Source organism: Mycolicibacterium iranicum (assembly GCF_002101705.1).
In the GTDB taxonomy this organism is placed as follows: Bacteria; Actinomycetota; Actinomycetes; order Mycobacteriales; family Mycobacteriaceae; genus Mycobacterium; species Mycobacterium iranicum.
On sequence record NZ_LQPC01000020.1, the window covers coordinates 281459 to 339129 of the forward strand.

The 57671-nt window shown below is 64.9% G+C and carries 52 protein-coding genes, 3 tRNA genes and 1 pseudogene (2 of these 56 running past the window's edge); 36 read left to right on the forward strand and 20 right to left on the reverse strand.

Going from position 1 to position 57671, the window contains the following annotated elements; all coding sequences use genetic code 11:
• The 3 genes from AWC12_RS06440 to AWC12_RS06450 form a co-directional block, all read left to right on the forward strand.
• On the forward strand, window positions 1–991 hold the 3' portion of the coding sequence (locus AWC12_RS06440; protein ID WP_234813848.1) for a pyridoxal-dependent decarboxylase, exosortase A system-associated. Its footprint begins 236 nt before the window's first position; the window shows 991 of its 1227 coding nt (coding positions 237–1227); its start codon lies off the left edge, out of view; its stop codon occupies window positions 989–991.
• A gap of 29 nt (window positions 992–1020) precedes the next feature.
• Window positions 1021–1290, forward strand: coding sequence for an acyl carrier protein (locus AWC12_RS06445; protein ID WP_085173142.1), 270 nt, complete (start codon window positions 1021–1023; stop codon window positions 1288–1290).
• A gap of 142 nt (window positions 1291–1432) precedes the next feature.
• Window positions 1433–2062 carry a class I SAM-dependent methyltransferase gene (locus tag AWC12_RS06450; protein ID WP_085173039.1) on the forward strand — a complete coding sequence of 210 codons (630 nt, stop codon included), beginning with the start codon at window positions 1433–1435 and terminating at the stop codon, window positions 2060–2062.
• A 152-nt stretch (window positions 2063–2214) separates the two neighbouring features.
• Here the strand turns inward: AWC12_RS06450 and AWC12_RS06455 are convergent, their stop codons facing one another.
• On the reverse strand, window positions 2215–3147 hold the full coding sequence (locus tag AWC12_RS06455; protein ID WP_085173143.1) for a hypothetical protein: 933 nt from the start codon (window positions 3145–3147) through the stop codon (window positions 2215–2217).
• 371 nt (window positions 3148–3518) lie between these two features.
• On the opposite strand from AWC12_RS06455, the gene AWC12_RS06460 reads away from it, so the two are divergent.
• Window positions 3519–4091 (forward strand): hypothetical protein, encoded by a 573-nt coding sequence (locus AWC12_RS06460; RefSeq protein ID WP_133057312.1) that lies wholly within the window; start codon window positions 3519–3521, stop codon window positions 4089–4091.
• A gap of 53 nt (window positions 4092–4144) precedes the next feature.
• Here the strand turns inward: AWC12_RS06460 and AWC12_RS06465 are convergent, their stop codons facing one another.
• Window positions 4145–6622: a right-handed parallel beta-helix repeat-containing protein gene (locus AWC12_RS06465; RefSeq protein ID WP_085173043.1), complete on the reverse strand. Its 2478-nt coding sequence runs from the start codon at window positions 6620–6622 to the stop codon at window positions 4145–4147.
• Window positions 6623–7636: 1014 nt separating this feature from the next.
• On the opposite strand from AWC12_RS06465, the gene AWC12_RS06470 reads away from it, so the two are divergent.
• The 5 genes from AWC12_RS06470 (at window position 7637) to AWC12_RS06490 (ending at window position 11883) form a co-directional block, all read left to right on the forward strand.
• Window positions 7637–8791 (forward strand): glycosyltransferase family 4 protein, encoded by a 1155-nt coding sequence (locus AWC12_RS06470; RefSeq protein ID WP_234813859.1) that lies wholly within the window; start codon window positions 7637–7639, stop codon window positions 8789–8791.
• Window positions 8792–8888: 97 nt separating this feature from the next.
• On the forward strand, window positions 8889–9476 hold the full coding sequence (locus AWC12_RS06475) for a D-sedoheptulose 7-phosphate isomerase (protein ID WP_085173047.1): 588 nt from the start codon (window positions 8889–8891) through the stop codon (window positions 9474–9476).
• Between the two features lie 28 nt (window positions 9477–9504).
• Window positions 9505–10074, forward strand: coding sequence for a D-glycero-alpha-D-manno-heptose-1,7-bisphosphate 7-phosphatase (locus tag AWC12_RS06480; protein ID WP_085173057.1), 570 nt, complete (start codon window positions 9505–9507; stop codon window positions 10072–10074).
• Window positions 10075–10079: 5 nt separating this feature from the next.
• Window positions 10080–11141: a GHMP family kinase ATP-binding protein gene (locus AWC12_RS06485; RefSeq protein WP_085173058.1), complete on the forward strand. Its 1062-nt coding sequence runs from the start codon at window positions 10080–10082 to the stop codon at window positions 11139–11141.
• Between the two features lie 28 nt (window positions 11142–11169).
• The gene (locus AWC12_RS06490; protein WP_165762771.1) at window positions 11170–11883 is read left to right on the forward strand and encodes a sugar phosphate nucleotidyltransferase; all 714 of its coding nucleotides are present in this window, start codon (window positions 11170–11172) and stop codon (window positions 11881–11883) included.
• Between the two features lie 24 nt (window positions 11884–11907).
• On the opposite strand, the gene AWC12_RS06495 is transcribed toward AWC12_RS06490, so the two are convergent.
• Together AWC12_RS06495 and AWC12_RS06500 are read right to left on the reverse strand one after the other, a co-directional pair.
• Window positions 11908–13149, reverse strand: a complete 1242-nt coding sequence (locus tag AWC12_RS06495) for a lipase family protein (protein WP_165762772.1) — start codon at window positions 13147–13149, stop codon at window positions 11908–11910.
• A 246-nt stretch (window positions 13150–13395) separates the two neighbouring features.
• Window positions 13396–14109, reverse strand: a complete 714-nt coding sequence (locus tag AWC12_RS06500) for a class I SAM-dependent methyltransferase (protein WP_085173061.1) — start codon at window positions 14107–14109, stop codon at window positions 13396–13398.
• A 184-nt stretch (window positions 14110–14293) separates the two neighbouring features.
• On the opposite strand from AWC12_RS06500, the gene AWC12_RS06505 reads away from it, so the two are divergent.
• From AWC12_RS06505 to AWC12_RS06525, 5 genes are all read left to right on the forward strand, one after another.
• Window positions 14294–15025, forward strand: a complete 732-nt coding sequence (locus AWC12_RS06505; protein WP_085173062.1) for an aspartyl/asparaginyl beta-hydroxylase domain-containing protein — start codon at window positions 14294–14296, stop codon at window positions 15023–15025.
• A gap of 218 nt (window positions 15026–15243) precedes the next feature.
• Window positions 15244–16599: an ABC1 kinase family protein gene (locus AWC12_RS06510; protein ID WP_024444651.1), complete on the forward strand. Its 1356-nt coding sequence runs from the start codon at window positions 15244–15246 to the stop codon at window positions 16597–16599.
• The gene (locus tag AWC12_RS06515; protein WP_085173063.1) at window positions 16600–17502 is read left to right on the forward strand and encodes an alpha/beta fold hydrolase; all 903 of its coding nucleotides are present in this window, start codon (window positions 16600–16602) and stop codon (window positions 17500–17502) included. It abuts the gene before it with no gap.
• A gap of 106 nt (window positions 17503–17608) precedes the next feature.
• Complete coding sequence (locus tag AWC12_RS06520) at window positions 17609–18493, forward strand: cyclopropane mycolic acid synthase family methyltransferase (protein WP_085173145.1); 885 nt, start codon at window positions 17609–17611, stop codon at window positions 18491–18493.
• A 134-nt stretch (window positions 18494–18627) separates the two neighbouring features.
• Complete coding sequence (locus AWC12_RS06525) at window positions 18628–19524, forward strand: cyclopropane mycolic acid synthase family methyltransferase (RefSeq protein WP_024444648.1); 897 nt, start codon at window positions 18628–18630, stop codon at window positions 19522–19524.
• Between the two features lie 70 nt (window positions 19525–19594).
• On the opposite strand, the gene AWC12_RS06530 is transcribed toward AWC12_RS06525, so the two are convergent.
• Complete coding sequence (locus AWC12_RS06530; protein WP_085173064.1) at window positions 19595–21175, reverse strand: PE-PPE domain-containing protein; 1581 nt, start codon at window positions 21173–21175, stop codon at window positions 19595–19597.
• Window positions 21176–21416: 241 nt separating this feature from the next.
• On the opposite strand from AWC12_RS06530, the gene AWC12_RS06535 reads away from it, so the two are divergent.
• The gene (locus tag AWC12_RS06535; RefSeq protein WP_234813849.1) at window positions 21417–21779 is read left to right on the forward strand and encodes a hypothetical protein; all 363 of its coding nucleotides are present in this window, start codon (window positions 21417–21419) and stop codon (window positions 21777–21779) included.
• A 298-nt stretch (window positions 21780–22077) separates the two neighbouring features.
• On the opposite strand, the gene rplA is transcribed toward AWC12_RS06535, so the two are convergent.
• The 11 genes from rplA to AWC12_RS06590 all read right to left on the reverse strand — a co-directional run bounded on the left by rplA (window position 22078) and on the right by AWC12_RS06590 (window position 26907).
• On the reverse strand, window positions 22078–22794 hold the full coding sequence (rplA, locus tag AWC12_RS06540) for a 50S ribosomal protein L1 (protein WP_085173065.1): 717 nt from the start codon (window positions 22792–22794) through the stop codon (window positions 22078–22080).
• A gap of 95 nt (window positions 22795–22889) precedes the next feature.
• Window positions 22890–23318 (reverse strand): 50S ribosomal protein L11, encoded by a 429-nt coding sequence (rplK, locus tag AWC12_RS06545; protein WP_024444644.1) that lies wholly within the window; start codon window positions 23316–23318, stop codon window positions 22890–22892.
• 46 nt (window positions 23319–23364) lie between these two features.
• The gene (nusG, locus tag AWC12_RS06550; protein ID WP_110808573.1) at window positions 23365–24222 is read right to left on the reverse strand and encodes a transcription termination/antitermination protein NusG; all 858 of its coding nucleotides are present in this window, start codon (window positions 24220–24222) and stop codon (window positions 23365–23367) included.
• Between the two features lie 44 nt (window positions 24223–24266).
• Window positions 24267–24719, reverse strand: a complete 453-nt coding sequence (secE, locus tag AWC12_RS06555; protein WP_024444642.1) for a preprotein translocase subunit SecE — start codon at window positions 24717–24719, stop codon at window positions 24267–24269.
• A gap of 85 nt (window positions 24720–24804) precedes the next feature.
• Window positions 24805–24877, reverse strand: a tRNA-Trp gene (locus tag AWC12_RS06560).
• A gap of 125 nt (window positions 24878–25002) precedes the next feature.
• Complete coding sequence (hadC, locus tag AWC12_RS06565; protein WP_085173067.1) at window positions 25003–25548, reverse strand: (3R)-hydroxyacyl-ACP dehydratase subunit HadC; 546 nt, start codon at window positions 25546–25548, stop codon at window positions 25003–25005.
• 10 nt (window positions 25549–25558) lie between these two features.
• The gene (gene hadB / locus AWC12_RS06570; RefSeq protein ID WP_085173069.1) at window positions 25559–25987 is read right to left on the reverse strand and encodes a (3R)-hydroxyacyl-ACP dehydratase subunit HadB; all 429 of its coding nucleotides are present in this window, start codon (window positions 25985–25987) and stop codon (window positions 25559–25561) included.
• Complete coding sequence (gene hadA, locus AWC12_RS06575) at window positions 25974–26453, reverse strand: (3R)-hydroxyacyl-ACP dehydratase subunit HadA (protein WP_024444639.1); 480 nt, start codon at window positions 26451–26453, stop codon at window positions 25974–25976. The genes hadB and hadA overlap by 14 nt, the downstream gene beginning before the upstream one ends.
• Window positions 26454–26519: 66 nt before the next feature.
• Window positions 26520–26687, reverse strand: coding sequence for a 50S ribosomal protein L33 (gene rpmG / locus AWC12_RS06580; protein WP_003929651.1), 168 nt, complete (start codon window positions 26685–26687; stop codon window positions 26520–26522).
• Between the two features lie 41 nt (window positions 26688–26728).
• Window positions 26729–26802, reverse strand: a tRNA-Met gene (locus AWC12_RS06585).
• Window positions 26803–26834: 32 nt separating this feature from the next.
• Window positions 26835–26907: transfer RNA gene (locus AWC12_RS06590), tRNA-Thr, on the reverse strand.
• 111 nt (window positions 26908–27018) lie between these two features.
• Here AWC12_RS06590 and AWC12_RS06595 point away from each other — a divergent pair.
• Window positions 27019–27735 carry an MBL fold metallo-hydrolase gene (locus AWC12_RS06595; protein WP_024444638.1) on the forward strand — a complete coding sequence of 239 codons (717 nt, stop codon included), beginning with the start codon at window positions 27019–27021 and terminating at the stop codon, window positions 27733–27735.
• Window positions 27736–27862: 127 nt separating this feature from the next.
• The gene (locus AWC12_RS06600; RefSeq protein WP_085173071.1) at window positions 27863–28894 is read left to right on the forward strand and encodes a phospholipase effector Tle1 domain-containing protein; all 1032 of its coding nucleotides are present in this window, start codon (window positions 27863–27865) and stop codon (window positions 28892–28894) included.
• Here the strand turns inward: AWC12_RS06600 and AWC12_RS31850 are convergent.
• Window positions 28880–29014, reverse strand: a complete 135-nt coding sequence (locus tag AWC12_RS31850; RefSeq protein WP_268743618.1) for a hypothetical protein — start codon at window positions 29012–29014, stop codon at window positions 28880–28882. The two genes, AWC12_RS06600 and AWC12_RS31850, sit on opposite strands and share 15 nt — an antisense overlap.
• 150 nt (window positions 29015–29164) lie before the next feature.
• On the opposite strand from AWC12_RS31850, the gene AWC12_RS06605 reads away from it, so the two are divergent.
• The gene (locus tag AWC12_RS06605; RefSeq protein ID WP_024444973.1) at window positions 29165–29866 is read left to right on the forward strand and encodes a crotonase/enoyl-CoA hydratase family protein; all 702 of its coding nucleotides are present in this window, start codon (window positions 29165–29167) and stop codon (window positions 29864–29866) included.
• A gap of 102 nt (window positions 29867–29968) precedes the next feature.
• Window positions 29969–30961 carry a magnesium transporter CorA family protein gene (locus AWC12_RS06610; protein ID WP_085173073.1) on the forward strand — a complete coding sequence of 331 codons (993 nt, stop codon included), beginning with the start codon at window positions 29969–29971 and terminating at the stop codon, window positions 30959–30961.
• Here the strand turns inward: AWC12_RS06610 and AWC12_RS06615 are convergent.
• Window positions 30939–32042, reverse strand: coding sequence for an NAD(P)/FAD-dependent oxidoreductase (locus AWC12_RS06615; protein WP_085173075.1), 1104 nt, complete (start codon window positions 32040–32042; stop codon window positions 30939–30941). The two genes, AWC12_RS06610 and AWC12_RS06615, sit on opposite strands and share 23 nt — an antisense overlap.
• A 133-nt stretch (window positions 32043–32175) precedes the next feature.
• On the opposite strand from AWC12_RS06615, the gene AWC12_RS06620 reads away from it, so the two are divergent.
• The 8 genes from AWC12_RS06620 to AWC12_RS06655 all read left to right on the forward strand — a co-directional run bounded on the left by AWC12_RS06620 (window position 32176) and on the right by AWC12_RS06655 (window position 46177).
• On the forward strand, window positions 32176–32922 hold the full coding sequence (locus tag AWC12_RS06620; protein ID WP_165762773.1) for a DUF3060 domain-containing protein: 747 nt from the start codon (window positions 32176–32178) through the stop codon (window positions 32920–32922).
• A gap of 101 nt (window positions 32923–33023) precedes the next feature.
• The gene (gene recC / locus AWC12_RS06625) at window positions 33024–36311 is read left to right on the forward strand and encodes an exodeoxyribonuclease V subunit gamma (RefSeq protein WP_085173077.1); all 3288 of its coding nucleotides are present in this window, start codon (window positions 33024–33026) and stop codon (window positions 36309–36311) included.
• Window positions 36308–39628: an exodeoxyribonuclease V subunit beta gene (recB, locus tag AWC12_RS06630; protein ID WP_085173079.1), complete on the forward strand. Its 3321-nt coding sequence runs from the start codon at window positions 36308–36310 to the stop codon at window positions 39626–39628. Before recC ends, recB begins: the two co-directional genes overlap by 4 nt.
• A complete protein-coding gene (gene recD, locus AWC12_RS06635) occupies window positions 39625–41349 on the forward strand; it encodes an exodeoxyribonuclease V subunit alpha (protein ID WP_085173081.1) in 1725 nt (574 codons plus the stop codon). The genes recB and recD overlap by 4 nt, the downstream gene beginning before the upstream one ends.
• Window positions 41350–41521: 172 nt before the next feature.
• Window positions 41522–41806, forward strand: coding sequence for a hypothetical protein (locus tag AWC12_RS06640; protein ID WP_024444980.1), 285 nt, complete (start codon window positions 41522–41524; stop codon window positions 41804–41806).
• A gap of 150 nt (window positions 41807–41956) precedes the next feature.
• A complete protein-coding gene (locus AWC12_RS06645; protein WP_234813850.1) occupies window positions 41957–42265 on the forward strand; it encodes a hypothetical protein in 309 nt (102 codons plus the stop codon).
• Between the two features lie 135 nt (window positions 42266–42400).
• The gene (locus AWC12_RS06650) at window positions 42401–44779 is read left to right on the forward strand and encodes a lysylphosphatidylglycerol synthase transmembrane domain-containing protein (protein WP_024444982.1); all 2379 of its coding nucleotides are present in this window, start codon (window positions 42401–42403) and stop codon (window positions 44777–44779) included.
• Between the two features lie 222 nt (window positions 44780–45001).
• Window positions 45002–46177, forward strand: a complete 1176-nt coding sequence (locus tag AWC12_RS06655) for an LLM class flavin-dependent oxidoreductase (protein WP_085173148.1) — start codon at window positions 45002–45004, stop codon at window positions 46175–46177.
• Between the two features lie 5 nt (window positions 46178–46182).
• Here AWC12_RS06655 and AWC12_RS06660 read toward each other — a convergent pair whose 3' ends face one another.
• The gene (locus tag AWC12_RS06660; RefSeq protein ID WP_085173082.1) at window positions 46183–47409 is read right to left on the reverse strand and encodes a cytochrome P450; all 1227 of its coding nucleotides are present in this window, start codon (window positions 47407–47409) and stop codon (window positions 46183–46185) included.
• A 199-nt stretch (window positions 47410–47608) separates the two neighbouring features.
• Here AWC12_RS06660 and AWC12_RS06665 point away from each other — a divergent pair, with 199 nt between their 5' ends.
• The 7 genes and pseudogenes from AWC12_RS06665 to AWC12_RS06695 all read left to right on the forward strand — a co-directional run bounded on the left by AWC12_RS06665 (window position 47609) and on the right by AWC12_RS06695 (window position 56112).
• Window positions 47609–48799 (forward strand): MCE family protein, encoded by a 1191-nt coding sequence (locus tag AWC12_RS06665; protein ID WP_234813851.1) that lies wholly within the window; start codon window positions 47609–47611, stop codon window positions 48797–48799.
• Window positions 48796–49836 (forward strand): virulence factor Mce family protein, encoded by a 1041-nt coding sequence (locus tag AWC12_RS06670; RefSeq protein ID WP_085173083.1) that lies wholly within the window; start codon window positions 48796–48798, stop codon window positions 49834–49836. The genes AWC12_RS06665 and AWC12_RS06670 overlap by 4 nt, the downstream gene beginning before the upstream one ends.
• Window positions 49833–51272, forward strand: coding sequence for an MCE family protein (locus AWC12_RS06675; RefSeq protein ID WP_085173152.1), 1440 nt, complete (start codon window positions 49833–49835; stop codon window positions 51270–51272). Before AWC12_RS06670 ends, AWC12_RS06675 begins: the two co-directional genes overlap by 4 nt.
• 4 nt (window positions 51273–51276) lie before the next feature.
• On the forward strand, window positions 51277–52803 hold the full coding sequence (locus AWC12_RS06680) for an MCE family protein (protein WP_234813852.1): 1527 nt from the start codon (window positions 51277–51279) through the stop codon (window positions 52801–52803).
• Between the two features lie 11 nt (window positions 52804–52814).
• Window positions 52815–53922: pseudogene (locus tag AWC12_RS06685) on the forward strand (MCE family protein).
• Between the two features lie 2 nt (window positions 53923–53924).
• Window positions 53925–55472 (forward strand): MlaD family protein, encoded by a 1548-nt coding sequence (locus tag AWC12_RS06690; protein WP_085173085.1) that lies wholly within the window; start codon window positions 53925–53927, stop codon window positions 55470–55472.
• Between the two features lie 73 nt (window positions 55473–55545).
• A complete protein-coding gene (locus tag AWC12_RS06695) occupies window positions 55546–56112 on the forward strand; it encodes a TetR/AcrR family transcriptional regulator (protein WP_085173086.1) in 567 nt (188 codons plus the stop codon).
• A gap of 17 nt (window positions 56113–56129) precedes the next feature.
• On the opposite strand, the gene AWC12_RS06700 is transcribed toward AWC12_RS06695, so the two are convergent.
• A complete protein-coding gene (locus AWC12_RS06700) occupies window positions 56130–56351 on the reverse strand; it encodes a hypothetical protein (protein ID WP_024444991.1) in 222 nt (73 codons plus the stop codon).
• A 160-nt stretch (window positions 56352–56511) separates the two neighbouring features.
• Here AWC12_RS06700 and AWC12_RS06705 point away from each other — a divergent pair, with 160 nt between their 5' ends.
• Window positions 56512–57237, forward strand: coding sequence for a M15 family metallopeptidase (locus AWC12_RS06705; protein WP_110808574.1), 726 nt, complete (start codon window positions 56512–56514; stop codon window positions 57235–57237).
• A 102-nt stretch (window positions 57238–57339) separates the two neighbouring features.
• Window positions 57340–57671 carry the start of an MMPL family transporter gene (locus AWC12_RS06710; RefSeq protein WP_085173154.1) on the forward strand. Its footprint extends 1918 nt past the window's final position, so 332 of the gene's 2250 nt are visible here — the first part of the coding sequence; the start codon lies at window positions 57340–57342; the stop codon falls past the right edge of the window.

Consider the following 57671-nt stretch of genomic DNA (forward strand, 5'->3'; position numbering starts at 1 on the left):
ACTGGTCGATGCGATGGATGTTGCATCCACCCTGGAGATGCGTACCGCACTCGACACCCCGATGCCGCCGGACAACATCAGTTTCGCCGGGCCGGGAAAGACTGTGGCCGAAATCGAGCAGGCTGTCGCCGCGGGCGTGACCATCGAGATGGAATCTGCCACCGAGGCCCGGCGCGTGATTCAGGCTGGGAATGAACTTGGCATTCGTCCTCGGGCCGCGTTGCGCGTGAATCCCGACTTCCAGGTGAAGGGCTCGGGTATGCGGATGGGTGGCGGCCCACAGCAATTCGGGGTCGACGCCGAACTTGTGCCCGAGCTTCTTGCCGATCTGGCTGTCGCGGACCTGGATTTGGTGGGGTTCCACGTGTTCGCAGGATCACAGAATCTCAACGCCGAGATCCTCTGCGAGGCACAGCGAAAGACTGTCGAGCTCATCCTCGGCCTCGCCGAGAAGGCTCACGCACCCGTCCGCTACGTGAACCTCGGCGGCGGGTTCGGGATTCCCTACTTCGACAAGGACGGCCCCCTCGACCTGGCTGCAATTGGGGCCAACCTGTCCGATCTTGTGGACAACAGGATCGCGCCTCATCTCCCCGACGCCAAGGTCGTGATTGAACTCGGCCGCTATATCGTGGGGGAATGCGGTGTGTATGTAACCCAGGTGGTCGACCGCAAGGTTTCCCGCGGTCGCACCTATCTGGTAGTCGACGGCGGGATGCACCATCAGTTGGCGGCGTCGGGCAATTTCGGTCAAGTCATCCGGCGCAACTACCCCATCGCTGTCGGCAATCGCTTGTCCGAGCCGTCAAACTCGTCGGCCACTGTTGTCGGATGCCTGTGCACCCCGCTTGACCTGCTGGGTGACAACGTCAGTCTTCCGGACGCCCAGATCGGCGATCTCGTCGTGTTGTTTCAGGCCGGCGCTTATGGGCTGACTGCAAGCCCGACAGCCTTTTTGGGCCACCCCGCCCCTGTCGAAGTACTCGTCTAGCTACGTCGCGCATAAGGAGGATGTATTCGATGATGTTCAGTCAGGACACGCTCGACCGGGTGATCGTCGTGGTCGCGAAAACCCTTGGCATTCAAGACCGGGCGCACACGCTGGAGGCGACGACGGAGCTGTTCGGGAGCCTGCCCGAACTTGATTCCATGTCGGTCGTCGCCTTGTCGGTCAACCTCGAACGGGAATTTGACTTCGAGATCGACGACGAGGATTTCACGGGCGAGGTATTCGACTCCGTAGGCACGTTGGCCGCGTACGTTGAGCAGAACAAGCAAACTCAAGGATAGCTGGCATTAAGTTGACTAGTCGTCACAGCGAAACTCAGTTACGCAGCCTTGTTTCAGAAATCTTCGCGTCTGGAGAAGTGTTGTGCCCTTGTTGAATGTCAAAGCAAGGATCCGTCTTGCGCTACTGAGAATCGGCCGCCGCATGACGCCGGCACAGCTCGCGAATCTGAACGCCGCGCAAAGCTACCTTGAACTCGGCTACTGGCTGAAGCACGAAGCCGGTCAGACGCCCGAAGTTGTCGCCGATGACGAGGCGCTGTTCTCGGTTGCGCTCGCGAAAGTGGACGGCGCCAAACCCCTGTACTTGGAGTTTGGCGTGTTTGAGGGTAGGTCGATGCGGTGGTGGTCGCAGCACTTGCGCAATCCCGACGCCCGACTCGTCGGCTTCGACAGCTTCCAGGGCCTGCCTGACGATTGGCGGCCGGGGTTGCCCGCAGGCACGTTCGCCACCGCGGGTCCCCCCCTTATCGACGATGACCGCGTCTCGTTCCAGGTCGGCTGGTTCGATGACACCCTTCGCGACTTCGCGATCCCGGATCATGACCAACTCATCATCAATGTCGATGCGGACCTGTACTCCAGCGCCGTCACGGTGCTCACCTGGGCCGAAAAGCATCTACGCCCCGGCTCGCTCATCTATTTCGACGAGTTTCCTGACCGCGATCACGAGATGCGGGCATTGATGGAATTCCTCGACCGCGGGCAATTTGATCTCCGGCCGATAGCCATCGCCAACGGCGGCTTTCACTGGCTATTCGAGGTCGTGGCCTGACTCTGCAGAGCCAAAACGCTGACGAACGGCATTCCGGCAACCGGACACTTGCCGGCGTTTACAAGCAGGAAGTCGCTGCGCCGCAACGACTTCGTCCAGGCCAAAGGCATTGCGCGCACAACACCGACATACCTACGTCCCTTACACCGCTGCTAGCTCCCTCTGGCTTGCCGGGGGACGGGCACCGGGCTGTCGTAATCGTGGATGCGAGACTGTAATCCGAAACAGGTCAGTTCGCTGTAGAGATCGTCTATCTGCTCGGCTTCCAGGTCCTCGGAGCGGTACATTTTCGGCGGCCCGGCCATAAGCACCGATCTCGGCGGTCGATGCTTGACCGTCCTGAGCTCCGCGAGGGTCGCAGGCAGCCGGAACCGAAGAAGCAGGTACCGGTAAAAGTGCCGCGCACAATCGCGGTACATGTCGCGGTTGCCGACGTAGAGGACGGAAGCAAATGTCGGCCGACTCTGGATGCGGCCGTAGTCCTTTCGGAACATTACATAGCAGCTTCGATCGCCTTTGACGATGACAGCGTGGTGAACGGCCGCGGCAGCCTTGTGATCGAGGTAGATGGACCTGTCCCGCCCGCTGATCAACCGGCCGATTTCGGTCCCGGTGTCGATCACTTGCACTCCTTTCGACCGCAGTGGCCACGGAGTGTTCAGCGTCACCGCCCTCCTGGTGTCGAGCTCAGCGAAACCCAGGCGGCCGTTTAGGGCGACGATTTTGGGGTTTGGACTCAGGTCTGTGAAGGTGAACCCCTCCTGGCGAAGCAATGCTCGTAGTAGTCGCAATCCGATTGCTCTGTGGGGCTCCGCGACGCACCAGGTGCCGAGGTTGCAGAAGCGGTGCCGACGCCCGTCGATAATTCGCTCCGAGTACAAAGCCAGGTAAGCACCGACGACCTGTCCGCGGTAGCGCAACAGGTATCCGTGGTTGGGTTGAACAGGACTCCAAGACGGGGTCATCGCCAGAATCCAGTCGGCCACTGGAACTTTCGAACCCATCGTGGTGTGTAGGAACTGGGCCACCGGCGGTATATCGGCTTCGGTGATCGGCGCGATCTCGACGCGGCTGGCATCCGACACCTGGTAATGGTACTGCAGCACGCGCGACGTTCAGACGCTCACTGCGGCGGGTGATCACCGCGCGCCTCCGCCTGGATCGCAGCACCCACCAGCGCTTCAGACTGGTTACAAACCCGGTGAGGCGAAAGCGAGCCGTGCTAACGTCACGCGGAATCGACCATGCGGTGACGGGGACTTCGGAGGTAATCGGTCGTGCATTCAACGCGGAGCCAGGCACATTGGACGAACTCTGAACGACCATCACGCGTCGCTCACCTCACGGAAATCGGGCCCGCATGAGTCGCCTTCGGGAAGGCCTCGAACTGCTAGGTTCTGGCGCGGGGCGCCAATGGCTCTGGCGGACTGCTCGCAAGCGGTTCTGGTCGACCACGGTGTCGATCGGAATTCGTGACGACCTAAGCGTTCCTTTTAATGCGCCGCCAGCAAAAATTCCCCTAGTGGTGCGAAAACTGCAACCCGGCGACGACCTCTCACTGGTCGCCGACGAGCCTGGCCTGTCCGAAGAGGCGGCGCGGCATCGTGCCGACCAGCGTTGGTTACTGGAATCCGACCTGCCCGCTCCGTACGTCGCCGTCGATCCGGACGGCGCCGTTTGCTTCATCGCCTACTTGTTCACAGCCGAAGACAACCTCCGCATGCGGGCGCTGTGGGGACCTTTGGCTCCGCGGCTTGAGCCGGACGAAGCGCTGGTCGAAGGCATCTTTACGTCGGACCGGCACCGAGGGCTCGGGGTGTTCATGGACGCCGGCACCAAGATCCTCGACCAAGCCCGAGAACTGGGCATGCGGTACGCGCTCGGGTATGCCGGCGTAAAGAATCTCGGCACTTTCAAGGTGGCCGAAAGAGCTGGCTGGAAACGCCGCTACAAGCGAGAGGAACGCTGGCGTTTGGGTCGCCAGAGTGTTCGCTTCACGACCTTGACTGCCGACGAAGGCGCGACCTGACCCGGCGCTGAGTTGCCTGTCAGTTGGAGCGACGCTACGCCGGTCGCCGTCGCCTACGTCGAAGTGCGTACCTGACCGTTCTCGCTGCCGAGAAGGATGTCAATGGCGTTGCGCAGTAACGTATTGCCGGTGATCAGATATTGGGTCACGCCCGCGTTGGTCCAGATGCCGTAGTAGCGGTTGTCCCGGATGATGTTGTCTTCGACGAGCGCATTGACGACGTCGTTCAACAGGATCCCACTGCCATTGTTGTAGATGGAGTTTCGCCTGATGGTCAGGTTGTTGAGCGGCGCATGAACAGCTTGGATTCCGGCGTCCAGATTGTTGTACAGAACATTGTCTTCGATGATGGCGTAGTTGCTGTTGTTGGTGATCGCGATGCCACAGCTGCAGTTGTAGACCACATTGTGGTGGATCCAGTTGTTCGCGCCTGAGTTGTCGTGCATCTCGTCGGTACCGATCACGCCGCTGTACTCGCCGATTTCGATTCCGGCGCCGTTTGGGCTGACCGTGGTGCCGTTACGAACGCAGTCCGAGACCGTGTTGTAGCGGATCTCGTTGCTGTACTCATCCTCACCGTGCAAGTCGATGGCACCGGACACGGCTCCTGTGACCGTGTTGTGCTCCACCAGGTTGTGGTGCGCCTGCTGGATGAGGATGCCGTGACGGATCGTGGGTCCGACCGTGTTGTTCTTGATCCAGTTGTTGTAGGAGTTGTCGCCACTGATGAGCACCCCGTAACCGGAACCACCCCCGTCGAGAGCGGATGCGTTCTTGATCACGTTCCCGTCGACCAGAACGTTGTTGGCGTTCTCGAGTTGGATGCCGAACCGGCGATGCCGCTCGATGAAGAGGTCCTTTATCGCGATGCGAGAAACGGGACCGCCGGATTCAGATCCCACGGTGACACCGGCGTTGAAAACTTTCCCCGACGCCTGGGTGATGGTGAAGCTTGAGATGGTCAGGTTGTTGGTGCTGGGCGCAACGTAGATCACCGCGTAGGGGTTCGAGAACATGTACTCCATCGAGGAGAATGCGCTGGCCAACACAGTCCCCTGCTGCGACTGCCCAATGAGGGACACTCCAGCCTTGGCGACGATCGTCGATTTGATGTGATAGACGCCGTCCGGCATATACACGCTGTCGCCGGCTTGCGCGGCGTTGATCGCGCGCTGGATGGCGGCGGCGTCGTTGTCTCCGGCCATGTTCGACGTCGCACCGTAGTCGAGGATGTTGTGCGTTCGTCCCGTACTCTTGTCGGGCACCTTGAAGGGTTCGGACAGCCCGGAGTCGTATCCGTTGGGGTTTTCTGTGATTGGACCCGGCTCTGGGATGCCCTGGTCGGGCGAGCCTTGGCCGACGGCTTTCTTGATCGTCACCGTCACGACCTGAGAGATGGTGCCGCTAGGGGTCGCCTTACCCCCACCAAGTACTCGAAGCAGATTGTTCAGTAGACCGCTGAGCCCATGAGTGTGCGACGAAGCGTTGGTCTCACGCACGAGGACGGTGAACGTGTCCGTACCCCCGCTGGCTAGCAAAGCCGCCGTAGGTGTGTAGACATAGCTGCCGTCGGCGTGCACGACCACCTCGCCGCCTTTCGGCCGCTGGGAAAGCGTCACTTCCAGGGGATCGCCATCCGCGTCGGTGGCACCGACAGTTCCAGTCACGCTTCCGTTGGACGCCTGGCCGGAGCTCTGCACCGGGTTGGCGGTTGGAAGCTTGTTGAAGAACTGGCGCTGGAAGTTGAGAAGCATGGCTTGCAGCATGCTCCCGAAGGTCGTCGGTGCGGGCGCTGCCACCGCTGCGGTATGCGCGATTTGCTTGGCATCCGACGAAGTCTGGGCAGTCCGTTCGGCGCGCGAAGTGTCGACGCTAACCTTCGTGCTGGATGCGGACGGCGACGGCGAATCGATGGACACAATTGGGGCGGCTTCGGTCGTGGACGGATCGACTTCCGGCACCGATGTGATGGTGTCGTTGCCGCCCCCAATCTCGTCTCCTCGCTCTGCGCGATCTGAATCGGCCTTGCCGGGGCGCTCTTTTTCGAGGTCGGCCGCAGCCTCTTCGGTCCGCTCGCTCGCCAGCTCCTCGGCTTGTTCCGCCCTGTCCGAGATTTCCTCGGACAGTTCGCTTTCCGCCTCTGCTGTCTCGTCAGAGTCAGCTTCGTCTGAATCGCTCTTAGCACTCCCTGGACTATCGACGCCGTCTCCCGCGTCGGACGTCGAAGACTTCTTGTCCGGTTCAGCACCCAGCGACGCCTTCGTCGAGGTTGTCGACTTCGCCGAGGTGTCGCCGCTCGACGAGGAGCTGCTGGCGGAGCTGTCGGACCCGGCGCCGTCATCGGCATAGGCAACGCCCGCCCCTGTGCTCATCGCGGCGGCGATACCCACACCCACTGCACCCGCAGCAAGCCACGTGTAGGGCTCGATCCTGCGATGTTTCTTCCGGCCCGAATGCTGTTTTCGACTCTGCTTGCTCTCCGGCTGCGGCTCTTCCGGCGCAATTTCAGTAACCGCATGATCGAGATGCATGTGACTCCCCCGAGAGTGATGACTGTTTGGCCGAGTTCGCGGCTGACACGACAATGTTGAGACATCAAATCACGCCGTGTAGCAATTTCTGATTTTTGCCGTCATGCTGCTTTTACAGCAATGACAAATTGCTTTGCCATATATGACGTATGGAAAGTTACAATAATGCAATTCATGCGCGTTGCACTCACGCGGACGGTTGCAGCCGACAAGGTTAAATGACCTTGAACAGCTATTTCCAACGAGATGTATCTAATACCTTCGCAGATCTGCCACACCCGCGATCGCCCCGATGGTTAGCTCTTCAATTGTAGAGAAGAGTGTCCAACTTGCTGATCAGCAACTTTTTTTTATCCACTTGCAGAAACCGATTAGTTGCCAATAGCAAGTTCGATTACCATTTAGATCAATTAAATTCGCTAGAATCAATCTGCCAGGTCATAGGTGCGCCCTTTCGCTACGCATTGGACTACGCCAGCGAACTGCCAATCCCAGGGTTTCGCTCGACAAACCAGCCACACCCGACGTGTCGATCGCATTCGTGATGTCTCAAATCGCTTCACGGGCAGGCGTTTCCGTTGACCATAGTTGCCGTCGATCTGCAGCGACTTGGCCATTTCGCGACGAAAAGCTCACTTATAGCAAACAATATGGATTGCTGGCCGCTCTCCGCTGGGCCCGCGCCAATGGCCAAGGCCAATTTGCGGAAACTCCACAAGCAGGACCAATATCGGGTTTAGCGCGCGGTTCGGGCCTCCGGGCGCTACAGCTGAACAGCGGACACGAGACTTCACCGGCCCACGGTTGTCGGTTGCGGCTATTGATGCGTAGATTCTCTGTGTCGGCGACGGCCGGATGCAGAGCTGGCAACGCAGAGGGCACATCACTGAAGGAAGCAAGTACCAGCATGACCATGTCCGACAAGCCCAGCGCAGTCCTGGCCCCAAGGCCGAAGCCCCGGCGGGGAGACGCCCCAGCGTGATTCACAGGGACGCCCCAAGGTCAGACTCTGTGATGGTGGTCGGACCGGGTTCTCGATTCCTCTCGGGGATCGGCTATCACACTGCATCCATTGCAAATGCGTTCGCTCGAAGGGGCGATCCGGTCAGCGCCCTCTTGATCCGGGATCTCCTGCCTCGCCGGTTCTATCCAGGAAGGAACCGGGTCGGGACCCACGATCCCGGGGTGTTGCGGCTCCAGGCGGTGCCGACGCATGAGGGTCTGAACTGGTACTGGGGCAGGTCTCTTTTCCGAGCGTTGCGATTTCTTCGACAGCGGCGGCCCGAAGTGGTGTTGCTTCAGTGGTGGACAGCCGTGACCGCACACTCCTACGTCGTCCTGGCTCTGGGCGCACGGTTGGTCGGCGCCCGAGTGGTGATCGAGATGCACGAATCACATGACGTCGGCGAAGCCACTCTTCCTCTGATATCGCGATACGCCCGGCTGATGATGCGAATCCTTGCGCGCTCGATCAGCGGAGTCGTGGTGCACTCTGAGTCGGACATCGATGCCGTCTCACAACACTACCCAGCGCTCGCCCAGTTACCGTTCGCGGTCGTATTCCCGGGTCCGCTCGAGCATGCTGAACAAAGCGAGGGATCTACGGAGCGCCAGCAGCAACTAGAGACCGGGATGGTCCGGTTCCTGCTCTTTGGGGTGATACGGGCCTACAAGGGCATTGACGAACTGGCAAAGGCCTTTGCTCGCCTCGTGGAAGAGGGTGAACCTGTCCACCTCACGATCGCGGGAGAAGTCTGGGAGGACGCCGAGTTCGGGATGTCGACGATTCGCAGCACCGGTCCGCAGCACCACACCGTCATCCCCGGGTACATACCCGACGAACGTGTCAAGGACCTTTTCGATCAAGCTGATGTCATAGTCGCCCCGTATCGCCGTGCATCCGCCTCGGGGCCCGTAAATCTTGCAATGGAGGCAGGGCTTCCGTTGGTGACGACGCGGGTGCCAGCGCTTCAAGAGGCGTGTCGTGAGTATGAAGGCGTTTTCTTCGCCGACGTCGAGGACCCGACCGGTCTGCGGGAGGCGATGAGACTGTCTATGACGAAGGTCGGTTGCCGTTTCGCGAACCCCCACAGTTGGGATGCCAACGCGGATAGGTACGCCGAGTTCTTCGAGCTTGTCCTTGAACGGAGCCAGCGCAGTCCGGGGTGATCGGCGCCGAAAAGTTGGTGACCGAGGTCGCTCCCTAATACCCGGTCGCGTCGGTACTCTGCGGATGCCGGCGTCGCCCGGTCGGAGAAACGGAGGGATGGGTGTGAGGTCGGTCGAAGAAATCTTCTCGCAAACAATTGCGGTGAAAAATGCCGTACTCAAGAATCAGACGTTGCTCGAAACCGTCCGGGCAGTCGGAGATCGATTAATCGCCGGCTATCGGGACGGAGCTCGCGTTTTCATGTGCGGGAACGGAGGCAGCGCCGCCGACGCGCAACACTTCGCCGCAGAACTGACGGGACACTTCATCTTCGATCGACCCCCGCTGAGCGCCGAAGCGCTGCATGGGAACTCATCCCACCTCACGGCCGTGGCCAATGACTATGACTACGAGACCGTGTTCGCCCGCGCGCTGGAGGCGTCGGCGAAGCCTGGGGACACTCTGGTCGCGATAAGCACCTCGGGTAACTCCCCCAACGTCGTTCGCGCGGCGACGACTGCCAGGGACATAGGCGTCACGGTTGTGGCCATGACAGGCGAATCAGGCGGGCAGCTCGCGCAGTTCGCGGACTTTCTGATTAATGTTCCGTCCAATGACACGGGGCGTATCCAGGAGTCCCACATCGTATTCATCCACGCAATCTCAGAACATGTCGAGCACGCAATCTTCGCGCCACAACCCTGAGCCCGACAACAGTTTGGCGCTCCTCGCCATGATCGAAGCGCGCGCCGACGCCGAATGGTGCTTGTTCCTCGACCGGGATGGCGTCATCAACAGGCAAATCGTCGGCGATTATGTTCGTGGCTGGCACGACTTCGAGTGGCTACCGCATGCGCGTTCCGCGCTGCGGAGCCTCCGAGTGTGGGCGCCGCATCTGGTCGTCGTCACCAACCAGCAAGGCGTCGGCAAGGGCCTTATGCGATGCGAGGATGTCGCAGACATCCATCAACGAATGCGGACCGAACTCGCCGAACACAGCGTCGCGCTTGACGCCGTCGTATTTTGCCCACACCTCGAATCGTCGAACTGTGATTGCCGCAAGCCTCGACCTGGGATGGTGCTCAGTTGGCTGAGAGAGCATCCGTCAGTGGTCCCGTCGTTGAGCATCATGGCAGGTGACAGCCACACAGATATCGAGCTAGCCCACACCGTCGCCGCCGTTACCGGAAGCTGTGCAAGTATCCTCATCGGAGGGCGTGCAGACCAGGATGTGGCCGCCGACATGGCGTTCTCTTCTTTGTCGGACTTTGCAGACGCAGTTCAGCGCGTAAGGGGAGCGTGAATTAGATGACGGTGATTCGGGGGCGCGCACCGCTGCGACTGGGACTCGGTGGCGGCGGCACGGATGTCGACCCCTACTCGACCGAGTATGGCGGCCGGATCCTCAACGCCACTATCGACAGGTACGCATACGCGTTCGCCGAACTCGGGGATCCTGGCACGATTGCTTTTCGTTCCCCCGATCGTCAGCGGGACGGCATAGCCGGTATCGAAGATCCCGAGACACTGGAGGAAGACTTTCCGCTGCACGTCGCGGTTTACCAGCGCGTAGTGAACGAGTTCAACGGCGGCACTCCATTTCCGCTGCACCTCGCAACCCAGGTCGACGCCCCGCCCGGGTCGGGTCTCGGCTCGTCGTCCGCCCTGGTGGTGGCGATGCTGCTCACAACGTGCGAACTGATCGGGGTGACCCCGGGCCCCTACGAGCTGGCCCGACTGGCCTGGGAAATCGAGCGCGTCGACCTCGGGATGGCAGGCGGATGGCAGGACCACTATGCCGCAGCATTCGGCGGATTCAACTACATGGAATCCCGTCGCAAAGGCGAGATCGTGGTGAATCCGCTCCGGATCCGACGAGAAGTGATCGCCGAACTGGAGGCGTCTCTGCTGCTGTACTTTGGCGGGGTCTCGCGACTCTCCTCGGAAGTGATCGCCGAGCAACAACGCAACGTGGTCGAAGGTGACCAAGACGCGCTCGAAGCTACACACGCGATCAGGGCCGAAGCTTTGGAGATGAAGGATCTGCTCGTTGTCGGCGACATACCAGGTTTCGCGGATTCGTTGCATCGAGGCTGGGAGGCCAAGAAGCGGCTGGCTTCGCGGATCTCCAACCCGGCCATCGAGAGCGCCTACCGAGTGGCCCAGTCGCAAGGAATGATTGCCGGGAAGGTTTCGGGGGCCGGCGGCGGCGGTTTCCTCATGATGATCGTCGACCCTCGCCGTCGTATCGACGTCACCCGAAGCCTCGAGAGGGAGTGCGGCGGGTCGGTTGCTCCTTGCCTATTCACGAAGGCGGGTGCGGCCACCTGGCGGATCCCCGCTCGACAAACCGTCGTCCTGAGTTCGTGATCAAACATCCGCGGCACCGGGATCAATCGTGCAACTCGTAGTTCTCGCAGGTGGTTTCGGAACGCGATTGCGCGGTTCAATCCGCGAGGGGTTACCCAAGCCGATGGCCGAGATCGCCGGCAAGCCCTTCATCGTGCATCTCCTGGACCGCGCCATCGATCAGGGCGCTGACCGCATTCATCTCCTCGTCGGCTATGCGGCCCAGGTGATTATCGATTACTTGGGCGACAGCTATGGCGATGTGCCGGTGACATACAGCCGCGAGGATGAGCCGCTGGGCACGGGTGGGGCGTTAAAGGCAGCGCAGCAGTACCTCGCGGACACATTCATACTCGCCAACGGCGACACCTTTGCCGACGTGAGCTTCCGCGAACTGCTTGATCTTCTCGAGGTAGGGGTGTTGGCCCTGAGCCTCGCCCATATGAGTGATTCGTCCCGCTACGGGACCGTCGACGTCGCTGATGGAGTCGTGATCGGGTTCCGCGAAAAGCGCGACGGCGCAGCCGGACTGGTCAACGCTGGCGTTTACGCCTGTCGGAAAGAACTGCTGGACCTGTTTCCGGGCAAATCGTCGTTCTCGTTCGAAAGGGAGTTCCTCGAGCCCGAACTGTCCCGGATACAGCCGCAGTTTCTGCTGACCGCCTCCGAGATCATCGACATCGGCACGCCAGAATCGCTTGCGTTGGCCAACAACGTATTTGCGCGCAACAGCTCAACTTCCCACTTCGACCGCCGGACGTAGTAAGCACCGTTCGGCGACGGTCAATCAGCCGAGCGGTTCCTCCGTACAGTTCGATGGCGCTGGAAGACCGGAGAAGCGATCCTCGACCCAGCCGCTGATGTACGGACCGGCTTGCCAGAGCATGTCGATGTGATCCGCCCCCGGGATCTCGACTAGCTGAATGCGCCCTCCCATTGCGCAGCTCTGGGCCACCGCGACACGCACCTCGCGGGGAAAGACCAGAAGATCATCAAGTCCGATGACGACGAGCATGGGGCTTTGCAGCGGGCGCTGAGGCAATGCCACCTTGCGCATCGCATCGCGCAGATCATCGATGTCTTGCAGCGATTCGGGTTTCGTTTCCCGTGAGCCTCGCATACGGTCCGCAACCTCTGCCCACGGAACCGGCAGAATTGCTGGAACGGGAATATTCGGTTCGTTCGGCTCGCAGAAGCTGAGTCGCTCTCGATACGCCTCGGTCGAGCCGTGTAGGAACGAGTACTCGTCAAGATCGGGATTAAACCTGGCCAATCCCACGATGAAAGTGGGAAACAGGTTCCGCTGCGGCGCACTGAGCGAACCGGACCACACCTTGTCCGCAGTGTCCGTAACATTTGCCGCAGGCGCCAAAGCCACGCTACCCAACAGGTCGAGCCCGTCTCCGTAGAACGAGTTCAGCTCGTTGGCGGCCCACACCGCCTGACCACCCTGCGAATAGCCGACAGCCACCCATCGGGTGGAGACCGCGGGCGACAGATCGCGTAATGCTCGCACTGCATCAATGGTGTTGAAGGCCGCCGATCGCGGCTCGAGGTAGAGGTGAAATCCTGTCGGCCCGAGTCCTTCGTAGTCGGTGGCGGCGACTGCGTAGCCTGCGGCCAGCCAGGCCTCGATGATCGGCCCATATCCTTGAAGGTCTGGCTGCTGCGCCGGACCGCAGTTATGCCCGATCCCGGTGGTGCCGTGAGCGAGGGAGACGACAGGCCAGCCGCCCACCGGCGGCGTACCCTCCGGGACGGAGAAAAGTCCCGTCACCTCGCGGGCGCCGCCGTCCACTCCTGAAACCGAGGTGTAGGTGGCCTTCCAGGCTTGCCCAATAGCCGACTCGGGGCCGGCGCCGACTGGCTCGTACCGCTCCTCGGCGACCACGCGGCCACGTCTGTTCCAGACCTCGCCGGTCACCGCCGGCAGAGGTGCCACAATCGGGGCGGCCAACGGTGCCGGTGCTGCGCGGGGCTCATACAGTGACAGGGCCATCACCGGGATCAGCAGGAGTACCGCCAACACAAGTCGCCAAGCTGAACCCGCGAAATCCGCTAGGGCGGCACGAAATGGGGAAGTCTTGCTGTCCCGACGATGATGCATCACAATTCAATCCCTGCGCTGCACTTGCGGCGTAGGTTCCCTACGATCGCCCGTCCGCCTTCCTGTCGAGCTCAGCCGGGGCGGGCCGAGCGCGTGTGCGACGACAGCCTATCGAAGACGGCGACGACTACCGACGCGGCAGTGCTGTCGCTGCAGTATTGGTCGCGGTCACTCAGGACGGCGGAGAACGAACTGCCATGACCACGGCAGGTACCGCATCGGCGACTGCAAGAGCCGATAGATCCTCCGAACCTTGAGCGGAATCGCTTCGGGCGGGTAGTTGAAATTGCGAACCATCACAACATCGAAACCTGCACGTTCGGCTGCCGGCCGCAGGTGCTTCATAGTGACGCTGTAAAAATCGTGATCCCAGTCAACTGGCGCCAGCTTCCAGTAGCGACGCTGCCATTTTGGCGGCAACCAGCCCATGAAAGGAAGCCGACTGTGCGACTCGATGAAAAAGTAGGGGTTAGGGATCTGACCCACGACGACACCCCCTGGTCTGAGCACACGAAATATCTCGCGCAGGCTCGCTTCGCGGTCGTTCGGCGGGATGTGCTCGAATACGTTAGCGAACAGTGCGACGTCGAACCGCTGGTCAGGGAAGTCGAGGTTGTTGGCGAACGCAGGATAGAGGTGGGAGCCGGCGTCGGTCACGATTGGTTGCGGGAGGGTGGGGTCGATGCCGACCCAGGTAGACACCCTCGTCAGTTGACCCATCTGATCGGTCAAAGCGCCCCGTTGACAGCCAATTTCAATGCCGTCCGTCGCCTGGGGTGAGGCGTGCTCGTCGACAAGGTTCGCCAGCTGCCGGCTAAGAATCGCGTTGCGGGCCGCCCACTCGTCGTCGCTTTGCAACAGCTGCGAACCTAATCCGCTCATTGCAACCGCACCCTTCCTTTGCGTCGAACAACTGCCAAATGATACCCACCGACGCCCCCGCTCTCTCAGCGCGTCCAAAGTTTGCTGGTTATCACAGAAAGTTCAGCTGCCATTGTTTTCGGCAATGTCAAAAAACCCGGCGACTCCGGCTGTCACGACCGGTCCTAGGTGTTAATCTGCCGCCATGCGCCGGCCTTCGCTTCCTAGCTCATTTCACACCAAGGTTCACGAGACCTTCGACCGCCTCATCGAAAGAACTCCGACGGGACGCACCGAGTTCTTCGACCCGGAACAGTTCCCATGGATCGCCGACATCGAAGCTCGGGCCGACGAGATCAAGGCAGAGCTGGATGGACTTCTGACCCGTGTCGACGATCTGCCCAACTTCCAGGACATTCAAGAAGAACAGCAGCAGCTGACTCAGGATGACAACTGGAAGGTATTTCTCTTCCACGCCTACGGTGCACGCGCCGACGAGAACTGCCGGCGATGCCCCAAGACTGCCGAGATCGTCGAGTCCATTCCCGGAATGACCACCGCGATGTTCTCCGTATTGCGTGGCAGAAAGCACATACCCCCTCATACCGGTCCGTGGAAAGGCGTTCTGCGCTACCACCTCGCATTGCGCACTCCGACCGACGAGACTGCTGCCCGCATCCGTGTCGGCCACAGCATCAAGCACTGGACAGAGGGTCAGAGCCTGGTCTTTGACGACACGTTCGAGCACGAGGTGTGGAATGACAGCGACGAAACCCGCGTCGTGTTGTTTGTTGACGTCATCCGCAAGTTGCCGTGGTACCTGGCCATTCCGAACCGCGCATTCATCGCCGCCATACGTCGGTCTCCTTACATTCAAAGGGGCCTGGCCAATAACGAAGCCTGGCAAGAGACTCTCGGCGCCGCCAAGGCGATGTAACGGCAGCACACCACCGTCGCGGCAAGGGGTGCTTTTGGATGACGCCGGCGGTATCGACCCCGACCTGGCACCGCACACCGTGCCGGCCTATCAACCCGGCACGGACCCGGCGCTGACCCGCAGCGAGCTGGAGAATGCCTTCGCGTGAACGGCGCACCGCTGTGTGACCTGGTCCACAGCTTTTTCGCCCGCACGGCGCCTTTTGAGACACTGGCCAAATGAGTGCACCACGCAAATCGACACATCGCGAGGTTGCCAGGTTGGACCGCGTACCTCTTCCGGTAGAGGCGGCGCGCATCGGAGTCACCGGCTGGCAGATAACTCGCACCGGCGCCCGGGTCCTGTCCAAGATCACCGGGCGCGGGACGCTGCAACAGAAGATCGTCAAGCAGATCCCGCAGACGTTCGCCGACCTCGGACCGACCTATGTCAAGTTCGGCCAGATCATCGCGTCGAGCCCGGGCGCGTTCGGCGAACCGCTGAGCCGCGAGTTCCGCGGCCTGCTCGACCGAGTTCCGCCCGCGGACACCGACGCCGTCCACAAACTCCTTCGCGAGGAACTCGGCGACGAGCCGCAGAACCTTTTCAAGTCGTTCGACGAGAAGCCGTTCGCGTCCGCATCGATCGCCCAGGTTCACTACGCCACGCTGCATTCCGGTGAGGAGGTCGTCGTCAAGATCCAGCGGCCGGGAATTCGCCGCCGGGTCGCCGCCGACCTGCAGATCCTCAAGCGGGGAGCCCAAGTCGTCGAGCTGGCCAAGATGGGCAGGCGCCTCTCGGCGCAGGATGTCGTCGCCGACTTCGCCGACAACCTCGCCGAGGAGCTCGATTTCCGGCTCGAGGCGCAGTCGATGGATGCCTGGGTGGCGCACATGCACGCGTCGCCGCTGGGCGAGAACATCCGTGTGCCGCAGGTCTACTGGGATCTGACCAGCGAGCGGGTGCTGACGATGGAGCGGGTCACCGGCGTGCGCATCGACGACGTCGCCGAGATCCGCAAGAGGGGCTTCGACGGCACCGAGTTGGTCAAGGCGCTGCTGTTCAGCGTGTTCGAGGGCGGTCTGCGGCACGGCCTGTTCCACGGTGACCTGCACGCGGGCAATCTGTACGTCGATGACGACGGCAAGATCGTGTTCTTCGACTTCGGCATCATGGGTCGCATCGATCCGCGGACCCGCTGGCTGCTGCGCGAACTCGTCTACGCGCTGCTGGTGAAGAAGGATCACGCGGCCGCGGGCAAGATCGTCGTGCTGATGGGCGCCGTCGGCACCGTGCGGCCCGAGGCTGAGGCGGCCAAGGATCTGGAGAAATTCGCCGCCCCGTTGACGCTGAAGTCCCTGGGCGACTTGAGTTATGCCGAGATCGGCAAGCAGCTGTCGGCCCTCGCCGAGGCGTACGACGTGAAGCTGCCGCGGGAACTGGTGCTCATTGGCAAGCAGTTCCTTTACGTCGAGCGCTACATGAAGCTGCTCGCCCCGAAATGGCAGATGATGAGCGACCCCGCGCTGACCGGATACTTCGCGAACTTCATGGTGGAGGTCTCCCGGGAGCACAGCGACGAGCTCGACGCGTAGATGGAGATCCGCAGCGGCACCGCACCGTCCGGCGAACTGGAGATCTACTACGAGGACATGGGCGACCCGGGCGACCCCGCGGTCCTGTTGATCATGGGCCTTGGTGCGCAATTGGTCTTCTGGCGCACCGAATTCTGCGAGAAGCTGGTCGACCAGGGCCTGCGGGTGATCCGGTTCGACAATCGTGACGTCGGCCTGTCGAGCAAGCTGCCAGGCGCACATTCGGGCGCACCGCTGCTACCACGCATGGCGCGGTCCTTCGTCGGGTTGGCCAGCCCTGCGGCGTACACGCTCGACGACATGAGCGACGACGCCGCGGCGCTGCTCGACCACCTCGGTATCGGCGCGGCGCACGTGGTCGGCGCCTCGATGGGCGGCATGATCGCGCAGGTTTTCGCGGCCCGTCATCACAGGCGCGTCAAGACCCTCGGCGTGATCTTCTCCAGCAACAACCAGGCGGTGCTGCCGCCACCGGGCCCGGCGCAATTGCTGGCGATCCTGCAGAAACCGAAGGGCACGTCCCGCGACGCGATCATCGACAACGCGGTTCGCGTGTCCCAGATCATCGGCAGCCCCGGCTTCCCTGCCCCGGAGGACAGGCTGCGCGCCGAGGCCATCGAGGGCTACGACCGCAGCTACTATCCGGCCGGCGTCGGGCGGCAGTTCGCGGCGATTCTCGGCAGCGGCAGCCTCCGCCGCTACAACCGTGAGATCGCGGCGCCGACAGTGGTGATCCACGGCAAGGCGGACAAACTGATGCGCCCGTCCGGCGGCCGGGCGATCGCGCGGGCGATCAAGAACGCGCGACTGGTGTTGTTCGACGGGATGGGCCATGAACTCCCGGAACCGCTGTGGGACGACATCGTCGGCGAGCTGAAGACCACATTCGCCGAAGTGCCCTGACTCACACGTCAATTCACCAGCGCGAAGTTCCGCGTAGCATCCCGGTCAGGGCATGATCGCCGTCTTACAGGAGATCCTCTTCGGGCTGTGTCCTCAGGAAGGCCGAATGGCCTCACGAGAACCCCGCAACCTCACACCACATTTCGACGATGTGCAGGCACACTACGACCTGTCGGATGAATTCTTCCGGCTGTTTCTCGACCCCTCCCAGACCTACAGCTGCGCGTACTTCGAGCGCGACGACATGACGCTGGAGGAGGCTCAGCTGGCCAAAGTCGACCTTGCCCTCGGCAAGCTCGGCCTGCAGCCCGGCATGACGCTGCTCGACATCGGGTGCGGTTGGGGCGCCACGATGATGCGGGCGGTCGAGAAGTATGACGTCGACGTCATCGGCCTGACGCTCAGTGAGAACCAAAAAGCGCATGTCGAAAGGGTTTTCGCCGCCAGCACCGACTCCCGGGACAAGGAGATCCTGCTGCAGGGCTGGGAGGAGTTCGATCGGCCCGTGGACCGCATCGTGTCGATCGGCGCATTCGAGCACTTCGGCCGGGACCGCTGGGACGACTTCTTCACGATGGCCTACCGCGTGCTGCCCGAAGACGGCGCGATGCTTCTGCACACCATCACCGCCCTGACCATCCCGCAGATGATCGAACGCGGCATCCCGCTGACCTTCTCCGTCGCGCGGTTCATCAAGTTCATCCTCACCGAGATCTTCCCGGGCGGATACCTGCCGACCATCGAGCTCGTCGGCGAGCACGCCGGCAAAGCCGGATTCACCCTGACCCGCGAGCAGTCGCTGCAGCCGCACTATGCGCGAACCCTCGACCTGTGGTCCGCGGCTCTCGAAGCGCACCGGACCGAGGCGATCGAGGTCCAGTCCGAAGAGGTCTACGACCGGTACATGCACTACCTGACCGGCTGCGCGGATTCCTTCAAGAAGGGCTACACCGACGTGAACCAGTTCACGCTCGTCAAGCAGACCCCCTGAGCGGATTGGATCGCGCCACCTGCCTACCGTTACGCTGATCGCCCGGGGGCGCGTGTTTACAGAAAGATCGACCCGCGTCTTCGGTACGGTCTTCCACATCGCTGAACACTCAGGAAGCACGGAGCAGGTAACACATGTCTGATCAATCCACCGGCACGAAGGATATGACCCCTCATTTTGAGGACATCCAGGCCCATTACGACCTGTCAGACGACTTTTTCGGCGTGTTCCAGGATCCGACCCGCAAATACAGCTCCGGTTTCTTCACCGGCCCCAACTGCACGCTCTCCGAGGCGCAGATCGCCAACGTGGACCAGCATCTCGACAAGCTCGACCTCAAGCCGGGGATGACGCTTCTCGAGGTCGGTTGCGGGTGGGGTCTGACGCTGCAGCGCGCGATGGAGAAGTACGACGTCAACGTGATCGGCCTGACGCTGTCGAAGAACCAGAAGGCCTACTGCGATCAGCTGCTGGCCAAGCTCGATTCCAAGCGGACCTTCGACGTCCGACTGGAGGGCTGGGAGCAGTTCCACTCCCCCGTCGACCGGATCGTGTCGATCGAGGCCTTCGAGCACTTCGGCTTCGAACGCTACGACGACTTCTTCAAGATGTGTTTCGACGTCCTGCCCGAAGACGGCCGGATGACCATCCAGAGCAGCGTCGGCTACCACCCGTACAACCTGGCCGAGCGTGGCAAGAAGCTGACGTTCGAGCTGGCACGGTTCATCAAGTTCATGATCACCGAGATCTTCCCGGGTGGCCGCCTCCCCACCACCGAGATGATGGTCGAGCACGGCGAGAAGGCCGGATTCACCGTCCCCGAGGTGCTTTCACTGCGCAACCACTACATCAAGACGCTCGGCATCTGGGCCGACCGGTTGGAGAAGAACAAGGACGCGGCGATCGCCGCGACCGACGAGGAGAACTACCACCGGTACATGCGCTACCTGAAGGGCTGCCAGTACTACTTCATCGACGAGTCGATCGACGTGAGCCTGGTGACCTACCTGAAGCCGGCCGTCGCCGCCTAGCCGAGCCGAACATCCTCTTAACGAAGAATCCCCCGCACGCCTGAATGCGGGGGATTCTCCATACTGGCCCTCAGGCCGCAGCCGGGGTGTCGTTCCGGGTGTCAGTATCGCTCTCTGACGCGTCCTCGTCTGCGGTTTCGGCGACAGAGTCGTCGTCTTCGTCGGTGACGGCCTCCGTATCGGTGACGGCCTCCTCCTCGTCGACCACGACGTCCGTTTCGGTGGTGTCCTCGTCGCTGACGACGACCTCCGTTTCGGTGGTGTCCTCGTCGGTGATCACCTGTTGCTCGCCCTCGTCGACCACGACATCGGAATCCTCGCCGGTGGTCACTACTTCTTCGTCGGCCGGCGCGTCCGTGTCCTCATCGGACGTGACCTTCAGCTCCACCGGGGTGTCCTCGACGGGCGCGTCCTCCGCAGCGGCGGACGGAAGCTTTTCGTCTGGGGCGCCCAGCGCGACGACGGTGTCGTCGGCGTCCTTGGAGGTGGCCTGCTCGGGGATGAAGTTCCTGATGAAGGCCTCGACGCCCTTGACCGCCGCGACGGCGAAATCGATGCCGACCTTCACCCAATTCTGGAAGATCTTGAACGGCAGGATCGATGACGGGCTCGACACCCCGGGGTTACCGGTCCAGTCGAAGCCGAGATCGACGATCTCACGCAACACCGGCTCGGCGAGGTCCAGGAACGGCTTGGCGAGCCCCCCGATGCCGATCGAATTTGCCAGCGCGCGAACCACATCCATCAACGGCAGCGAGGTTGCCGGGATCATGATGTAGGAGTTGCCGAAGCTGTCGGTCCGGCAGTTCGAGGGGCTCAGGTCGCAGTTCAGCTGCGGCGCCAGGGTCGCGTCGGTGTATCCGTAGGGCATCGAGTCGTCAGGATCCTTCTCGGTCGGGTCTAGGTAGTACCCGTGCACCGTGTCGAACGCGGCGACCATGTTCAGGACCGAGAAGATGTTGCCCCAGTATTTCGGCGCGTAGACCACCGGGTCGTATTCGAAGCCGATCGAGGTGACGCCGATACCGGTGTCCACCGGCATCGCCGGATCGAAGGACACGTCGAGCACTGGGATGGGGTTGCCGAGGAAGTCCTGCAGCCAGGCCAGGCGCTGCCACAAGCCGCCGTCAGGATTTTCGATGCCGCCGATCGTGACGACGTTCAGCCGCTCCTTGACCTCGTCGGGCAGGTCGAGCAGTCCTAGCTCGGAGAGGGCGTTGGCGACTACCGCGCCACCCTGCGAGTAGCCGAAGATGTACACGTCCTCCTCGGAGGCCGGGTCCAGGAACGGAGCCAGCGCCGCCAGCAGGTTTTCGGTTCCCTCGCCCACCGAGACGTTCCACTTGTCGCAGCGGCCGGGCACGCACCAATTGGGGATGAAGCTCACCGGCCAGAACGATGCCGGGTACGGGATGCCGACGAGATCGGGGTCGGAGCAATCGACCGTGCACGCGACGCCGTCGATGTACCGACTCCACGCATTCTCGCGATAACCGCCGACGACGTCGGCGTTCGGCGTGCCGGTGCCGGGGACGATCAGCGCCGTCGCGCCGTACGCCAACGCCGAGACGAACGCCGACGCGATGGCCAACGCCATGGCGGTGAACAGGGACACGAAGACGAGAACCAGCGCGCGGGCCTGATGACGCATGCGTTAACGATCACATAACGACGCCGGCTGCGAGGGCCAATCAGCAAACTCCTTTTATGACATCCGCGCGAGCGCCTGCCGGACGAGAATGCCTCGCCCCGCTGGCCTCACCATCGGTCACATCCGACGTCCAGCGGTCCGCTGGCTATCTCGCCCGCACCAGCATTCCGGAGCGGTTCGGGCGAACGTTTAGGGAAACACCCGATTCCTCGTCAGACGCCGAGTGGCTACCGTCAAGAGAATGGGCGATGTCCGCGCGACGACGAACTTCCTCGCAGAGTGGTATCTGCCTGACCTGGCCGACGCCGCCGTCGACGACATCATGGCGCGGCTTCGCAGGGCGGCAACCGAACTCACCAGCGGGGGCGCGCGGGTTCGCCTGTTGGCGACGTTGTCGGTGCCCACCGACGAGGTTCTCTACGGGGTCTTCGACGCGGACTCCCCCGAGGCCGTAATTGCCGCCTGCGAGCACGCCGGTCTTCCCCAGCAGCGACTGTCGGCCGACGTCGTACCGCGCGTGATGTCCGAAACGTCGCCGACAGGTTTGCTGACCGGCGTCGGCGCTCCTGCGGGCGAGATTGCCCAAGCGCTCATCGCGCACTGAAGCCGCTGCAGATCGGCATTTCCGCTACGCCTCAGACAATTTCACGATTCAACGACGGTATTGACGGCAACGATGCTATGTTGCTGCACGAGGGTGCTCTTCGGCCGCCTCGTCGCGGATCACCAGGGGGATACCGTAGACCTCTGGCCGTATCGCCTGACTTGCCGTTCGTGGGGGATGGTCTGTCGTGGCGGGGCCAGGGTCGGCGACCGAGGAGCACTCTCAAAGACTCTGGGAGGCAAGAAGCCCCGCACCTGTGGTGCGGGGCTTCTTGTCGGTCTGGTTGACGGCAGCTAGGTCAGCTAGCCGGCTCCTCCGTGAAATTGCGGGTCACCGACGGGTCGACCGGGATGCCGGGGCCCGTGGTGGTCGAGACGACGACCTTCTTCAGGTAACGGCCCTTCGACGACGACGGCTTGGCGCGCAGGATCTCGTCCAGCGCGGCGCCGTAGTTCTCCGCGAGGGCCTTCTCGTCGAACGACGCCTTGCCGATCACGAAGTGCAGGTTGGCCTGCTTGTCGACACGGAAATTGATCTTGCCGCCCTTGATGTCGGACACAGCCTTGGCGACATCCGGGGTCACGGTTCCGGTCTTCGGGTTCGGCATCAGGCCGCGGGGGCCCAGGATCCGGGCGATGCGGCCGACCTTGGCCATCTGGTCGGGCGTGGCGATCGCGGCGTCGAAGTCGAGGAACCCGCCTTGGATCTTCTCGATCAGGTCGTCGCTGCCGACGATGTCCGCGCCGGCGGCCTCAGCGGCTTCGGCCTTGTCACCCACGGCGAACACGGCGACGCGCGCGGTCTTGCCGGTGCCGTTGGGCAGGTTCACCGTGCCGCGGACCATCTGGTCCGCCTTGCGCGGGTCGACGCCGAGGCGGATCGCAACCTCGACGGTGGCGTCCTGGTTCTTCGACGACGTCTCCTTGGCCAGCTTCGCGGCCTCCAGCGGGGAGTAGAGACGGGCCTTGTCCACCTTCTCGGCGGCGGCCTTGTATGCCTTGCTGTTCTTGCTCATTGGTTTCTCCTAGTTACTGAGTTGTGGTTTGTGATGATCGCTCTTCGCGTGAGCGCTCATCGCGAGCCGAAGCGGGCTCTCCCACAAGATCCGTCTTATTCGACTGTGATCCCCATCGACCGGGCCGTGCCGGCGATGATCTTGGCGGCCTGATCGATGTCGTTGGCGTTCAGGTCTTCCTTTTTGGTCTCGGCGATCTCGCGCACCTGATCCCAGGTCACCTTGGCGACCTTGGTCTTGTGCGGCTCACCGGAACCCTTCGGCACGCCTGCGGCCTTGAGCAGCAGCTTGGCGGCGGGCGGGGTTTTCAGCGCGAACGTGAAGCTGCGGTCCTCGTAGACGGTGATCTCCACGGGGATGACGTTGCCGCGCTGCGACTCGGTCGCGGCGTTGTACGCCTTGCAGAACTCCATGATGTTGACGCCGTGCTGGCCGAGCGCGGGACCGACCGGCGGGGCGGGGTTGGCCTGCCCGGCCTGGATCTGCAGCTTGATCAGCCCGACGACCTTCTTCTTCGGGGGCATGGCTGTGCTTTCTCTTTCTCTCCTGTTGGGGCGATGGTGCCCGCAGTTAAATCTTGGCGACCTGGTTGAAGGTCAGTTCGACCGGTGTCTCACGTCCGAAGATCGACACCAGGACCTTGAGCTTCTGCTGCTCGGCGTTGACCTCGCTGATCGAGGCGGGCAGCGTCGCGAACGGACCGTCCATGACGGTGACCGACTCGCCGACCTCGAAGTCCACCTCGATGACCGGACGCTCGGTGGCACCGACCTCGGCGGCCGCGGTCGACGCGGCGGTGGCCTTGCCGGGCTTCTTCGCCGCGGCGGGCGGCAGCAGGAACTTCACGACGTCGTCGAGTGACAGCGGCGACGGCCGCGACGTCGCTCCCACGAAGCCCGTCACGCCGGGCGTGTTGCGCACGGCGCCCCACGACTCGTCGTTGAGTTCCATGCGCACCAGGATGTAACCGGGCAGCACCTTGCGGTTGACCTGCTTGCGCTGACCGTTCTTGATCTCGGTGACCTCTTCGGTGGGCACCTCGACCTGGAAGATGTAGTCGCCGACGTCCAGGTTCTGGACGCGGGTCTCGAGGTTGGCCTTCACCTTGTTCTCGTAGCCGGCGTAGGAGTGGATGACGTACCACTCGCCCGGCTTGAGACGCAGCTCTTTCTTGAGCGCGACCGCGGGATCCTCGTCCTCCTCGGCTGCCTCTGCGGCCTCGGGCGATGCCTCGGAAGCACTGTCAAAGGCATCGCTGCCTTCGACGACGTCGGTCACCTCGGCGGGCGCGGCGTCACCGACAGCCTCGGCCGTGCTGCTCTCCTCGAGATGCTCGGCGGCTTCGTCGGCGATCACGACCGCAGGGTCTGCGGCCTCGGCGCGCGCCTCGGACACGCTCGCGGCTGTCTCGCCGTCGAAGCTGGTCACGTGTCAGTCCTCTCTTGATGTCTCTCGTGTGCCGGTGGCTGCGGTCAGCCGAAGATCCAGGTCACGAGCTTCGCCAGGCCCAGGTCGACCCCACCGATCATCGCCACCATGAAGATCAGGAAGAACAGCACGACGGTGGTGTAGCTGGCCATCTGCTTGCGGTTGGGCCAGATGACCTTCCGGAGTTCGCCGACGACTTCCCGCAGGTAGTTGATGACGAACGCGATCGGGTTCCGCGAGGGCCCGTCCTTGGGCTTCTTGGCCGTCTTCTTCTTGCGTTTCGGGCCGCTGCCGTCGTCCTTGGATCCCGAACCGTCTGCCTCGGGGGCATCGTCGGAATCCTCGGCGTCGGTCTCGTCGACCACGCGACGCGACCGCTTTCCGGTGGGCCGCATGGGCCGCGTCACCACCGCGGTCTGGCCGCGGGTGTCCCCGTCGTCGGTCTCGTTGCCGCTGTCGGTGTCCGCGGAGCTGACACCGTCGCGCTCGTCGCTCACCGCATGCCTTTCGTTCGTTGCCGGGTGGTCACCTTCCAGTATTGCAACCGGACGAGTTTCCACCCTTGTCGAGTATTCAGTTGAGCAGGGGCGACAGGACTTGAACCTGCAACCTGCGGTTTTGGAGACCGCTGCTCTGCCAGTTGAGCTACGCCCCTTCAGCGATGTGTTCAGGGCTCACACAATTTGCGCGCTCCCCGTTCGGTCGATCCGAGCCGACGGACAGCGCGCTTAACTGGGAAAACCCCGAAGCCCGAGTGTAGCGCGACCCGGGTCCCAGTTACTAATCCGTACCGGTGGCGGCGCCGGACGCCGCATCTACGTGCTGGACCGGCTTGCGCAGTACCTGACCGGTCTCGGGGTCCCATCCGGCGGAGATCGAATTGTCACCCTCGTGGCCCATGAGGGTGGTGAAAGACTCCATGACGACGGCCCCGGTGTCATCGGTCAGCACATTGCGGGTGGTAACGATGTCGGCGCCGAAACGTTCATCCACAGTCATGATCGTCAGCGCGCCGCGCAGCCGGTCACCCTCCTGGATCGGGCGGTGGAACAGGAACTTCTGATCCACCTGCACGATCTGCAGGGTTTCCAGACCCACGTCGACGTGCTGGAAGAAATGGTTCTGAATCATCACCGCGAAGATCGACATGAACGTCGGGGGCGCGATCAGGCCGCTGTGCCCGAGCTCCGATGCCGCGGCCACATCGTGGCTCGCGGGGTCTTTGGCTTTGACGGAGTTCGCATACTGGCGGATCTGTTCACGACCCACGACGAAGACGTCCGGGTATTCCCAGACCATCCCGCGGATGTCTGTCTTGAGTGCCATCTCTACCTACCTATGCCAGCTTCGCGACTGCGACGGCGCGGCCGAAGATCTTCTTCCCGCCGGCGGTGGCACTCAGCGCGATGGTGACCGACTTCGCTTCCGGGTCAACGGATTTAACGCGGCCGCTGAACACGATCTCGGCGCCCACACCGTCGTTGGGGACGGGGACGACGGCGGTGAAGCGGACGTTGTATTCGGTGACGGCGGCGGGGTCGCCAACCCATGCGGTGACGTATCCGCCACCGAGACCCATGGTCAGCATGCCGTGCGCGATCGCGGTGTCGAGGCCGACCTGCTTGGCGATCTCGTCGTCCCAGTGGATGGGGTTGAGGTCGCCGGACACGCCCGCATAGTTGACAAGGTCGGCCCGCGTCAGCGGAATGACCTTCTCGGGCAGTTGATCGCCGACCTTGACCGAACTGAACTCACGCAGTGCCATCTGTGAAGCCACTCTCTCCGTCTTCTTCGCTACGCCCCGCGAGGGTGGTGTAGTTCTCCTGAACGACATCGCCCTTCTCGTTGGTGACGATGTTCTTCGTGACGATGATGTCGGTGCCGTGCGCCTTGCGGATCGAGTCCACCCACACGTCGCAGTACAGGGTGTCGCCCGCCTTGATCGGCAAGAAATACTTGACCACCTGGTCGACCTGGACGATCTTGGCGTCACTGATGCCGACGTTGTTCGCCGAGAACATCGCCAACTGCGCCTGGTAGCCGAAAATCGACAGGAATGTCAGGGGCGCCACCAGCGCGTCATGCCCGAGCGCTGCGGCGGCCTCCTCGTCGAAGAACGCCGGATCGTCGTTCTTGACGGCGGTGGCGTACTCGCGAATCTTCTCGCGTCCCACGACGTAATGGTCGGGGTAGCGGTAGTGCACCCCGACGAGAGCGTCCAGGAAAGACACGAGTGTTGAACCTACCTAGAAGGCCTCAGCAACCGTTGCATCGCGGCGCCGGCCCAGTCGTGTCGCTCAGCGCGACTCTTTGTGGGCCTGGTGCTTACCGCAGTTCGGGCAGAACTTCTTGATCTCGAGGCGGTCGGGATCGTTGCGGCGGTTCTTCTTGGTGATGTAGTTGCGGTGCTTGCACACCTCGCAGGCCAAGGTGATCTTGGGCCGTACGTCAGTACTGGAGGCCACGTCAGTCGTCTCTTTTCTTCTACGTTCGCGTTCGTTGCTTGTAGCGGTGGGGAGGCTCGATCTCCCGACCTCACGATTATGAGTCGTGCGCTCTAACCAGCTGAGCTACACCGCCCCGGCTCCCGGGCACAAAGCCCGTATCCACCGAGCCCCCTAACGGAATCGAACCGTTGACCTTTTCCTTACCATGGAAACGCTCTGCCGACTGAGCTAAGGGGGCCTGCGCCCGCGAAAGTGCCGCGAGCCTTAAAGAGGGTACATTCTCCCCGTTTCCGGCGCCAAACCGCTGGTCGTCGGCGGGCTTTCGCGGCGTTCAGCCTACGCTGGCCCCATGGCTGACACCGACCGCCTCTATTTCAAGCAGATGCTTTCGGGCCGCGACTTCGCTGTCGGCGACATGATCGCCCAGCAGATGCGCAACTTCGCCTATCTGATCGGGGACCGCGAGACCGGCGACACCGTCGTCGTCGACCCGGCGTACGCGGCACAGGACCTGGTGGACGCACTGGAGGCCGACGGCATGCACCTGTCGGGAGTGCTCGTCACCCACCACCATCCCGATCACATCGGCGGTTCGATGATGGGCTTCGAGCTCAAGGGGCTGGCCGAACTCCTCGAGCGGACCAGCGTTCCGGTGCACGTCAATGCCCACGAAGCCGACTGGGTTTCGCGGATCACCGGCATCGCGGGCAGTGAACTGACCCGCCATCAGCATGGCGACAAGGTGTCGGTCGGCGACATCGACATCGAGCTGCTGCACACTCCGGGCCACACCCCCGGCAGCCAGTGTTTCCTGCTCGACGGGCGCCTCGTCGCCGGCGACACCCTCTTTCTGGAGGGCTGCGGGCGCACCGACTTCCCCGGCGGCAACGTCGACGACATGTTCCGCAGCCTGCAGGCGCTCGCGCAGCTGTCCGGCGACCCCACCGTCTTCCCCGGCCACTGGTATTCCGCTGAACCGAGTGCGTCGCTGTCGGACGTGCGCAGCACCAACTACGTGTACCGCGCGAGCAATCTGGACCAGTGGCGGATGCTGATGGGCGGCTGATGCCAAACTGCCGTTGAGATGTCACTGAGCCAATAAGCGCCCTCCGAATCGTCAAATCGAAGACGCCCGGCAGCCATTCTGGCAAACTCAGGAACCGGCGCTAACCACACTTACGTGGGGGGTCTTCGTGAAGAACATCGCGCTGTGTTTCGACGGTGCGCGTGGCATCGGTGGTACCGGGGGAACCACCAATGCCACCGCCGCAGCAGATCTCATGAGCTCAAGCGACGAGCAGGTCGTGTGGACTTCGGCCTGCGCCGGCGCGGGTGGCCTATTCCGCGGTCGTACCAACGGGGTGGACGCCGCGCGCGCGGCGATCGCGCAGGCATACGACTTCCTGGTTGCCGAGTGGTCACCCGGGGATCGTCTTTTCCTGCTGGGCGCGGGTCGCGGCGCCGCCTGCGCGCGGGCGCTGGCACATCTGCTGGGGACCGTCGGCGTGCTGCGCGACGACATTCCCGGCTGGGACCCCCAGGATCTGCGCCGGTACGTGCTGTCCACGCATGTCCTGCCCCGCACTCACCGCGACGACACGGACTGGGAGCACATCGGCAGGCTCGCCGCTTGCCTGTCCGGACGCTTCACCGTGGCGGTGGACGTGCACTTCCTCGGGCTGTGGGACACGGTCGCGCTGTCGCGTGCCGGTGCGGCACCGCTGGCGGGAAACGTGCTCGCGACCAGGCACGCGGTCGCCATCGACGGCACCGGGCAGCGGTTCGGTATGCAGTTGCTCGCAGGCTCCGGCACCGCCGTGCAGGAAGTGTGGTTCCGCGGCGCCCACTGCGACGTCGCCGGAGGCCACAATGCGTGCTCCACGCTGGCGGGCATCGCCCTCGACTGGGTGCTCGACGGCGCCGAGCAGGCTGGGGCCCTGGTGCGGCGGTGCCCGCAGCGGGCTGTGCCGACTGCCGACGATGCGCTGGCGGGCACCACCCACACGGTGTCGTTCCGTCAGCTGCCCGACGACGCGTATGTACACGCGAGCGTCGAGAGTTACCTGCGGGCGCATCCGTCGTACTGGCGGCGGCTGCCGGCGCGCGTGACGTGGGCCGACACCGACTGGGCGTCCCGCGCCGAACGGCTGGTGCCGGGCCCCGTGACACCCCCGTCCATCACGGAGATCCCGGCACTGGCCGTCCCCGAACTACTTCCAGGCTGAGCCGACCCCGCACTCCCACAGACCGAGCCGCGGCACCCCGCTGGTGCGGCGTGCGCGGCGGCGCCTGGCAGCGCGCTCGGATTCCAGATGTTCGACCGGCCGCTTCCGCTTCGCGCGCATGGCATCTCCTTTGGCTGGGGCGCGGTACCCCCTCGTGTACCGCGCTGAACCGACGCTAGGAATCCGCGCCGCCGAAGTCGTGCGTAGTGCACTACGCCTTCTCACGCAGCCCGGCCCAGCCCGCCTAGGTAGTGCTGTTACGTTCGTCCCATGACCAGCACCGTGTCCTATGAGCTCGCGGATTCCGTCGCCACCATCACCCTCGACGACGGCAAGGTGAATGTGCTCGGCCCCGCTATGCAGGCCGCCATCAACGACGCCCTCGACCGCGCCGAGGCGGACAAGGCCAAGGCCGTCGTGCTCGCAGGCAACGCCCGGGTGTTCAGCGGCGGATTCGATCTCGCGGTGTTCCAGTCCGGGGACGCCGCGGCGGCGCTGGGCATGCTTGCCGGGGGGTTCAAACTCTCCCTGCGCACCTTGACATTTCCGGTTCCTGTGATCATCGCCGCGACGGGTCCCGCGATCGCGATGGGATCGTTCCTCCTGCTCTCGGCCGATCACCGTGTCGGACAACCGAAGACGAGATGCCAGGCCATCGAGGTCGCGATCGGCATGACCATCCCGATCTCGGCGCTGGAGATCATGCGGGCGCGACTGACCCCCGCCGCGTTCGAGCGCGGCGCCGCACTGGCCGCCACGTTCGCCGGCGACGAGGCCGTCGCGGGTGGCTGGCTCGACGAGATCGTCGAGGCCGACCAGGTCCTCGCCCGGGCCCAGCAGGTGGCCGCCGAGGCGGCGGCGACGCTGAACGCGGGCGCCCACCTCGCCACCAAGCTCAAAGCACGCAAGGGTGCGCTCGACGCGATCCAGGCGGGGATCGACGGTCTGGCAACCGAATTCAGCCTCGGCTGACTACCCCGCACTTCCGCGGAATAGCATTCCCGGCTGCGATTCCGATCGCTTTCACAGCCCTGGCTTCTCGCTCGCGCGAGTGCCGGGTGCGATGATGGCTCCGTGACCCATATCCGGGGCCGAATCTGGCGCGACGGCAAGCCCGTCGACGATTTCGAGTTCTCGAAGATCTCGGACTGCCTGGCCTCCGAGGACACCCTGGTGTGGTGTGACATCTACGACCCCGACCACGCCATTCTCAAAGATCTGGCGGTCGAGCTCGGCCTGAACGAGTGGGCCGTCGAGGACGCCCTCGCCGAAGCCGAGCGGACGAAGGCTGTCGTCTACAGGTCTCACACGTTCTTCACGGTGTACGGGGTGTCGGTGATGGACCCGCGGCCCGAGGATCCGGCCGAGCCCACCCTGGAAATTCATCGGATCTCCGGATTCGTCCTGCCCCGCGGCCTGATCACGGTGCGCCTGTCACCGCACTTCGACATGGACAAGGTGTCGCAGCGCTTCGACGAGCTCGGCGGCCAGGAGTACGGCGTCGGGTCGCTGGTGCACGGCCTGCTCGACGTCGTGGTGGACGGCCACTTCGACGCGGTCCAGTCGCTCGACGACAGCATCGAAGGCCTCGAGGACGACCTGTTCGCCGAGAAGCCCCTGCGGGGAGGATTGCAGCGCAAGACATTTCAGCTACGTAAGGACCTCGTGGCCCTACGCAGGGTGGTCCTGCCGATGCGAGAGGTCGTCACGGCGATCCAACACCGCAGGATGGACGCCAAGACCTCGGTCGAACTCGACCCCGTGTATGCCGACCTGTACGACCACGTATTGCGGGTGTCCGAGTGGACGGAATCGTTGCGCGACATGATCACCACGGTCTTCGAAACCAATCTGTCGCTTCAGGACGCACGGCTGAACACGGTGATGAAGAAGCTGACGGGCTGGGCGGCGATCATCGCCGTCCCGACCGCCATCACCGGCTTCTACGGCCAGAACGTCGCGTATCCCGGTATCGACACGTTGGGCGGCTTTGTGACCAGCACTTCGATCATCGTCATCATCGTGTTGGTGCTGTACTGGATGTTCAAAGCGCGGGATTGGCTGTGACGTCGAGGGTTCCGACGACACGGCCCGCGGTCCGGTAGGTCACGAAGAAGCCGTCGGCACGCTCGGTGAGGTCCGACGACCCGTAACTGCCGCCCCAACCGCGGTAGCTCAACTCGAATTGCCCTATGGCGCAGGTGAATCCGGGTACCTTGTCCCATTTGGCGGAGGCCCCCGCCGCGGTGAGGCCGGCCACGAGACCCTGCTGCGCTGCATCGCGCCAGTGTTCGGCGATGACGGGCCTGCCGGCGGCCACGTTGTGGGCGATGGTGACATCGCCTGCGGCGTAGACGTTCCGGACCGAGGTGCGCATGTGCTGGTCGACGACGACGCGGCCGCCGCGGGTGGCGAGGCCGGCTTCGGCGGCCAGCCGGATGTCGGGTCGCACCCCGGTGGCGGCAACAATGACGTCACCGTGCATGGTGTCGCCCGAGGACAGGGTGACAGTGGTATCGCCGACGGCTTCGACGGTCGCGCCGGTCACCACGCGCACGCCGGCGTCGGCGAGGATGTCGGCCACCCGCTTGCCGACGTCGGTCCCGAATCTGCGGTGCAGCGGGACGTCTTCGGGGACCACGACGGTGGTGGCGAGCCCGAGGCGCGCCAGACAGCTCGCGGTCTCACAGCCGATCAGCCCGCCGCCGATGACCACGGCGGAGTCTGCGAAGCGGGCGGCCATCTTCAGGGCGACTGCATCGGCGAACGAACGCAGCGGCTGCGCGGTGTCTCCGCCGGGTACACCGAGGGGAACGGCGGCTGAACCCGACGCCACAACCAGATGCCAGTACGGGTACCGCGCACCACCGCGGGTGACAACCTCCTGCGCGTCGACGTCGATGTGTTCGACCGTCACGCCGAGCAGAAGGTCGATGTTGTGGCGGGCGAACCACCCCGCGCTGTGCAGGTCGAGATTCGTGTGACCGCCGCCGAGGAAATCCTTGCTGAGAGGGGGCTTGGCGTAGGGAAGTGCAGGGTCGGAGGACAGAATCCGCACGGGGATGTGCGGATGCCTGCGGCGAAAGGTCTCCGCCGCGCTGATGCCCGCCGGACCACTGCCGATGGCGAGAAATCCCGGTGCCGCCATTCTTCGGGAGTACCACCATTGAATGCACCCCAATCCCGGCACGGGGCCGGGTGTCAGCCTTTGGTCAGATTCGCTGGCATGTGCCGCCCGGTAATCGTTGAGCATCGGCGATCAGATGTGAAAATATCTGCGCATGGAGCCTTACGGGGATCCCGAAGCACGCATCCGGGATCTCGAGCGCCCGCTCGCCGATCGGGCCCAGTCCAACGAGCTGGGCACCCAGCCCTACGAAGCACCGCCCACGCCCTCGACCGAGCCCTATCAGTACGTGCCGCCGCCGCCGTCATCGGACCCCTATCAGGCGCAGCCCTACGGGCAGTACGGCTCCCAGTACGGCACACCGCAGTACACATCGCCGTATTACTCGGCCCCCCAGCAGGTCGTCCAGAAGCGCTCATCGACCACTGCGCTGTGGATGATCCCGCTGGTCGTCGGCGGCATCATCGCGGCCGGGGTCGCCGCCATCGTCCTGTACTTCAACACTGCCGACCCCGACACCTACAGTTTCGACCCCAGTCCCTCGATCTCCGGCGGCGGCGGCCCACTCGACACTCCCACGCCGCCCGTCGGCATCCCTCCGATCGATCCGGAAGATCAGGTCATCACGGTCCAGGCCGGCGGCTCGGTCAGCGTCAGCGGCGTCGACAAGAACCAGACCATCGTCTGCAACGGCGGAACCGTGAGCGTCAGCGGCGTGGAGAACGTCGTCGAAATTCAGGGCAGTTGCGGTGTCGTGTCCGTCTCGGGCATAAAAAACATCGTCACCGTCGACACCGCGCAGACCATCAGCGCGTCGGGTTTCGAGAACCGCGTGACATACCGCTCGGGTGAACCGCAGATCACCAACAGTGGACCCGACAACGTCGTCGAGCAAGGGTGAGCGAAAGAACGACGGCGCCAAGACTGTCGGGTCAGTTCTCGAAGGCGCTGCTCGGGAGGGTCGCCGACGAACTGTCCGGGGCCCTCGTAGTCTGACCGTCGATGGCGTTCCACCTCCACCGGGCCGACCGCACCGATCTACTGGCCGACGGCCTCGGCGCACTGCTGGCCGTCCCGCCCGCCGATCCGTTCGCCGAAGACCTCGTCCTGGTGTCGGCGCGCGGCACAGAACGGTGGCTCAGCCAGCGGCTCTCGCACATCCTCGGGGCGAGTTCCGAAGGAGACGGGATCTGCGCCGGTGTGACGTTCCGCCACCCTCGGTCGCTGATCGCCGAACTGACGGGGGCCGTCCATGACGACCCGTGGGCACCGGACGCGATGGTATGGCCCTTGCTCGAGGCGATCGACGACAGCCTCGATCAGCCCTGGTGCGCCGCACTGGCCACCCACCTGGGCCAAGCGGCCACCGGGGAGGAGAAGGAGCTGCGCGCGGGTAGGCGGTACGCGGTCGCCCGTAGGCTTGCCGGCCTGTTCGCGTCCTATGCCAGCCAGCGACCGATGCTGCTCGCCGGCTGGGCCGAGGGCCGCACTGGGGACCTGGATGTCGACCTGAGGTGGCAACCAGAGCTCTACCGCGTCCTGCTCGCCAGGGTGGACGCCGATCCACCACACGTCCGGCATGCGGAAACCATTGCACGACTGCAGGCTTCGCGCAGCGAGTTGCCCGACAGGCTGTCGCTGTTCGGGCACACCCGGCTGCCTGCCACCGAGGTCGAGCTACTCGCGGCGCTGAGCACCCATCACGAACTGCACCTGTGGCTCCCGCATCCCAGCGAGCGCCTGTGGGAATCGCTGCGCTCCGTCGGCGGCATTGTGCCCCGCCGCCACGACACCTCGCACCGCGACGCCGGCCATCCCCTGCTCGCCACGCTCGGCCGAGACCTGCGCGAGCTGCAGCGCGGTCTGCCCGCCGCATTGGAGACCGACGAGTGTCTCGGTTCCGCCGCGCGCCCGGCCACCCTGCTCGGCTGGCTGCAATCCGACATCGCTGCCAACGCCGCACGGCCGCAGGGACGTTCCTTCGATCCGGCGGACCGGTCGGTGCAGGTGCACAGCTGCCACGGTCCGGCGCGCCAGATCGACGTACTGCGGGAGGTGCTGCTCGGTCTGCTCGCCGACGACCCCACACTGGAGCCGCGCGACATCCTTGTCATGTGCCCCGACATCGAGACCTACGCACCGCTGATCGTCGCGGGCTTCGGTCTCGGGGACGTGGTCGCCGGAGCGCATCCCGCCCACCAGCTGCGGGTGAAACTGGCCGACCGCGCACTCACCCAGACCAATCCGCTGCTGGCCGTCGCCCGGGAGCTGCTCGGGCTCGCCGGCGGACGTGCCACTGCCAGCGAGGTTCTCAATCTGGCGGAGGCTCCTCCCGTTCGGCACCGCTTCGGATTCTCCGACGACGACCTCGACGCGATCGGGAACTGGGTGCGTGAGGCCAACATTCGGTGGGGTTTCGACCGCGACCACCGCCATCCGTACGGGGTCGACTTCGTGCAGAACACCTGGCGTTTTGGGATCGACCGGGTGCTGGCCGGTGTCGCGATGTCGGATGACTCGCACGCCTGGCTGGACACCACCCTTCCCCTCGATGACGTGAGCAGCAATCGGGTCGAGCTCGCCGGCCGCCTCGCGGATTACGTCGAGAGCCTGCGGGTCGCCGTCGAATCACTATCGGGGACAGGGCCGTTGAGCGATTGGCTGACCGCTCTGTCCGCTGGCGTGAACGCGCTGACCGCCGTCGCCGACACCGACCTGTGGCAGATCAGCCAGATGGAGCGCGAGTTCGACGCGATCCGCACCGATGCGGGCAGCCGCAGCAACATCATGCTGCGTCTCTCCGATGTCAGGGCGCTACTGGATCGCCACCTCGCGGGACGACCGACACGCGCCAACTTCAGGACCGGCACCCTGACGGTGTGCACGATGGTCCCCATGCGATCGGTGCCGCATCGCGTGGTCTGCCTGGTCGGTCTCGACGACGGCGTCTTCCCCAGATCGGGCGCGATCGACGGTGACGACGTGCTCGCCCGTGAGCCGATGACCGGCGAACGCGACATTCGTTCCGAAGACCGCCAATTGCTGCTCGACGCCATCGGCGCGGCGACCGAGAAGCTGGTGCTCACCTATGCGGGGACCAATGAGTACAGCGGTCAGCGCACGCCGCCCGCCGTGCCGGTGGTGGAGCTGCTCGACGCACTCGATCTCACCACACCGGAGCCCTTGCGCACGCACGTCCTCATCGAACATCCGTTGCAGCCCTTCGATATCGAGAACGTCACCCCGGGGGCGCTCGGTATGCCTGCGGGCGAGCCGTTCACCTTCGACACGACGACGCTCGCCGCGGCCCGGGTCGCGGCCGGTCACCGCGAGCAACGTCCCCACCTTCTCGGTGAGCCGTTGCCCGCGCAGCCGCCCACCGATGTCGCGCTCGACGAGCTCGTCGCGTTCTTCCGCGACCCCGTCAAGGGCTTCTTCCGGGCACTGGATTACACCCTGCCGTGGGATGTCGACGCCATCGACGACGCTATGCCTGTCGACGTCGATGCGTTGCAGGAGTGGAAGATCGGCGACCGGATGCTCGACGACATGCTGCGCGGCATGACGCCCGGTGACGCGCAGCAAGCGGAGTGGCGCCGCGGGTCGCTCCCTCCCGGACGCCTCGGCTGGCGCAGGAGCCAGGAGATCGCGGCGCGCTCGGCCGCCCTGTCCGACGCGGCGCGGCAGCACCGCAACCAAGAGCCGAGGGCGGTCGACATCGACGTCCAGATCGGGCCGCATCGGCGGGTCACCGGCACCGTCCCGGGGCTGTACGGCGAGCGGATGGTGGACGTCACGTACTCCAAACTGGACGGTAGACACCTGCTGGCGTCCTGGATTCGGTTGGTGGCATTGACCGCTCGCCATTCGGGCACGGACTGGCTGGCGGTGTGTATCGGTCGGGGCGGGAGAGGTGCCGAGACGAAACAGCGTGTGCTCGGACCGCCGGAGTCCGCAGCCGATGTGTTGCGCGACCTGGTCGCGATGTACGACGCGGGTCGGCGCGTACCAATTCCGCTGCCGCTCAAGACGTCCTACGCGTGGGCCCAGGCGCGGTACAGCCGCGGCTGGCCGGAACGCGAGGCCCGCTTCAGGTGGAACACGGGCAAGTTCCCCGGTGAGAACTCCCAGCCTGCGCACGAACTCGTCTGGGGTCGGCGTTCCCCGGTCGAGGTCCTGATGACACCGGTGCGGCCCGGAGAGGAGTGCGACGGCGAGAAGACTCGGCTGGGCGCCTACGCCGCACGGCTGTGGCTGCCGATGCTGCATGCTGAGAGGGCCGCAGAGTGACAGGACCCTTCGAAGACACGGAACCTTTCGATCTTCTCGGCCCGCTGCCGGCACCGCGGACCACGACAGTGCTGGAAGCCAGTGCCGGGACAGGCAAGACGTTCGCCCTGGCCGGGCTCGTCACCCGCTACGTCGCCGAAGGTGTGGCGCCCCTGGACCAGATGCTGCTGATCACGTTCGGCCGCGCGGCCAGTCAGGAGCTACGGGAACGGGTGCGCAGCCAGATCCGGGATGCGCTGCGGGCTTTCGACGATCCGGCAACGCCGGCAGACAACGAGATCATTGCGCATCTACTGGCCGGCTCCCCGGAGGAGCGCGCGGAACGTCAGCGGCGGCTGCGTGACGCACTGGCCGGTTTCGACGCCGCGACGATCGCCACCACGCATCAGTTCTGTCAGCTGGTGCTGCGCTCGCTCGGCGTGGCCGGTGACACCGATTCCGGTGTCGAGCTGGTGGAGAGCCTCGACGATCTGGTGGCCGAGATCGTCGACGATGTGTACCTGGCGCATTTCGGGCAGCAGCGAGACGAACCGCTTCTGTCCTACGATGCCGCGCTGAGCCTGGCGCGCGAGGTCGTTGCCAACGCGCACACCGAGCTGAGGCCGCAGGATCCGGCGCCCGGCTTCGATCCCGCGGTACGGGTGCACTTCGCGAGAGCGGTGTGCGCGGAGCTGGAAACGCGCAAGCGCAAGCTCGGGATCCTGCACTACGACGACCTGCTGTCACGGCTGGCCGACGCGCTGGAGGCGCCGAATTCGCCGGCCAGAGCACGGATGCAGCGCCGGTGGTCGATCGTGATGGTCGATGAGTTCCAGGACACCGATCCGGTGCAGTGGCAGGTGATCGACCGCGCATTCAGCGGACGCTCCACGGTGATCCTGATCGGCGATCCCAAGCAGGCGATCTACGCGTTCCGGGGTGGCGACATCGTGACCTACCTGCATGCCGCGTCGACCGCGGGCGTGCGCAAGACCCTCGGCACCAACTACCGCAGCGACGGACCTCTGGTCGACAGCCTGCAGGCCGTCATGCGGGGCGCCCAGCTCGGAGATCCGCGGATCGTCGTACACCACGTCGAGGCGAACCACAGCGAGCACCGTCTCCAGGGCGCGCCGCACAACGCGCCGTTCCGGCTGCGGGTGGTCAACCGGGACCAGTTCGGTACCAGACCCGACCGCGTCATCCCGATCGACAAATTGCGCCAGCACATCCCGACGGACCTCGCGGCAGACGTCAAGGCGCTGCTGGCGAGCGGGGCGACATTCTGCGCAGACACGCTTGAACCCAAGCACGTCGCGGTCATCGTGGAGAGCCACCGCGACGGTCATGCCTGCTTCGACGCACTCACCCGGGCCGGGGTGCCCGCCGTCTACACCGGCGACTCGGATGTGTTCAGCTCCTCCGCTGCCGACGACTGGCTGTGCCTGCTCGAGGCCTTCGATCAGCCGCACCGCTCCGGGTTGGTGCGGGCCGCCGCGACGACGATGTTTTTCGGCAACACCGCTCAAGACCTTGCACAGCAGGGCGATTCGCTGACCGACGAGGTCGCCGAGACGCTACGCAAGTGGGCGGATTTCGCGCGCGAGCGGGGTGTCGCGGCGGTGTTCGCCGCCGCACAGCTGCGCGGCATGGACGAGCGGGTGCTGTCCTGGGTCGACGGCGAGCGGCACATGACCGATCTCGCCCATCTGACCCAGGTGCTGCACGACACCGCCCACCGCGAGCACTTCAGCCTGCCGGCGCTGCGTGACTGGTTGCGCACGCAGCGAGGTGAGCGCGGCGGAACCGTCGAGCGCAACCGGCGCCTGGACAGCGATGCAGCGGCGGTGCAGATCATGACCGTGTGGGTGAGCAAAGGTCTGCAGTTTCCGGTCGTGTACCTGCCGTTCGCGTTCAACCGCAACATCCAGACGCGCGACGTGACGATGTTCCACGACGGGGACACCCGCTGCCTGCACATCGGCGGCGAGCTCAGCCCCGACTTCACGGCGGTGCAGCAGCAGGGTCGGCGTGAGGCCGCCGGAGACGACGTCCGCCTCACCTACGTCGCGATGACCCGCGCACAGTCGCAGGTGGTGGCGTGGTGGGCCCCGTCCAACGACGAACCCAACGGCGGTCTGTCACGACTGCTGCGCGGCCGTGCGCCAGGCGACCCGGTGATACCGGACCGCTGCGATCCCGCACGCATCGACGACCCCGACGCGATGGCTCTGCTGCGCGCATGGGCGGACCGGGGCGGGCCCGTCCTCGAGGAGTCGATCGTCGCCCCCCTGGCGGACATCGAATCACCCGCTCCCCCAGACGAATTAAAAGCGCGACACTTTCATCGCCGTATCGACGCCTCGTGGCGGCGGACGTCCTACTCAGGACTGGTGCGGGCGGCCGACGCCGCGCCGGGTGTCAGCAGCGAACCCGAGGTCGTCGAGCTCGACGACGAGACCGGCGAGGTGCCGCTACCCGAGCCGCCTGCCGATCCCGCGACCCCGGAGGTGCCGTCCCCGATGGGCGAACTGCCGATGGGCGCGACGTTCGGCACGCTGGTTCACGCCGTACTCGAGACGGCCGACCCGCTCGCCACCGACCTTGCGACCGAACTGGAAGCCAGGATCGGCGAGCACTCGCTGTGGTGGCCGGTCGACGTCGCACCGGCCGACCTCGCCGCGGCGTTGGTCCCGATGCACGACACGCCGCTGGGGCCGCTGCTGCCCGGCGTGACGCTGCGCGACATCGGCTTACGAGACCGGTTGCGCGAGTTGGAATTCGAGTTCCCGCTCGCCGGGGGTGACCGGCGCGGCACGGCTCCGGTGATCTCCCTGGCCGATGTCGGCCACCTGCTCGGCGAGCACCTACCCTCCGACGACTTGCTGGCACCCTACGCCGACCGATTGACCGGCAGCGCGCTGGCCACCCAGCCCCTGAAGGGTTACCTGAACGGCTCACTGGACGCGGTGCTGCGCGTCGACGGCCGCTACGTCGTCGTCGACTACAAGACGAACTGGCTGGGCGAGCCGGGGCGGCCGCTGACCGCCGCGGATTACCGGCGGCCACGTCTGGCGGAGGCGATGCTGCACTCCGACTATCCGCTGCAGGCGCTTCTGTACTGCGTTGTGCTGCACCGTTTCCTGAGGTGGCGAGTGCCCGGATACTCACCGCAGGAACACATCGGCGGGGTGTTGTACCTGTTCGTGCGAGGGATGTGCGGTGCGGGCACGCCGGTGGTCGACGGGCATCCGGCGGGGGTCTTCAGCTGGCAGCCACCCGCGATGCTGATCGAGGCGCTCTCCGCTCTGTTGGACGTCGGAGCGGAGGCGGTATGACGATCGACGCCTTTGCCGAACTGTTGGAGCCTGCGGATCTTCATGTGGCACAACGATTGAGCGCGCTGGGCAAAGAAGCCGACGACCGGGTCGCACTCGCCGTCGCGCTGGCGGTGCGGGCGGTGCGGGGCGGGTCGGTCTGTGTGGACCTGCGAGCGATCGCCGAGCAGGTCGGGATGCCGGAGCTGCCCTGGCCCGAACCACGGCGGTGGCGCGACGCCGTCGAGGCCAGCGCGCTGGCCGGCCTGCAGGTGCTACGTCTGTACTCGGACACGACGACGGATCTGCTCTACCTCGATCGCTACTGGCGGGAGGAACAGCAGGTGTGCGACGACGTGTTGGCGCTGTTGGCCGCGCCGCCGCGCACCGCCGTGCCCGACCTCGCCCGTCTGTTCCCCGCCGGATGGGAGGAGCAGCGGGCCGCCGCCGACGCCGCATTGCGGCAACCGCTGACGGTGCTGACCGGCGGGCCGGGCACCGGGAAGACGACGACCGTCGCCCGGCTGCTGGCCGCGATCGCCGAGCAGGCCGACAGCGCAGGTGCCCCTCCGCCGCGGATGGCGCTGGCCGCACCCACCGGAAAGGCCGCTGCCCGGCTCGCCGACGCGGTGGCGGGTGAGGTCGGCAAGCTCGCCGACGTCGATCAGGCCAGGCTCTCGGGGCTGCGGGCGACGACGCTGCACCGGCTGCTCGGCAGCCGCCCGGACACCTCGTCGCGATTCCGTCATCACCGCGGCAACCGCCTCCCCCACGACGTGATCGTGGTCGACGAGACGTCGATGGTGTCGCTGACGATGATGGCCCGGCTGCTGGAAGCGGTGCGCCCCGATGCCCGGCTGTTGTTCGTCGGCGATCCCGATCAGCTCGCCTCCGTCGACGCCGGGGCCGTGCTCGCCGATCTCGTCGAAGGGCTTGGCGGCAACAGGGCGAGCGAAGCGACGGGAAAAAGGCCCAGGGCGAGCGAAGCGACGGGAAATAGATCCGGAGTCGTCGAGCTTCAGACCTCGCACCGCTTCGGGGAGGCAATCGGCGCGCTGGCCCAGGCGATCCGCGCCGGCGACGCCGATGCCACCGTCGATCTGCTGCGTGGGGGCGGAGACGCGGTCGCGTGGCTCGACACCGATGACCCGTCCGACGCCCTGCGTGAGCCACTGGCCGAGCGGGCGGCTGCGCTGCGGGAGGCCGCGCTCCTCGGCGACGCCGGGTCGGCCCTGGCCATCCTGGACACGCACCGGCTGCTGTGCGCGCATCGCAACGGCCCCTACGGGGTGACGCAGTGGAATCGCCGGGTGGAACGCTGGCTCTCGGACCGAACAGGGCAGTCGATGTGGTCGCAGTGGTACCCCGGCAGGCCGCTGCTGGTCACCGCCAATGACTACGGGCTGGGCGTCTACAACGGCGACACGGGCGTCGTCGTCGCGGCGCCGGAGGGGCTGCGGGCGCACATCGGTGCGCTGCAGTTCGCGCCGGGGCGCCTGGGCGAGGTCGACACGATGTTCGCGATGACGATCCACAAGAGCCAGGGCAGTCAAGCCGACGAGGTGACGGTGCTGATGCCGCCCGCGGATTCCCGATTGCTGACCCGCGAGCTGTTCTACACCGCCGTCACCCGGGCCAAGAAACGCGTCCAGGTCGTCGGCACCGAGGCATCGGTGCGCGCCGCGGTCGGCCGCCGCGCCACCCGCGCTTCCGGCCTGGCCCGGCGCTTGGCCTCCCGGTAGTTTCGCCGAAACTGCATTCCACGCGGCCCGTTCTCGAACTTCTTCGCCGCCAGTGCAGTCTCGGCGGGCCGCCAGAAATGATTTTGCGGTCTTGGCGGTTTAAACCGTTGTCAGAACCGCGCGATTCGCTCCACGGCTCCGACCCGAACAAGGGAAGAGCAGGAAACCACTCATGAAGTACCTCACCATCGCCACCGGCATTGCTGCCGGACTCGCTGCCGCGGCCTTCGGGCTGGCCGGTGCCGCGAGTGCGGGGCCGTCAGGTCCCGGGAGCGCGAGCGAGACCATCAGCCAGCTCGAAAAGCTGGGCAATCGGGTCATCGTCGACCGGTTGTCGGACGTCCCGCTGCAGGAGGCCTCGGTGGTCTCCGTGCGCACGGGCGCCGATGTCCGGGAAATGGCCTGGGACGCCGACAGCGCCGGGGCGGAGGGCCTCGTCTACGTCGCCGTCCGCTAGTACGCCACGCAGAAGGGGCGTCCCGCAAATGCGGGGCGCCCTTTCCGCATTTTCCCGCATTTTCCCGCCCGAACTATCCATGTAACGAATCTCCGGGACGACGACACCATTCAGCGGTATCCGAATACACCAGAAAGAGGACGGACCGCCATGAACATCATGCCCACCCGCAAGACCATCGCCGCAGCGGCCGGGTTGGCCGCCGCTGCGGCCGTCATCGGTTTCGCCGCCCCGGCGGCCGCCGCCCCGATGGGCGGCGCCGTCTCCACGATCAGCATGCTGGAGGCCGAAGGCAACCGCGTCCTCATCCACCGGCTGTCCGCGACGCCGTTGGACCAGGCCGAAGTCGTCCGCATCACCCGCGGCCCGGCGGTCCGAGGAACCGTTATGGATGAATTCAGCAACCGGACCTACCAGCAGACGATCACCGGTTACGTGTACTACGTCAGCGTGCGCTGAAGCATCGCCATCCGCCGAGACTGCGTCACCGATGCGGTCTCGGCGGATCCGCATGTTCCGATCGTCACCGAACAGTCGCTATTTTGTCGGTGAGCCGATAGCCGTTCACGACCACATCGGAGAGATCGTTGGCACATGCGAGTTGACGGGCGGGACGTCGCTGTCTCAGGCAACCTGCTCCAGCCGCTGACCCGACGCACCAATGACATCGTGCGGCTGTCACTTGCCGGGTTGTTCCTGGTCGTCATCGTCACCAGCTCGCTGATCACCCGAAACGAGTGGGACGCGCTGGAGCGTTCGATCTCCGGAATCGTCGGAGTGCTCAGCCCGACGCAATCGAACACCGTCTATCTCATCTACGGCATCGCCATTCTCGGATTGCCGTTCTTCATCCTGATCGGTCTGGTCCTCGCGCGGCAGTGGAAACTGCTGGGCGCCTACGCCGCAGCCGGAATTCTCGCCATTCTGGCGTTGTCGATCACGGGAAATGGCATCGCCGCGCCGCGCTGGCATTTCGACCTGACCGAGCGGCTCGACACGCTGCTGTCGCAATTCCTCGACGACCCGCGGTGGATCGCGATGCTGGCGGCGGTGCTGACGGTGTCGGGACCGTGGTTGCCCGCGCGATGGCGACATTGGTGGTGGGCGCTGTTGCTGGCATTCGTGCCGATCCACCTGGTCGTCAGCGCGGTCGTCCCGGCTCGGTCGCTGCTCGGCCTGGCGGTCGGGTGGTTTGTCGGTGCACTGGTCGTACTTGTCAGCGGTACCCCGGCGCTGGAGGTTCCCCTCGACGGGGCGGTCCGCGCGATCACCCGCCGGGGTTTCCCGGTGTCCGCGCTGCAGGTGGTCCGTCCCGCAGGCCAGGGGCCGATGGTCCTGACTGCCACCCAGGACGGGCCAGACGGCGAGAGCGCGATCGTCGAACTGTACGGACCGCATCAGCGCGGGGGCGGCTTCCTGCGCCAGTTCTGGCGCAAGCTGCGGCTGCGCGACAGCGAAACCGCGCCGATCCAGCCGTCGATGCGCCGCGCGGTCGAGCACCGCGCGCTGATGGCGCTGGCCGTCGGCAACCTGGGGATGGCCAACACGTCTCCGATCGCGGTGGCCACACTGGACCGCGGCTGGACGGTGTACGCGCACAAGCCCGCCCGTGGAACCCCGATCGAGGGCTGCGCCGAGGACATTCCGGTGAGCCGGGTCTGGGATTCGCTGGGGGTGCTGCACAGTCAGCAGATCTCGCACGGCGATCTGCGCGGCACCGAGATCACCGTCGTCGACGGCACACCGGTGTTCGGCGGCTTCAGCAGCGCCGAGTACGGCGCGTCGGACGCGCACCTGCACACCGACGTCGCCCAGCTGCTCATCACGTCGGCCGACCTCTACGGCGCTCCGAAGGCCGTCGCGGCGGCCATCACCGTCTTCGGTAACGACGTCGTGCTCGCGGCGTCGCGCCGGTTGACGAAAGCCGCTGTGCCCAAACGCGTTCGGGACTCGGTGCGCGACGCGGGCACCGCGATGGCCACTCTCCGGGACGAGGTCAAGCAGCAAACCGGCGCCGATCAGATCAAGACGGCGACGATCACCCGCTTCACCAGGAGCCAGCTGATCCAGATCGTGCTGCTGGTCGCGCTCGTCTACGTCGCATACCCGTTCATCAGCTCGGTGCCGGTGTTCTTCTCCGAGCTGCAGTCGGCGAACTGGTGGTGGGCGCTGGCCGGGCTGCTCGTCTCAGCGCTGAAGTACCTGGGTGCGGCGGCGGCGCTGTGGGCGTGCGCGGACGGGATGGTCGGTTTCTGGACGTTGTCGGTCATGCAGGTGGCCAACACGTTCGCCGCCACGACGACGCCTGCGGGCGTCGGGGGCCTCGCGCTGAGCACCAGGTTCCTGCAGAAGGGTGGGCTCGGCGCGCTGCGGGCCACCACCGCCGTGGCGATGCAGCAGTCGGTGCAGGTGATCACCCACATCACGCTGCTGATCATCTTCAGCACCGTCGCGGGCGCATCGGCGGATCTGTCGCGTTTCGTACCGGACGCGACGGTGATCTATCTGATCGCCGGCGTGGTGCTCGGCGCGATCGGCATCTCGCTGTTCGTGCCGAAGCTGCGGCACTGGCTGGGCACCGCGGTAAGGCCGAAGCTCAAGGAGGTTCTCGACGACCTGGTGCTGCTGGCGCGCGAGCCCAAAAGGCTGGCGATCATCATCGTGGGTTGTGCGACAACAACTCTCGGATCGGCTCTGGCGCTGTGGGCGAGCATTGAGGCCTTCGGCGGGGATGCCAGCTTCATCACCGTCACGATCGTGACGATGGTCGGCGGAACGTTGGCCTCGGCCGCTCCGACCCCCGGCGGTGTCGGCGCCGTGGAAGCGGCGCTGATCGGTGGGCTCGCGGCCTTCGGCGTGCCCGCCGCGGTGGCGGTGCCCTCGGTGCTGCTGTACCGGATTCTGACCTGCTGGCTGCCGGTGTTCCTCGGCTGGCCGATCATGCGGTGGCTCACCAACAAAGAGATGGTCTGAGCACCCTTCCGCACCGCGAACTCCGCACCGCGAGCTCCGCACCGCGAGCGCGCGCGTCTGCTCGGCGAGCCCCGCACCGCGAGCGCGCGCGTCTGCTCGGCGACACGCCGCAATCTTTGGCATTTCGCGCACCCTCGCCGCGAACGAGCGCGCGCAGCGGACCAAAGAATCGGCGTGACGCAAACCGGTGACCGCTCCAGCGGCGGCGGGGAAGATTTCGTGGTGACTCATGCGATCAAACTGCACTGGTTCCTCCCGACCTACGGTGACAGCCGGCTGATCGTCGGCGGCGGTCACGGCACACCGGCAGGCGCGGCACGTGGCGATCGCGACGCATCGATCGACTACCTCGCATCCATCGTGCGCGCCGCCGAGACGTTCGGCTTCACCGGTGCACTGATTCCGACGGGCGCCTGGTGTGAGGACGCCTTCATCACCGCTGCGCTGTTGGCAAGAGAGACAACGTCACTTGGTTTCCTGGTGGCATTCCGGCCCGGCCTCGTCAGCCCCACGCTCTCCGCCCAGATGGCGGCCACCTTCGCGCGGCACGCCCCGGGCCGGATCCTGCTCAACGTGGTGATCGGCGGCGAGGCACACGAGCAGCGCGCGTTCGGCGACCACCTCGACAAGGACAGCCGATACGCCCGCGCCGACGAATTTCTCGACGTCGTGCGCCGGCTGTGGGACGGCCAGACGGTCTCGCGCGACGGCGAGCACATAAAGGTCGAGAACGCCTCGCTGGCGACACTGCCGAACCCGGTGCCGCCGTTGTACTTCGGCGGCAGCTCCGCCGCCGCCGGCCCGGTGGCGGCGCGCCACGCCGACGTCTACCTGACCTGGGGTGAGCCCCCGGCCGCCGTGGCCCAGAAGATCGACTGGATCCGCAGGCTGGCGGCCAAGCAAGGCAGGAAGCCACGCTTCGGGATCAGGCTCCACGTGATCGCCCGCGATTCCTCCACCGCGGCGTGGGCGGAGGCGAACCGACTGATCGGCGCCCTCGATGAGGAGACGGTGCGCAATGCGCAGGAAGGGCTGAGCCGCAGCCAATCCGAAGGCCAGAAGCGCATGCTCGCTCTCCACGAGCAGCATCGCGCGAACGGAAGCTGGCACGACGCCCGCTCCCTGGAGATCGCGCCGAACCTGTGGGCGGGCGTGGGCCTGGTGCGCGGCGGCGCCGGCACCGCACTGGTGGGCAGCCACACCGAGGTCGCCGACCGCATCGCCGAGTACGCCGAGGTCGGTATCGACGAATTCATCTTCTCCGGCTATCCGCACCTTGAGGAGCTGTTCTGGCTCGGCGAGGGAGTGGTGCCGCTGTTACGGGAACGAGGCCTGTACGCCCCTGATGCGAAAGCCGTTGCAAAGTCCTCGATCCCGTTCGTGGGCGCGACGCGCTGACGATCTCAGTCAATTGCGCAAGGTAGCGCCTTGATTCCGTGAACGAATACCGACCGCAGCGGATCCGGCGGTGCGGTGGTGTGCAGATTCGGGAATGCCGCCAGTAGCTTGCCCAGCACTACCCGGATCTCCATTCGTGCTAGGCCCGCACCCAGACAGAAATGCGGGCCCCCTGCACCGAAGGCGACGTGGTCGCGGGCGTTCTCACGGTTGATGTCGAAGCGGGCCGGATCCACGAAGACGCCGGGATCGTGATTCGCGGCCAGGTACCACACCACCACCTTGTCTCCGGCGGGAATGACGTGCTCGCCGAGCTGGACATCGACGGTGGCGTTGCGGCGCATGTGCAGCACCGGCGAGGACCAGCGCAGCACCTCCTCGATGGCGTTGGCGGCTTGGCCGTCGAAGTCGCCGGCCAGCGCGTGCTTCTGCTCCGGGTGCCGGCTCAGCAGATGCATCGCCCACGTCAATCCGGTACGTGTGGTGTCGTTGCCCGCCGCGGCCAGCAAGATGACGAATGACCCGAACTCTGTTGCTGTCAGGCGCTTTCCGTCGACTTCGGCATGCATCAGATGCGAGGTGATGTCGTCACCGGGGTTCTGCCGCCGGCTTCGGCCCAGGTCGATGGTGTATTCGAAGAACTCCGCGACGGCCCGCAAGCTGGTGTCGACGTCGCTGACCTGTCCATCATTGACGCCGAGGATGAGATCGATCAGTTCCCGGAGCGCGGGACGGTCGCTGACGGGGATGCCCAACAGGTCGGCGATCACCTGGAAGGGCAGATTGGCGCCGACGGTTTCGACGAAGTCGAATTCGCGCCGCTCCCTGATTGTTTTCACGATCTCGGTTGCAAGCTCACCGACGTAGTCCGTCATCTGCCGGATCGCCCTGGGCGAGAACGCGACCTGCACCAGTCGGCGGTACTGCTGATGCTTGGGGTCATCCATGGCGATGATCGAGCCGAGCACCTCCAGCAGTTCGGGCGGCATGTCGTCCAGCGAGAAACCCCGCGTGCTGGTGAAACTCGCCGGATCCCGGGTCACCGCGCGTACCGCGGCGTGGGACGTGACCGACCAGAAGCCGGCTCCCGACCGCTGCGGAATGAACTCGACCCCGTCGCTGCGCTCGCGCATCACAGCGAATGCGGAGAGGCGTGTGTCGATGTCGCTGTCCCAGAACGGGCTGAGAACCGACGGATCGGTGGGGCATTCGATCCGAGGTGTTGACTCCATACTTTAAAGTATGGCACATGGGCGGTCGCCAATTTCTCAGCGCTTCCGTTAATAAAGACTGTTTGCCGAAATCGAAGTTCTGTACGGAAACGTATGTTGTACTGACGCGACGCGTTCAGCTCAGTGATCGAGGGGCGGCCATGCAGTCCATCGCGCGAACAGGCCAACTCCGCCGACGTATCGACGGATCGGAGCGGCCGTGACCCGCTCCTACCGACTGGCGGGGGCGCTCCTCGTCATCGTGGCCGTTGCCGTAATGACGCTGATCTACCTCCAGTTTCGGGGAGCATTGACGCCATCGGTCCAGCTGACGGTGCTCGCGCCGCGCGCGGGCCTGGTGCTCGATCCCGGGTCCAAGGTCACCCTCGACGGTGTACCGATCGGGCGGGTCACGCGCGTGGAGCTGATCAGCGACGAAGAAGTCCCGTCCGCACGCATCCTGGTCGACGTCGAACCGAAGTACCTCCCGGTCCTTCCTGTCAACGTCGAGACGACGATCACTGCGTCGACAGTCTTCGGCAACAAGTACGTGTCGTTCCGCTCGCCCCGCGATCCTCAGCGTCCTGTCACCTCGTCGGACGTGCTGCAGGTCGCGTCCGGCTCGGTGACTACCGAGTTCAACTCCCTCTTCGAGGCGGTCACCGATATCGCCGAAAAGGTGGACCCCATCGAGCTCAACATGACGCTGAAGGCGACGGCCACCGCCCTGACCGGTCTGGGCGATGACTTCGGTCGGTCCCTCATCGACGCCAATTCGGTTCTTGGCAGGGTGAATCCGAGAATGCCGCAACTGCGACAGGATATCGATCGGCTCGCCGACCTCGCCGAGATCTACCAGGGTGCCGCGCAACCTCTGCTCGACGGACTGCGGGACGCGCTGGTCACCGTCCGCACGCTCGACGACGAACAAGACAGTCTCGATGCCGCGCTGTTGGCCACGCTGGGATTCGCGGAGTCGGGCGCCGACACTGTCGAACGCTCCACACCGTTTCTGGTGCGAGGTCAGACAGACCTCACGTCCACCGCGGAGCTTTTGGACGAGTATTCCCCCGCCCTGTTCTGCACCATCCGCAACTATCACGACGTGGCACCGAAAGTCTCTGCGGCCCTGGGGAAGAACGGCTACGCCGCGGTGACGTCCACTGAGCTTCTCGGCGGTGCTGCACCGTACGTCTACCCCGACAACCTGCCTCGTACCAACGCCAGGGGCGGGCCGGGCGGCGCCCCGGGCTGCTGGCAGCCCATCACCCGCGACTTGTGGCCGGCACCCGCACTGGTCATGGACACGGGAGCATCGGTGGCCCCCTACAACCACTTCGAACTGGGACAGCCTCTGCTCAACGAGTATGTGTGGGGCCGCCAGGTCGGTGAGTACACGGTCAACCCATGAAGCTTCGGCACACCGCGGTCAGACTCGGCGCCGCCTCACTGGTCCTGTTGACCTTCACCGCGTTGATCATCGTGGTCTTCGGTCAGTTGCGGTTCGATCGCACGCACACCTATTTCGCAAAGTTCAGCAATGCCAGCGGAATCCGGCCCGGTCAGTTCGTCCGTGCCGCCGGAGTCGAGGTCGGCAAGGTCGGCGAGATCCACCTCGACGCAGACGGTCACACCATCGTCGTCGCGTTCGACGTCGACGAGTCCCTGCCCATCGATGACGGGACGCGGGCGCGCATCCGCTACGCCGACCTCATCGGCAACCGCTTCCTCGAACTCGAACAGGGACCCATCGACATACCGGCCGCACCGCTGATGCCCGGCGGGGTCATCCCCGTGGAACGCACCCAACCCGCGCTCGACCTCGACGCACTCATCGGCGGCTTCGAACCCCTCTTCAAATCCCTTGACCCGAATAAGGTCAACACCATCGCCCAATCACTGATCACCGTCTTCCAAGGGCAGGGCGGCACGATCAACGACATCCTCACCCAGGCCGCGCAACTGACGCAGACTCTCGCGCAGCGCGATCGCGTCATCGGCGAGGTCATCACCAACCTGAACGTATTGCTTCAGACCACCGCACGGCATCAGCAGGACCTCGACGGGATGGTGGTCGATCTGCGCAATCTGGTCGCCGGACTCAACGAACGCGGAGACGACATCGCGGCGGGAGTCGCCGACATCGGAGATACCGCCGGAACCCTCGCTGATCTGCTCGCCGACAACCGTCCCGTCCTGCAGAGCACGGTGTCGAAACTCAAGACGGTGCAGGAGCCGCTCGTCAACCAGACCGAGGAGTTCGCGGATCTGCTGAACCGATTGCCGGACGCGCTGGCGATACTCGCCCGGTCTGGCGGGATCTACGGCGACTTCTTCAACTTCTACCTCTGCGACGCCAGCCTGAAGCTCAACGGTCTGCAACCCGGTGGCCCCGTCCGCACCGTCAAGCTGCTCGGCCAGCCCTCGGGGCGGTGTACGCCGAAATGAGAACACTCTCCTCGGGCAAGCTCGTCCGCACCGGATTCATGGGCATCGTGATCACCGCGCTGGTGACCGGTGTCGGTCAGAGCATCACCACAGTGCCGATGTTGTTCGCCACCCCCGAGTATTTCGGCCAGTTCAGCGAGAGCGGCGGGCTCCACACCGGAGACACTGTGCGGCTCAACGGGATGGATGTGGGGTCGGTGTCGTCGGTCAAGGTCGACGGTGACCGCGTCCGTGTCGGATTCACGCTGGGAGCGACGACTGTCGGCACCGACAGCCGCGTGAGTATCCGCACCGACACCATCCTGGGCAAGAAGACTTTGGAGATCGAACCGCGCGGCTCGAACCGGCTCAGAGCCAACGCCACGCTGCCGCTTCAGCAGAGCACCACGCCGTACCAGATCTACGACGCTTTCGATGACCTCACCCGCTCCACTGCCGGCTGGGACATCGACAGCCTCAAGGAGTCGCTGAACGTGCTGTCGGAGACCATCACGGCCACCGCGCCGGACCTGTCGGCCGCCCTTCGAGGTGTTGCCGAGTTCTCCGACACCATCGGCACCCGTGACGATCAGCTCAACGATCTGCTGGCCAACGCCGATCAGGTCGCCACCGTGCTTGGCAATCGCAGCGACAACATCAATCAGCTGGTCCTCAACGCTCAGGCTCTGCTGGCGAAATTCAATTCCCGCCAATCCGATATCGACGCGTTGCTGGGCAATGTCGTCGCCGTTTCCACGCAGGTGTCGGGTCTCATCGACGACAATCCCAATCTGAACGCGGTACTGGTGCAATTGCGCACTCTCTCTGAGACTTTGGTGGCGAACAAGACGAAGCTGACGCAGACGTTGGCGACGGTCGACAGGTTCGTCGGTGCGATCTCCGAGGCGGTGGCGTCGGGCCCGTACTTCAAGGTGATGGTGGCCAACCTGATCCCGGGCCAGATCCTGCAACCGTTCATCGACGCCGCCTTCAAAAAGCGCGGGATAGACCCCCAGAAGTTCTGGGGTGATGCGGGCCTGCCTGCCTTCCGATTTCCCGACCCCAACGGACAAGGCTTCCCCAACGGCGCACCGCCTCCCTCTCCAGCGCCGCTCGAAGGCATCCCCGAATTCCCCGGGCCCGCAGTGGAGAAGGGCTCACCGTGCTCCTACACACCCGCACTCGGCGCGCTGCCGACTCCCGACGATCCCCTCCCCTGCAGTCGGGAAACGATGGGACCCTTCGGCGACAACCCCTACGGCCCCAACTACGGCCCGCCCCGAGTCGCTGTCACGGATCCGCAGCCCGAACGTGCGCCTGCGCCGGGGATTCCGGCCGCCGCAGCACCCGGCCAGGCGACGCCGGTTGTGCCCGGCACGACGGTGCCGCTTCCCGACGCGCCCCCCGGCGCGCGGACCGTGCCTACGGCGCCCACGCCCGCACAGGTCGGACAGTGACATGATGCGATTTCCGGAGATGACACCCCGTCGGATCGTCGTACTGGTGGTGGCCGCAATCGTGGCCGCGGTCGCCGCTGTGGGTGCGGCCGTCTACGGCCACCGAATCTACCGCGACCTGACCACGACCACTGTCATCGCCTACTTCCCAAGCACCTTCGCGCTGTACCCGGGCGACCAGGTGCTGGTGATGGGTGTCCGGGTGGGCACCATCGATTCGATCGAGCCCGGCGGTGGTCGGTCCAAAGTCGTTCTGCACTTCGATGATTCCGTCAAGGTCCCTGCCGATGCGACGGCCTCCATCGTCAACCCCAGCCTGGTCGCCTCCCGTGCGATCCAGTTGTCGCCTCCCTACCGCGGCGGGCAGATCCTGGCCGACGGTGCCGTGATCCCGTTGGAGCGAACCAGGATCCCGGTCGAGTGGGACGATCTTCGTGCGCAGCTCGCGACCGTTCTCGACGGCCTCGGACCTACACCGGAGCAACCTCGGGGGCCTGTCGGGGAGGTCGTGTCGGCGTTCGCCGACGGTCTCGCCGGAAAGGGCGATCAGCTTAATTCGACGTTCAGCAGTCTGTCGAATGCACTGTCGGCGCTGAACAGGGGTCGCGGCGATCTGTTCTCCGTTGTGCGCAACCTCGCCCTGTTCGTCAGCACGCTACGCGCCAGCGACCAGCAGTTCGGCGCTTTCAACACCGATCTGGCCACACTGACGGAAGCCCTCGGCAACTCCGATGACGAACTCGCCCGAGGCGTCGACGAATTCCGGCAACTTCTCAACCGGACGAGCGACTTCCTCGAGCTCAACGGCGACGTCGCCGTCAGCGACGTCAACAACCTGCGTGAGGTCACCGACGCGCTGCTGCAGCCGGAAGCACTCCAGGGCCTGGAGAACACCCTGCATGTGCTGCCGTCGTTCGGCGGCAACTTCGTCAACATCTACTCTCCGGTGAACGGCGCCCTGACGGCCGTGCCGGTGCTCAACAACTTCGCCAATCCACTTCAGCTGATGTGCAGTTCGATTCAGGCGGGAAGCCGGCTGGGCTATCAGGAGTCCGCGGAACTATGCGCGCAGTACCTGGCACCCATCCTCGACGCGATCAAGTTCAACTATCTGCCGTTCGGCATGCAGCCGTTGACCACCGCGAGCACACTGCCGAAGTACGTCGCATATTCCGAGGAGCGGTTGCGGCCGCCGCCCGGCTTCAAAGACACCACGGTTCCCGGGTTGTGGGCCCGCGATACGTTGTTCTCGCACGGCAATCACGAACCGGGGTGGGTGGTGGCTCCCGGCATGCAGGGGCTCGACGTCCAGGCTTTGACCTCTCAGATGCTCGCGCCCGATTCGCTGGCGGCCCTACTCGGCGGCCCCGACCCGGCGCCGCCGCAGGCAGGAGTCCGGGGCGGCGCACCCCCCAACGCCTACGACCAGAACAATCCGCTTCCGCCGCCGTGGTATCCGCAGCCGGCGCCGACCCCGGTTGTGCAACCCCCGACCCCGCCCCTGGCCGCCGAAGCGGGAGGACAGCCGTGAGACGCACCACCATGAGGGCGGCCGCACTGCTGTGCTGCCTGTTGCTCGTCAGCGGCTGCGGCTCATGGCGCGGGCTGGCCAACGTGCCCATGCCGGGCGGTCCGGGTACCGGGCCCGACCACTCGACCATCTACGTCGAGCTGCAGAATACGTTGGCGCTCAACGTCAACAGCCGTGTCCGCGTCGCGGACGTGTTCGTTGGCCGCGTCTCGAAGATCGAATTCCGGCCGTGGAAGGCGTTTCTGACGCTGGACTTGGACGCCGGGGTCAGACTGCCCCGCAATGCGACGGCCAAGGTCGGCCAGACCAGCGTGCTCGGCAGCCAGCACATCGAGCTTGCAGCTCCGCCGGATCCGTCCCCTCAGCCGCTGCGCACAGGCGACACGATTCCGCTGGAGCGCACAGCAGCTTTCCCGACCACGGAGCGAACCCTGGCCAGTATCGCCACCGTCTTGCGCGGCGGCGGCATCTCCAACCTCGACACCATCTCGACCGAACTCGACAAATTGTTCACCGGTCGCGCCGAACAGATCAGGGAGTTCCTCAACCAGCTCGACACCTTCGTCACCGAGCTCAACGGTCAGCGCGACGCTATCACCCGCGCCCTCGGCCACCGATGATCTGTTGACGATCCTCGCCGCGGGCAACGACGTCGTCGACGCAGCGCTCACCGAACTACCACCATTGATTGCACATTTCGACGCCAAACGTGAGGTGTTCGCCGACGCGACGATCGCCCTGGGACGTCTGTCGCGTGTCACAGGAGATGCCGTCACGGCATCCCGCGCCGATCTGGAGACGAACCTGGCCCTGTTGCAGCGGCCCCTCACCCAGCTCGGCTACGCCGCCCCGTATGTGCTCGGCGCCCTCAAGGTGCTTCTCACCGCCCCGTTCAACATCGACGATGTGCCCAAGGTGGTGCGGGGAGACTATGTAAACATCTCGGCGACCATCGATTTCACCCTCAGTGCCATTGACAACGCGCTGTTGAGCGGCACCGGATTCTCCGGGGCGCTGCGCGCGCTGGAGCAGGCGTGGGGCCGGGATCCGGCCACGATGATTCCCGACGTCCGCTACACGCCGAATCCCGCCGATCTTCCTCCCGAGCGGGGGCGATAGCGATGCTCACCAGGGGCCGTCGCGTTCAGCTCGTCGTATTCGCGATACTGACCGTCATCTCCGTGGGGGTGCTGGGGATCTACTATCTGCGGCTACCGGCCCTTGTCGGGATCGGCAGGTACACACTCAATGTCGAGCTTGAGTCCTCCGGTGGGCTCTACCCGACTGCCAACGTCACCTATCGCGGCACCACGATCGGCAAAGTCACTTCGGTGGAGCCGATCGGTGGCAGTGTGCGAGCCACGCTGTCGATCGACGATGACTATCGGGTGCCCGTCGACGTGGTCGCCAATGTGCACTCGGTGTCGGCGGTCGGAGAACAGTTCCTCGATCTGGTCGACGAGGGTCCGGGCGAGGCGTTCCTGGCCGACGGCCAGACGATCGTCAGAAGCACTGTGCCGCAACCGATCGGCCCGTTGATCGATGCGGCCAATGAAGCCGTCGATGCGCTCCCCCAAGACAGGCTCGCCGCACTGTTGCGGGAAACATCAACGGCTGTCGGCGATCTCGGTCCATCGCTGCAGCGACTGGTCGACTCGGCACAGGCGCTCGGCGGTGATCTCGCGGCCAACGCCGATTCCCTCGATGCACTCCTCGACGACTCCGGCCCGCTCCTGGAGAGTCAGGTGTCCACCGGTGCGGCGATCAACCAGTGGGCGCGCAACGTGCGCGACCTGTCCCGGCAGAGCGCGCAGCGGGATGAGTCGGTGCGCGCCATCCTGCAGACTGCGGCTCCGACCGCTGACCAGGTGGGTGCCGTTTTCGGCGGTGTACAAGAGGCACTCCCCCAGGTGCTTGCGAACACCGCGGTGGTGTTCGACATGCTCAAGCGATACAACGCCGGCGTCGAGCAGGGGCTCGTATTCCTACCTCAGGGAGCGTCGATCGCCCAGACAGTCGTCGCCCCGTTCACCGACTCCGCGGCGCTCGACTTCCGGCTGGCCATTAACGAACCGCCGCCTTGCCTGACGGGTTTCCTACCTGCCTCCGAGTGGCGCTCGCCTGCGGAGACCACGACGATCGATCCGCCGGCACGCGCGTACTGCAAGATTCCGAAGGACTTTCAGGCCAACGTGGTGCGCGGCGCACGCAATTACCCGTGCGCCGACGTGCCCGGCAAGCGTGCCGCCAATCCCGAAGAATGCCGCAGCGACGAACCCTATGTGCCGGCGGGAACCAATCCCTGGTACGGCGATCCGAACCAGATCCTCGCGTGTCCCGCCCCCGGGGCACGATGCGATCAGCCCGTCACACCGGGAATGGTCATCCCCGCGCCCAGTGTCAACAACGGTCGCAATCCTGCGCCGGCCGATGCCCTGTCTCCGTCACCGGGTCCGGTGAGCGATCCGCTGACGCAGCCTCGTTCCGGCACGACGCAGTGCAGCGGCCAGCAACCAGTGCAGTGCACCTATACGCCCGCCGACATTCCCTCGGCGATCTACGACGTGTCCCGCGGTCAGGTGGTGGCCAGTGACGGCACGGTATTCACGGTGTCTTCGCCCGTGCCCACAGGTCAGGAGTGGAAGAGCATGCTCGCCCCGGCCGGATGACTGCGAAGCGGACTGGACGTCGGCGCTGCGTGGACGAAACGTCGACATCGTCGCCGGCCCTTAAGCTGACGCAGTGGCAAGACCCGAGCGCCGCGGCGCGGGGCGCAGCACCCCCGACGAGTGGCTGCAGGCTGGATTCGCACTCCTGGCGGAGGACGGCTTCACGGCACTGAAGATCGATACCTTGTCGACACGCCTCGGGATGACGAAGGGCAGCTTCTACTGGCACTTCGCCGACATGGCGGCGTACAAGGCGGCTCTCGTGTCGGCGTGGGCGCAGTGGCGTGACGATGACCACCGCCGATTCGCCGAACTGGAGACGCTGGCGCCCCGAGACCGACTGATCAAGATGACGGCGTTTCTGATCAGCCCTCGCCAGTGGATGCTCGAGCGGGCGATGCGGGAGTGGGCTCGATCAGATCGTGCCGCCGCCCGCAGCGTCAAGGCCGCCGACCGTCGCGCCCGGGCCGCGGTTCGGCAGGCTTTCCTCGACCTCGGACTGAGCGAGGCGGTCGCCGAGCAGCGGTCGCAATGGCTCTTCGCCATCGGCATCGGCGCTCTGCACCTGTCGAACGCGAAGTCACCGAGGATCCCACTCGCACAGCGGGAGGAGCTGGTGGATTTCCTGATCCGCCCCTGAGCGCCCGGTTGGCTTTGTCAGCAGGCGACGCCGGCGAAGATGGCCCCGGTGATCAGCGCAATCACCAACGCGATCGTCGGCATCCCACTGAATAGTGCGACCGTGACTCCCGCGACCGCGGCGATCAGGATCGTCAGCATGAGGAAGGCGAGCGCCCAATTCACGTGGCTGGACGCATGCGCCGTCCGGGGCGCGTCGATAGCCTCTGAGACCATCGCGCCGTCACCGATTCCGACCATGGCACATCCTCTCTGTGATGACGGACACAATATAACGCGGCAATGGCGCACATCACATTCAAGACAGCAATGTTGTGATCTATCCGTCAATTTCGAAAGCCCAACTAACAGAAGTGATTAGCGCGCCTAATCGCGAATAGAGGCGGGTACGTTGGCGTCGATGAGAGTTGCGGGGCCGGCCGCGCTGGCAATCCTCACGGTGGCACTGGTGCAGTGCGCGCCGGCGTCCAATCCGACCCCGCCGCCCCCTGATCCGTCGTCGCCGACGCCGCCGACGCAGGAACTGCCGGCGGAGACATTCAGCACCGTCACCCCGAGCCCGCGACCGCAGCCTGCTGCGATCACCCCTGTCACCGCATCCGACCTGGGCACGTCATGGCGCCCCGGCTGTCCGGCCGGGCCCGACGAACTCATGCGCGTCGACCTGGACTTCTGGGGATTCGACGCGCGGACACACCGCGGCTCCCTGGTGGTGCACCGGGACCTCACCGAAGAGGTCATTGAGGTGTTCGACCAGCTCTACCAGCTGCGTTATCCGATCGACAAGATGCGCACCGTCGAGAACTACCCCGGCGCCGACGACGAGCTCTCGATGCGCGACAACAACACCTCGGCGTTCAACTGCCGCGCCATCCCGGGCAGCGGCAGCTGGTCGCTGCACGCCTACGGACGGGCCATCGACATCAACCCCAAGCTCAACCCGTACATCCCCAGCAACGGAAAGTACGAACCCGCCAACGCCGGTCCGTGGATCGATCGCACCCGTACCGAGCCGGGGATGCTGCACGACGCGGATGCCGCCGTACGCGCATTCACCGACCGCGGCTGGCGCTGGGGCGGCCACTGGACGTCACCGAAGGACTACCAACACTTCGAGATTCGTTGACACCGGGCGGACCCCGGTCCGAATATGTCCGAAGGTGAACCCCCGCAGGAGGTATTCCGTGTCGTAAATTAAGGCGCTTTCCTCTTGGACTGGAGACATCCCCTGCTTCATCGAATCGCCCTTTTGGCACTCGCCGCACCGCGTCGCATCCTCGTCGCCGCGGCGCTCCTCACGGTCGCCCTCGGGGTGTTCGGGGTTCCCGTGGCCAAGAGTCTGTCGCCGAGCGGCTTCTCCGATCCGGGCTCGGAATCCGCCCACGCCGCGGCACTGCTGACCGAGAAGTTCGACCAGGGCGATGTCCAGATGCTCATCGTCGTGTCGTCCCCCGACGGCATCGATGCGCAGGAGGTTCGCGAGGTCGGGACCGAAATCGTCGCCGACCTCGACGACAATCCGCACGTGGCGGGCGTGTCCTCGCCGTGGACCACACCTCC

Bases quoted from the DNA above. Each gene is read 5' to 3' on its own strand.
- AWC12_RS06445 (WP_085173142.1), top strand. From the start codon at position 1,021: ATGATGTTCAGTCAGGACACGCTCGACCGGGTGATCGTCGTGGTCGCG.
- AWC12_RS06450 (WP_085173039.1), top strand. From the start codon at position 1,433: ATGACGCCGGCACAGCTCGCGAATCTGAACGCCGCGCAAAGCTACCTT.
- AWC12_RS06465 (WP_085173043.1), bottom strand. From the start codon at position 6,622: ATGCATCTCGATCATGCGGTTACTGAAATTGCGCCGGAAGAGCCGCAG.
- AWC12_RS06470 (WP_234813859.1), top strand. From the start codon at position 7,637: ATGGTGGTCGGACCGGGTTCTCGATTCCTCTCGGGGATCGGCTATCAC.
- AWC12_RS06475 (WP_085173047.1), top strand. From the start codon at position 8,889: ATGGGTGTGAGGTCGGTCGAAGAAATCTTCTCGCAAACAATTGCGGTG.
- AWC12_RS06480 (WP_085173057.1), top strand. From the start codon at position 9,505: ATGATCGAAGCGCGCGCCGACGCCGAATGGTGCTTGTTCCTCGACCGG.
- AWC12_RS06485 (WP_085173058.1), top strand. From the start codon at position 10,080: ATGACGGTGATTCGGGGGCGCGCACCGCTGCGACTGGGACTCGGTGGC.
- AWC12_RS06500 (WP_085173061.1), bottom strand. From the start codon at position 14,109: ATGAGCGGATTAGGTTCGCAGCTGTTGCAAAGCGACGACGAGTGGGCG.
- AWC12_RS06505 (WP_085173062.1), top strand. From the start codon at position 14,294: ATGCGCCGGCCTTCGCTTCCTAGCTCATTTCACACCAAGGTTCACGAG.
- AWC12_RS06510 (WP_024444651.1), top strand. From the start codon at position 15,244: ATGAGTGCACCACGCAAATCGACACATCGCGAGGTTGCCAGGTTGGAC.
- AWC12_RS06515 (WP_085173063.1), top strand. From the start codon at position 16,600: ATGGAGATCCGCAGCGGCACCGCACCGTCCGGCGAACTGGAGATCTAC.
- AWC12_RS06520 (WP_085173145.1), top strand. From the start codon at position 17,609: ATGGCCTCACGAGAACCCCGCAACCTCACACCACATTTCGACGATGTG.
- AWC12_RS06525 (WP_024444648.1), top strand. From the start codon at position 18,628: ATGTCTGATCAATCCACCGGCACGAAGGATATGACCCCTCATTTTGAG.
- AWC12_RS06530 (WP_085173064.1), bottom strand. From the start codon at position 21,175: ATGCGTCATCAGGCCCGCGCGCTGGTTCTCGTCTTCGTGTCCCTGTTC.
- AWC12_RS06535 (WP_234813849.1), top strand. From the start codon at position 21,417: ATGGGCGATGTCCGCGCGACGACGAACTTCCTCGCAGAGTGGTATCTG.
- rplA (WP_085173065.1), bottom strand. From the start codon at position 22,794: ATGAGCAAGAACAGCAAGGCATACAAGGCCGCCGCCGAGAAGGTGGAC.
- rplK (WP_024444644.1), bottom strand. From the start codon at position 23,318: ATGCCCCCGAAGAAGAAGGTCGTCGGGCTGATCAAGCTGCAGATCCAG.
- hadC (WP_085173067.1), bottom strand. From the start codon at position 25,548: ATGGCACTCAAGACAGACATCCGCGGGATGGTCTGGGAATACCCGGAC.
- hadB (WP_085173069.1), bottom strand. From the start codon at position 25,987: ATGGCACTGCGTGAGTTCAGTTCGGTCAAGGTCGGCGATCAACTGCCC.
- AWC12_RS06595 (WP_024444638.1), top strand. From the start codon at position 27,019: ATGGCTGACACCGACCGCCTCTATTTCAAGCAGATGCTTTCGGGCCGC.
- AWC12_RS31850 (WP_268743618.1), bottom strand. From the start codon at position 29,014: ATGCGCGCGAAGCGGAAGCGGCCGGTCGAACATCTGGAATCCGAGCGC.
- AWC12_RS06605 (WP_024444973.1), top strand. From the start codon at position 29,165: ATGACCAGCACCGTGTCCTATGAGCTCGCGGATTCCGTCGCCACCATC.
- AWC12_RS06615 (WP_085173075.1), bottom strand. From the start codon at position 32,042: ATGGCGGCACCGGGATTTCTCGCCATCGGCAGTGGTCCGGCGGGCATC.
- AWC12_RS06620 (WP_165762773.1), top strand. From the start codon at position 32,176: ATGGAGCCTTACGGGGATCCCGAAGCACGCATCCGGGATCTCGAGCGC.
- recC (WP_085173077.1), top strand. From the start codon at position 33,024: ATGGCGTTCCACCTCCACCGGGCCGACCGCACCGATCTACTGGCCGAC.
- recD (WP_085173081.1), top strand. From the start codon at position 39,625: ATGACGATCGACGCCTTTGCCGAACTGTTGGAGCCTGCGGATCTTCAT.
- AWC12_RS06640 (WP_024444980.1), top strand. From the start codon at position 41,522: ATGAAGTACCTCACCATCGCCACCGGCATTGCTGCCGGACTCGCTGCC.
- AWC12_RS06645 (WP_234813850.1), top strand. From the start codon at position 41,957: ATGAACATCATGCCCACCCGCAAGACCATCGCCGCAGCGGCCGGGTTG.
- AWC12_RS06650 (WP_024444982.1), top strand. From the start codon at position 42,401: ATGCGAGTTGACGGGCGGGACGTCGCTGTCTCAGGCAACCTGCTCCAG.
- AWC12_RS06660 (WP_085173082.1), bottom strand. From the start codon at position 47,409: ATGGAGTCAACACCTCGGATCGAATGCCCCACCGATCCGTCGGTTCTC.
- AWC12_RS06670 (WP_085173083.1), top strand. From the start codon at position 48,796: ATGAAGCTTCGGCACACCGCGGTCAGACTCGGCGCCGCCTCACTGGTC.
- AWC12_RS06675 (WP_085173152.1), top strand. From the start codon at position 49,833: ATGAGAACACTCTCCTCGGGCAAGCTCGTCCGCACCGGATTCATGGGC.
- AWC12_RS06680 (WP_234813852.1), top strand. From the start codon at position 51,277: ATGCGATTTCCGGAGATGACACCCCGTCGGATCGTCGTACTGGTGGTG.
- AWC12_RS06690 (WP_085173085.1), top strand. From the start codon at position 53,925: ATGCTCACCAGGGGCCGTCGCGTTCAGCTCGTCGTATTCGCGATACTG.
- AWC12_RS06700 (WP_024444991.1), bottom strand. From the start codon at position 56,351: ATGGTCGGAATCGGTGACGGCGCGATGGTCTCAGAGGCTATCGACGCG.
- AWC12_RS06705 (WP_110808574.1), top strand. From the start codon at position 56,512: ATGAGAGTTGCGGGGCCGGCCGCGCTGGCAATCCTCACGGTGGCACTG.